Below are 56,355 nucleotides of genomic sequence, written 5' to 3' on the forward strand. Positions count from 1 at the left end.
CAGACCCTCAGCGATACTGCACCCACTCGGCTGTCCGCAGTGGCACGCTGAGCACCGTGCATCTCAGCCCTGTCCGGGCTGAAGACTTACACCATGCGCTGGGACGTGACCCACCGTACGCGCAACGCGCACTGGTGAGGGCGCACTTCGCGTTGGTTGAAGGCTCACGCCAACTGAACTGACGCTGTTGAAGGAAGAGCGTCACTCGGTCGACAACAGAGGTCATCCGAAGACCTCCGAGCAGTACCTACCTTTTCCGCAGAGCTTGCTGTTCTCAATCCGTTGCTACGTCAAGAACCATGGCGCTGACTTCCATGCGGATACTGGAGGCGAGGGCTGGGCTGCGATGCGAAAGGCTACGGAGATTCGCAGCAGAGTGACCCACCCCAAGTCCGCTCAGTCTCTCGAGCTTTCAGACTACGACCGCCAGGTTTTCGTAGATGCGGCAGCATGGTGGAAACTGACGATGCTGAATATGTTTGTGGCTTGCAACGAGGCCGATGACTTCTGGCGCAACCAATTGGGCCGCTCCTCGTGAGACCTGGCGTAAGTCAGAATCCGGCCAAAAGCGGAAGTACGTCACGCCCTGCCAGTTTCTGTAGACGGTGGTGCCGGCTTGCTACCGCGCCGGCGAGGGTTGCCTGAATTTCCTCGCTATGCTTTACGAGACCGCGCTTGCGAGATAACTCGAATGTCCCGGATGTTACAGTCAGTGTATCTAGCCCGTTTGCCTCGCGTAAACAATCCCGTAGCCAGTTTCAATAAAGAGGAAGAGTCAAATTGACCGCTCAAATTCGTAAGGCATTCACGGTTTTGAAGTCAGTTCCCGAAGTTCGCAGAATTGCAAAGGGACTGACAGGTTTGGCTGTGGCAATTCTCGTAGTGTTTGCTGTGCTTCTAATCGCGGTTTGGCGCAATCCCCCGTCAAAGGATTCTGGCGCTACAAAATCATCCCCGCCAAAAGAAATTGTGGCCGTCGAATCGCATCCAGAAGATACGACAGCACTTAACATTCTCAAATTACCAGAATTGTGGGGCCCAACGTGCGAAAAAATTAAAGACGCGAAAGTTGTCGAACGAATTCGTGGAACCGCCTCAGCGAACAATCATCCAGCGTACGTCGTCGGCTACCAATTCGTCTGTGTCGACAGCGTAGCAGGCAACAAAATGTGGCTCCAATATGTGGGTTGGATGGAGAATACCGATACGCAGCGACTCCAGTGCATTCACCACAACCAAGAAAGAAATCGGGTTGTTGGGGAAGGCTGGCACTCCTGCGGCGGCAATTTCAAGAGTAATTGATATCTCACCGCAGTGGTGCCGAGAGGGTGGTCAAAAAGCCTTTCAATCGTGAGCGTCCGGCCACTTTCAATCGGCAGTGCACCAAGTCTTGCATCGGTCTCAATCCTGGACGACTGAGCACCATCGAGTACAGTTACTCCGCGTCGGGCGCCGGACCACTATTCCCAAACGCTTTCCGGTGGCAGCCACTTGCAGACACCGGTCACTTACAGTCGACCTTACTACGTGAGTTAACGGCGAGTTGTGGGTTACGAGTTACCCGGTGATGCCGTTGGCGTTGCCAGGCAGAACAATCGTAGGCATGGCATCCAGGTTTAAGAAGGCCGAGAAGGGGTTAGTCCCTCGGATTGCAGACCTGACCGAACCTGCGTGTTATCGACGCCCGCCCGTCCCGACGGACCACTGATTCATTCACATGTCGTCGAATGACGACTTCGGAGCAGGGCGTACAGCCGCTGTGGGCTGCGGATTCAACCGGTCCTACGTCGGACTCCAAACCGGCCAGATCCGCATGAGCAGATTGCTCGGACAGAGCGAACGTCGTGTCATTGACCACATGGAAGGCGCGCCGGCGCGCCGCAACCCTTGCGGTGTTCTTTGGTGGCAGCAGGTCTGACACTGGGCGGGCTTCCGCCCATGCCTCGACCTCACGCACTAGCCATGCCACGCGTCGACCTGACAGGATGCGCGGCTTCGGAAACTCGTTCTCGCGCACCAGCTTCTCGACTGTCGATTCGGAGAGGGCAACAGCTTCGGCCACGGCGGCCTTGTCAAGGTAGAAGGCTGCCATCACGCTCTCCCTTCCACATCGGTGACAAGGTGCTCGGCAAGCCTGATGCGACCGCAGAGGACGTCGAAGCCGCCCTGTCGTCCGGAGTGCTGACCGGCGAGCAGATCGTCGCGCTCAAGGCCGCCGAGCAGTCCTTCGCGCTGGAGATGGAGCGGGTCTACGTCGGCGACACCCAGAACGCCCGGCAGCAGACCGTTGAGCTCGCCCGGGCCGAGTCCCCGCTCGCGTGGGGTTCGGCCATCGTCTCCACGCTCATCGTCGCGGGCTACTTCTTCTGCATCTACCGGCTGTTCATCGTTCAGATCGACATGCCGCCCAACGTGTTCCAACTGCTCAACGTTATGTTCGGCGCGCTGTCTCTCGCCTTCGGTCAGGTGTGCAACTACTGGCTCGGATCGTCGGCTGGGTCCAAGCGCGCCAGCGACAGCATCCGCAAGATCGCCGAGCAAACGTCGCGTTAGGGGCGCAAAAAAAGCCGCCCGAAGGCGGCTTATGCAGAGCGATATTGCTTAGCGGCAGTTGGCGGGAGCGTAGCGAGCTTCCAGCGTACCGGCGACTGCAGGAGCCGCAGCACCGGCTGCGCCGCATGCCCACGAGATCGAACCTTCCGGGGTCGCGTACCCAGCGGTAACAGAGGTCGGGAGGGCGACAGGCGTGCCGACCGGGCCTGTGAAGGGGCGAAGAATCAGGGTCGCGGCGCCACCGGTCTGGACGGCGGCGGTGTAAGTGATTGTGACCTGGCCAGTGGTGTTGCTGATGCCAACAGAAGTCACTGCGGCGGTCGCGGACGGCGCAACGAAACCAGCGTTGTACGGCCGGCTATTTGCCGCATTTTCCGCGACGAGGGCCTTTGCCGCAGAAGCGAGCGACAGGCCTTCGGTGACCTTGGCGCGCTTCACGTAGTCTTGGTATGCCGGCAGAGCGACGGCGGCCAGAATGCCGATGATCGCGACCACGATCATCAATTCGATAAGGGTGAAGCCGACTTGTGCGCGGCGAGCGATGAAACGACGGTTCATGTTGGAAACTCCAGTTTGTGTTCGAGACGGGGCCCCTCCCCGTGCCGGTTCATTTACCGCAGCATGTGTGCCAACCCGATCGTCGAAGTCCCATCCGTGAAAGGCGTGTAGTTCTTCACGGATGCGTCGCGTCGGACCGACAAAAAACGGCCACTCAAAACCCGAAGGTGACGAGTTTTGTCACACTTTTGTTCCTATTCGTCACTTGCGCTCTGGAGGCGAATTTTGCAGAGGGAGACGAGCAAGGGCAGAGGGTCATCGCCTGATGGCAGGGCGGCGCGCCGAACGGGCGTCCACCGATGAAAGTCTCTTGTGGCCAGTGTTGGCGACGATTCGGGACCACCAGGTGCACAGCGCCGGCATGCGGAACTCGTGAGATCGATCACTCCGGAGCAACCGACGAAATGGAGACGCAAAAAAGCCACCCGAAGGTGGCTGTGCAGAGCGAGCGATATTGCTTAGCGGCAGTTGGCGGGAGCGTAGCGTGCTTCCAGCGTGCCAGCAGTCGCAGGTGCTGCGGCGCCAAGGGCGCCGCATGCCCAGGAAATCGAACCAGCCGGAGGCGTGTAGCCTGCAGCGGTAGAGTCCGGGAGAGCGGCCGGCGTGCCGACTGGGCCGGTGTACGGGCGCAGAATCAGCGTAGCAGTGCCACCGGTCTGAACGGCAGCGGTGTAGGTGATCGTGACCACGCCGGTCGTGTTCTCGATTCCAACGGAAGTCACAGCGGCGGTCGCGGACGGAGCAACGAAACCAGCGTCATACGGGCGTCCATTCGCAGCGTTTTCGGCGATCAGGGTCTTTGCCGAAGAAGCGAGCGACAGGCCTTCGGTGACCTTGGCGCGCTTCACGTAGTCTTGGTATGCCGGCAGAGCGACGGCGGCCAGAATACCGATGATCGCGACCACGATCATCAATTCGATGAGGGTAAAGCCCTTCTGAGCGGTGCGGGAGATGCGGTTCATTGTGAAAACTCCAGGTTTGGTTAAGCCGGGGTTCCTCCCCCGGGCGGAGTACCAAACGCAGCATGCATGCCAACGCTCACAATCTGTTTCACTTCTAAAAAAGTATGCAAGATTTCTCAATTCAGTAAGCATTGTGACAAAATGCGTCACAAAGGACCGACGGTATTCGGCAGCGAATGACAATTTTTGCTGGTTCTGGACACCGATCTCCCGGCGCTATGCTTCGCGGCATGAGCGAATCGAAAGTCCCTAACCTTAAGAAGCTACGCAGCGAACGACTTCTGACGCAGGTCCAGATCGCCGAGGCACTCGGCACGCACGCCCGTACGATTGCGCGTTGGGAGACCGGAGACGGCGAGCCAGGCGCGTCCGAGCTTCTGAAGCTCGCCAGATTCTTCGACGTAGGCATCGACCAGTTGATCTCTGATCTGCTGCCCGCTTCCGATGCCTTGTCGGTAAGAGTATCGAAGCTGGTCGGGCCCGAACTTGACTACTGGGTGGCGAGGAGCGAAGGGCTTTCGGCCCAGTTAACGGAAGACGGCCCGGTCTTCTATGTTGCTGGTCATGGGCAGAGTCCTATTCCTTCGTATTCGAGCGAGTGGCTGCATGGCGGCCCAATCATCGCGCGGGAGCAAATCCACTTGCTACCGATCGTCGCTGGCACAAGGTTCGACGGCAAAAAACTGGACAAGGACGGGTGGCTGGCGCGCTGCTCCGAGCATCCTTACACCGAGTTTGGCGACACCCCCCTTATCGCCGCTATGCGCGCCCATGTCGCTCGGGACGGGCCGCAACTCTTCAGGTAAACGTCGCCACGGGCACTGCTCTGTCAGCGTCGCTGTTCTGATTTCGCGGAGGGACCCGCCCGATCTAGATACTCGACGGTGTTCAGGCGAGAAAACCCCGACCCGACGTACCAATCGGCTTGGTCTCGGCATTGGCGAAGCGGCTCGCGGCAAGCATTCATGAACGCGGTTCGCGCCTCGTAGAGTCGCAGGACCGATTGTCTGGTGGCGCTGTGTTGCGCTGATCGCCCGGGCATGGCCGCGCAGTCATCAATGCTGTCCTTGCCCATTCGGAGGCACAGCGCAACAGCCTCGGCGGCGGCATCTTCCAAAGGGTGTGCAGCTATTGAAGCGGCGGCCAAGCACCCGGCAATCGCCGTCAGCAGTCTGTGACAATTTTTGTCAGTCCGTGCCATGGAATGTTCAATTGGGGAGCGAATTTGGTCCCATTGTCGCGCCGGCTGTGATGAAACGCACACTTTTTGTAACAGTTCGGTGCTGGCATGCATGCTGCGTTTCATACCGCGCCCCGGGGAGGACCCCGGCTTAACCATCCTGGAGTCTCCACATGAACCGTGCTATTCGTTCCGCTCAAAAGGGCTTTACCCTCATCGAATTGATGATCGTGGTCGCGATCATCGGTATTCTGGCCGCCGTCGCTCTGCCGGCTTATCAAGACTACGTGAAGCGCGCCAAGGTCACCGAAGGTCTGTCGCTCGCTTCGGCAGCAAAGGCCCTCGTCGCAGACAATGCCGCGAACAGCCGCCCGTATGACGCTGGTTTCGTTGCACCGTCCGCAACCGCCGCAGTGACTTCTGTTGGCATCAGCAACACCACTGGCCAGGTCACGATCACCTACACCGCCGCCGTTCAGACCGGTGGCGCCGCGACGCTGATCCTGCGCCCCTTCACCGGCCCAGTCGGCACGCCCGTCGCACTTCCGACCTCTGTCACCGCCGGATACGCTACGCCGGAAGGTTCGATCTCGTGGGCATGCGGCGCAGCCGGTGCTGCGGCTCCTGCAGTCGCCGGTACGCTGGAAGCTCGCTACGCTCCCGCCAACTGCCGCTAAGCAATATCGCTCGCTCTGCACAAGCCACCTTCGGGTGGCTTTTTTGCGTCTCCATTTCGTCGGTTGCTCCGGAGTGATCGATCTCACGAGTTCCGCATGCCGGCGCTGTGCACCTGGTGGTCCCGAATCGTCGCCAAAGCTGGGCATGAGAGGGTTCCATTGGTGGATGCGGTCCGGGCGGGGGAGGCCCCTCATCAGCCATGAAAGCTCTCTCCCTACTTCAGCTGCCTCTGGAAAAATTCGCTTCCAGATCGCATGTGACGAACAGGAACAAAAGTATGACAAAACTCGTCACCTCCAAGCTCCGAGCGGTCTTTTTTGTCGACCCAACGCGATGCATCCGTGAAGCACTGCACGCCTTCAAGCAGACGGGCCACCGACGATGGGTTGGCACGGATGCTGCGGTAAGTAAACCGGCACGGGGGAGGCGCCCGTCTCGATCACCAACCTGGAGATTTCCAACATGAACCATCGTTCCATCGCTCGCCGCGCACAAGTCGGCTTCACCCTTATCGAATTGATGATCGTCGTCGCGATCATCGGTATTCTGGCTGCCGTCGCGCTGCCGGCATACCAAGACTACGTGAAGCGTGCCAAGGTCACCGAAGGCCTGTCGCTCGCTTCTTCGGCAAAGGCTCTCGTCGCGGAAAATGCGGCGAACAGCCGGCCATACGACGCCGGTTTCGTCGCGCCGTCCGCGACCGCCGCAGTGACTTCTGTTGGCATCAGCAACACCACTGGCCAGGTCACAATCACTTACACTGCCGCCGTCCAGACCGGTGGCGCCGCGACCCTGATTCTTCGCCCCTTCACAGGCCCGGTCGGCACGCCTGTCGCCCTCCCGACCTCTGTTACCGCTGGGTACGCGACCCCGGAAGGTTCGATCTCGTGGGCATGCGGCGCAGCCGGTGCTGCGGCTCCTGCAGTCGCCGGTACGCTGGAAGCTCGCTACGCTCCCGCCAACTGCCGCTAAGCAATATCGCTCTGCTCAAGGCCGCCTTCGGGCGGCTTTTTTGCGTTTGCTCGGCGTTGTCTTTGAGCGCGGTAAGGCGCGGCGGGCGACCACGGAGCGCAGGCCGTTGGGCCGGCGCTGCCTCCTCGTGCTCTTACCGAGCGAGCAAGATCTCGCACTTCCATTCCTGCAAGACCCAGGCGAATTCGACCTTCTCAAGGCCGACGATGGTCAGTTCGTTCCCCGCGACGGCCTTGATCTTCGGGTCGTAGAGCGTCGGCCCCCCCGTGGATGCCGATGGCGGCCATCATGCATTCTTCCTTCTCGACCCTGAATGTCATCAGCTTGCCAGCGAACTCCCTCGGTTTCTGGTTCCAGGTGCGCCAGCGACCGGCATTGCGCATGAGCGAGACTTTGACCTCCATACTGGACGAATATACAGCTTTCGGCGACGGCAGAGTGTCGACGACAAGCGCCGCGATGCGCTGGTGAACGAACAGTAGATCTCGGCCTGCTTCATGGCTTCCCCTTCATCGCGATGAGCACGGCTTCGAGCTGGACTTCCGTAAACGAGCCATCCAGGCGGACATAGCCCTGCTGGAAGTCAACACGATTGCGCGCGCCGAAGGGATCGGCTGGCGGGGTATCCTTGGCGACTGGCTCATCGTCGACCTCAGGCAGCACTTCGGCGCTTGGGTCGGCCTTGGCCGAATGGCCCGGGCCCGAAGAGTATGTGATGCGCGAATCCTTCGCGAGCAGCAATCCCCGCCGGAAGAACCGGAAGCGGTCGCCGGTGGCCAGGTCCATGAATTTCATGCCCAGCAATGCTATGAGAACCGGAAGTCAGTCGTGGAGGCCGAGTCTGTCACTTTGCCCATGTGACAGACACTGATGCCTCGCAGCTCGTGATGCCTGTGAAACCATTGCGGCCCATGCTCAGACGGATACGCTGCTCGTTCACGGGCTCAATCTTCCGGCCGCGCCTATCGGCCTCGTCGAATGCGCCGGCGGTCAAGGCTTGCTTGCATGCTGCCTGCACCGCGCTGCTCTCCGGGATGAACTGATAGCGCGAATAGGCGACTGAGATGGTGAAGCCGTCCGAGCCGTCCGTCACCTGATAGGAGGCGTTTTTATCGGGGGCGCCTTGGGGCGACGGTGTCGCACACCCAGCCAGAATGGAAACAGTAGCCAGCGCGAAGATGCGATGCATCGTCTTCTCCTTCTTGTGTCGTGGTCGGCATCGTAGGCGGCTTTGGCGGCACCATTTGCGGAACGCTTCGCTGCACGAGAGTGGCTGCTAGAGGCGCAGCGCGCCTATTCCCGTGGTGCCCGGGGCCGGAATCGAACCGGCACGCCTGCGTCGGGGGATTTTGAGTCCCCAGCCGGTAGCAGAGGCAAAAAGATTGCCATCGGCGCCATCTCCTAAGCGGCTTTGGCGTATGTTTTGGCGTAGCTTTTCGCCAAAATTGGCGTTCTTCCCAGCGACACACGGCGGGCCATCATGGGCGTGTGAGGTGCGGTGGCGGGGAGAGTCATCGGAAATGGATCGGTGCGCGGCCGACGGCCGGCAGGCCCGCATCATAAGGAACGGGGCCTGTCCCTCTGCGACGACTGCAGAGGGAGGAACAAAGCGGCTGGACGAAGCCGCTCAGACTTGGCCGCGGCGCCTGCGGGCGACGCGCACGGCGTCCACCCAGGTATCGACGTTGAATCGCTGGCCGGAATCCGCGATGCGGGCGGACGTGATCCGGTGCAGCGGCACGCGCCGGATGTCGCCCGGCAATTCGCCGTGCCCCGTGATCGTCTTCTTCTGCACATCGAGGTGGTCGACCTGCAGCGTGCATTCGACCTTCCTGTCATGGGCGTCGAGGTAGCGAACCCGGATGCGGGGCGTCTCGTCGACCACCGCATGTTCACCCTTGCCCTGGATGAACCATTCGGGGAGGGTGTCGGGCACCGAGTCGCCGGAAGGGTTCATGCCACCGCGCACGGTGGGAATCTCCAGCGGTACGTGGCCCGATCGCACTCGTGCCGCTTCGATGCGGCGCTCCGCCTCGCGGCGCATCGCGGCGCGTCGCCATGCCCACGTCACACCCCACAGCAGCAGGACGCCCGTCAGCAATGCCACGAAAAATTGCCACTGCATCAGCCCGATGCTCATCTGTCGGCCCCCTTGGATTCCTAATGCCTAAGTACTCAGCGGCGGAATTTTCGACCCCCCGTTCGGGATAGTCAAACTATCGCCTGGCATAGCGCGTTTGGGGGATGGGGCGAGCTTCAGTCCTCGTGGGTGTCATGCGTGGCGACCGCACCGAGGCGCCAATAGCCCGCCGCCTTGATCCACTTGGGATTCGCGCCGCGCTCGCCGACCAGATGCGCACGGAGAGCCTTGGCTGCGGTCGACTCGCAGGCTACCCAGGCGTGGAAGTCGCCCTCCGGCAGCTTGAGCTTGCGCAGCGCGTCGAGCAAGGGTGAGCCCACGCCAGGCTCGGCATCGCGGCGGTGCACCCATTGCAGATCGAGCTCGGCTGCAGTTTCGAAGGCGATCTCATCGGCCTCGCCGTCGACTTCCGCCAGCACCACGACGCGCGCGCCGGCCGGCAACTCGGCCAGCCGACGCGAGATCGCAGGCAACGCCGTGTCATCGCCGATCAGCAGATGCCAGTCGAAAGCGGTCGGAATGATGAAGGAGCCGCGCGGGCCACCCACGCCGAGGGTGTCGCCCGGTTTGGCGGTTTCCGCCCACAGCGTGGCGGGGCCGGCATCGTGCAGCACGAAATCGATTTCGAGCGTGCCGGCCTCGGCGTCATGGCGGCGCGGCGTGTAGTCGCGCATGGCGGGCTTCTGGCCAGCCGGCCAGGCGGGGCCGTCGGGGCCGACGCTCGGCACGACCAGCGCACCGGTCTTCTCGTCGGGAAAGAAGATCTTGGCGTGGTCGTCGAAGCCCGGGCTGGTGAAGCCCGCGAGATCGTCGCCTGAGAGCGTGACGCGGATCAGGTGCGGCGTGACGCGCTGCACCTTCTGCACCTGCAGCTTGCGAAATCGCAGCTCGTGGCGCACGCGCCGCGGCAGGCGGTCGGGGGTGGAGGAGGGTGTCGAGGTTTCGGTCATGCGGGAGTTTTCTAGATGCGTTCCAGTTGTTGGGCGGCGCTGTCGAGCACTGCGGCGAATTCGTGGGCTTGTTGTTCTGTGAGCGGTTCGCGCGCGAGGCGCATGCGCATCGCGAGCTTGAGGTTCTCGATGGCACGGATCACCTGCGGCGGCCGGCCGGCCCGGGGGCCGGCGCCGTCGACGCCGCCGTCCATGCGGGCCATCATTTCGTCGGTCGTTTCGCGGTTGGCGGCGAGGAAATCCTTGCCGCCATCGGTGACCGTGTAGCGCTTGCGCCCACCGCCGTCGGCGGTATCGACGCTCACGTAGCCGAGTTCCTCGAGCAGGGTGAGCGTGGGGTAGACGATGCCAGGGCTGGGGCTGTAGCGGCCGCCGAGGCGCTCCTCGATGACCTTGATGAGCTCGTAGCCGTGGCTGGGCTTGTCGGCGATCAGCTGCAGCAGCACGAAGCGCAGACCGCCATGGCCGAACACCCGGCCGCCGCCGCGCCCGCCGCGCGGGCCGCGCGGGCCGGCATGGTGCTCGCGTCCGCCGCTCAGGCCATCGCCGTGTTCACCGCGCTGGGTGCCGTGTAAAAAGCGTTTGAAATCTCGCATGGGAGTCTTTTCTGTGTCGTTATCTGATTTGCTAAAGATATATCTAAATAGTGTCGAAGTCAAGTCTGACCTTGGGCCGCTGCGCGCGCGGAGCGGTGCGTGAGCAGTCCACGCCATGCCTACGTCGCGCGCATCAACCGCGTGATCGACCACATCGACGGCCACCTTGCCGAACCGTTGGATCTCGCGAGGCTGGCGGAGGTGGCGAACTTTTCGGCGTGGCATTTCCACCGTGTGTTCCAAGCCATGACCGGCGAGACGCTGGCTGATCGCGTCCGGCGGCGCCGGCTGGAGGTGGCTGCGGCCCGGTTGCTGTTCCTGCCGCCCGAGCCCGTGCTGGCCATTGCGCTCGATGTCGGCTTCGGATCGGCGGCGGTGTTCACCCGCTCCTTCAGCGCGCATTTCGGCGTCACGCCGACGGTCTGGAGGCGGGGTGCGTTCCGCGCGTGGGCGGAGACCCGCCGCATCCAGCTTGGCAAGATTCATCAAGCGGACCGCAATCGGCATCAAGCCGTCGCGGAAGCCTTCCTGCACGATGAGCGCTCCTGGCCGAAGGGCCATGTTCCTCACGGTGCAGATTCAGGAAACGGACAAATGAAGGTCGAACTCAAGACGATCGCGCCGGCCCGCGTGGCCTACATGCGGCAGGTCGGGCCCTACGGCAGCCCCGAGATCACGCGCACCTGGCAGCGTTTTGCGGCGTGGTGCGAGCAGAAGGGGCTGATGCAGCCCCGCCGCGTGATGTACGGCATCAGCCACGACAACGCAGACGTGACGCCGCCCGAAAAGTGTCGCTACGACGCGTGCATCGAGGTCGACGACGCTTTCCGACCCGAGGGCGAAGTCGGCGTGCAGACCCTGCGCGGCGGGCGCTTTGCGTGCGTTGCCTTTGCAGGTACCGCCTCGGAAATCCACGCGGCGTGGGTGCAGCTTTGCGACTGGCTGCCCGACAGCGGCTATCAGGCCGACGATGCGCCGCCGGTCGAGGTCTATGGCAAGGACTTCGCCGTCGACGAAACGACCGGCGCCTTCGCTTGCGAGTTGTGTATGCCGGTGCGGGCGTTGTAGTGGCAACGACGATTCCGTGACGGGTTGCCCGGTTCGCTGCGGCGCCGTGGTGCGGGTATTGAAAGTTCTAGGGTAAACCCTTACAATACTACTTATGACCTCTTCCAACTGGTACTTCCCCCGCAACCCGAAGTTCACCGACTCGTTCGAGCGTGAACTGGCCGGCGATGACGCTCGCCATATCGGCCGCGACGAACCCTCCATCGCTCGGCCCGCGTTGAAGGTTCTTGCCAAAGGCTTCGACACCGTGGTTCGCACCGTGCGTTTCCTGCGCGCATCGGCCCAGCAGCCGGCACTGGCCCTCAAGGCCAGCTGATCCTGCCGCGCAGACGCTAAAAAGCCCCTCACGAGGGGCTTTTTGCTGTCTGGCTCATCGCTGGGGCATGTCCCCGGCGGAGTAGCCAAGGCTCACGGTCGCATCCTCCGGAATTGGCGGCATCGTCGCGTTCCAGGCGAGCCAGGCGTCGCGCATCGCGGCCAGACGCTCGGGCTGCTTGTGCGCCTGGTTGGTCCGCTCACGCTCGTCGCCCGGGATGTTGAAGAGGTATTCGTTGCCGTCGACCTGCAGGTACTTCCAGTCGCCGTCGCGCATTGCGCGTTGCCCGCGGTGGTTCATGCGCCAGTGCAGGGGCCGCGCAAAGGTCTGCGTGGCATCGCGCAGCACCGGAAGCAGGGAAACGCCGTCCAGCGGGTACTGCGGATTCGCCGCCACGCCCGCCGCTTCGAGCATGGTCGCCGACCAGTCCATCGTCATGCAGTGCTGTGCGCTCTCTCCGCCCGCGCCGATGACCTTTGGCCAGTGCGCGATCCATGGCACTCGGATGCCGCCTTCGGTCAGGTCCATCTTGCCGCCGACCAGCGGCCAGTTGTCGGAGAAGCGTTCGCCGCCGTTGTCGCTGGTGAAGACGACAAGCGTGTTGTCGGCCATGCCGTGCTTTTCGAGCGCCGCCATGATCCAGCCGATGCCTTCGTCCATGTGATGGATCATCCGGCGGTAGGTGTGGATGTTGCCGCCCGCGAGGTCGAACAGATTGTTCTTGACCGTGGGCGCCTTGGCCTCGTCCTCGCGCGTTTCCCACGGCCAGTGCGGTGCGGTGTAGTGCAGGCTCAGGAAGAAAGGGGCTTCCTGCTGCGCCATGCGCTCCACGTAGTCGACCGCGCGTTGCGAGAGCAGATCCGTCAGGTAGCCCTCCTGCCGGCAGTCTTCCTCGCCGAACCACAGGTCATGCCTGCCGCTGGAATCGCAGTGGGTGAAGTAATCGACGCCGCCCGACATCGGCCCGAAGAACTCCTCGTAGCCCGAGCGCAGCGGCCCGAAGGCCGGCGGAAAGCCCAGGTGCCATTTGCCGACGAGGGCGGTGCGGTAACCGGCGCCGCGCAGCAGCGAGGGCAGGGTGGGGTGCTCCGGCGGCAATCCCAGCGATGTGCTGCCGCGGCTCTTGCTGTTGATGGGCTCCTCGGCCGCGCCGCGCAGGCGGTACTGGTAGCGCGCGGTGATCATCGCGAAGCGGGTGGGCGAGCACACGGGCGAGTTCGCATAGCCCTGTGTGAACTTGATGCCCTTGGCGGCGAGCCGGTCGAGCACCGGCGACACGGGGCCGAAGGTGGCGTCCCGGCCCCCGTAGCAGCCGAGGTCGGCATAGCCGAGATCGTCGGCCACGATGAAGATGATGTTGGGTTTCTGCATGGGTTTGCTCGCTCAGTCGCTATCGGATCTCGCGCGGGCGGAGGCGCTCGCGCGACCATCATGCTGCCTCAGTCGACCTTCATGCCGGTGGACTTGACGATCTTGCCGTAGCGCACGCTGCTGGCGTCGAGATGCTCGACAGCGGCATTGCCGGTCTCGCCCAGCGCCACCATGTCGAGTGTTGCCAGTCGCGACTTGATTTCGGGCAGCGCCATCGCGGACTGCAGGGCCTTGCGCAGCGTCTGCATCACCGGTTCGGGCGTGGCGGCGGGGACCATGGCGAGGTAGAGCACTTCGAACTCCAGATCCTTCAGGCCCAGTTCGCCGACTGTCGGAACCTGCGGCAACAGCGGCGAACGCTGGCGACCGGTGACCGCCAGCGGACGCACCTTGCCTGACTGGATGTGCGGCAGGAGACCCGGCGTCGCAAGGATGCCGGCCTGCACTTCATTCGACAGCAGCGCCATCACCGCCGGCGCGTTGCCTTTGTACGGAACGTGCGTGATCCTGGCGCCCGTCGCAGTGGAGAAAATCTCGGCAGCGATGTGGCCCGGACTGCCGTTGCCCGCGGACCCGAAGGTCGAGGCTTCGGACTTGCTCTGCGTCACGAACTCCGGCAGCGTCTTCGCGCCGACGGAAGGGCCGACACCGAACGTCAGGCCCGACGAACTGAAGATCATCAACGGCTTCAGGTCCTTCGTCGCGAAGGGCATCGATGCGTACACATGCGGATTGATGGTGAAGGTCGTGTCGATCGTGAGCAGCACCGTGTAGCCGTCGGCCGGGCTCTTCGCGACCAGATCGGCGCCGATGTTGCCGCCGGCGCCGGGCCGGTTGTCCACCACGAAAGGCTGCTTGAGTTCCTTCTGCAGCGGTTCGGCCAGCGCGCGGCCGAGGATGTCGAGCGGGCCGCCGGCCGGGAAGCCGGTGATGAACTTCACCGGTTTGGTGGGGTAGGCCGTGTCGGCATGTGCAGCCTGCGTGATCGGGCCTGCAGCCAACAGGGTGCAGGTGGCCATCAGGCCAAGGCGGCGCAGCGCGCCGAAAGAGTCGTGGCTGGTCATGTGTGCTTGTCTCCGTGATCGACGCGGCGGCGTCGGCCGCTGGTCCGTGGGGGCACTCTAGGAGGACGACGCTGCCGGCACAACTGAAAGCTCTTCCACCAGCTATTCCGGATGGTTATATTGGAGCGCCTGGCTCCCCAAGGGGCGGCACATTCCAGCCATGAACTTTGCTCGCCTCAAGCTCAGGCACCTGCAGTGCCTTGTGATGGTCGGTCAGGAGCGCAATCTCGTTCGCGCAGCGAAGGTGCTCGCGCTCACGCAACCGGCAGTCTCCAAGACCATTGCCGAACTCGAAGACATCGTGGGTCGTCAGTTGCTCGTCCGGCGGCGGCGCGGGGTCGAGCTCACGCCGGCCGCCGATGTGCTGGTGCGCCACGCCGTTGCCGCGCTTCGCGGACTGCGAGAGGGATTGACCCTTGCGCTCGATCAGCCGGAACTGGACCAGGTCCGCGTCGCCGTCGGCGCGTTGCCCAACATGGCCGCGAGCCTGCTTCCAGAGGCTGTCGCGGCATTGCATGCGTCGACGCCGGCATTGCGCGTGCGTGTCGCGAGTGGCACCAACGCGCAGTTGATGACCCAGTTGCGCCAAGGCGAAATCGATCTCGTGCTGGGGCGCATCGCTCAGGCGTCGGCGATGGCCGACCTCGCCTTCGAGCAGCTCTACAGCGAACCGCTGCTGCTGGTCGCCCGCCCCGGACATCCGCTCGCCGTGTCGCGGCGGCCGACGCTCGATGCGCTGGCCGAATTTCCGATGGTGATGCCGGTGTCCGGCACGCTGATCCGGCACACGGCGGACGCCTTTCTTCTCGCGCAAGGCATGGTGCCGCCGCGCTGCCTGATCGAGGCGACGGACACGAGCTTTGCGGTCGGGCTGATGCGGCGCTCCGATGCCGTCTGGTTTGCGCCGCAGGGGGCCGTCGAGGCCTATCTGGGGCGCGGCGAACTGTCTCGCATCGCGATCGATACGCACAGCACCGAAGGGCCGGTCGGACTGACGATGCGGCGTGCGGGCGAGCCCAGCGAGGGCGCGCGCCTGCTGATCGAGGCGATCCACGGCGTGCTCCGGCAACGCGCAGCCGCCGCTGCATCGGCGCCAGCGCCGAAGCCCGCGCAACGCACTCGACGGCCCTCCTGAAAGGCGAACCGGTTCAGCGCGGCTCCATCGCCCCGGCAGCAGCCCGCGGCTCCGACTCGCTGTCGAAACGCACCTTCGGCAGGAACTGCGGGTATTCGCGCTGCATGAAATCGATCAGCCCTTCGCGCACCGTGCAGCGCAGATCGAATGCCAGCGCCGAAGAGGCAGCCGTGCAGAGCACCCGGATCTGCATGGTCCGTTCGGTCGCGTCGGTCACGCGCAGGTTGAAGAAGCGGCCGTCCCACTCCGGCGCCGCTTTCACGATGCGTTCCACCTCGGCCCGTAGCGGCGCAAGCGGCATGCCGTAGTCGGCAAAGACGAAGACCGAGCCGAGCAACTGCGAATCGTGTCGCGTCCAGTTCTGGAACGGCTGCTCGATGAAGTAGGTGAGGGGCAGGATGAGCCGGCGGTCGTCCCAGATCCGCAGCACGACGAAGGTGCCATTGATTTCCTCCACCCGTCCCCATTCCCCCTCGACCACCAGCACGTCGTCGAGACGGATCGGTTGGGCGAGCGCGATCTGCAGGCCGGCGATGAGGTTGCTGAAAACGGGCTTCGCGGCCAGACCGGCGACGATACCGATCACCCCCGCCGAAGCCAGCAGGCTGGCACCGACCTGGCGCGCGCCCGGGAAGGTCATGAGCATCAGTGCGCCGCCTGCGACCAGCAACACGGAGTTCGCGGTGCGGGCCAGCACGCGCGCCTGCGTCAGCACGCGGCGGGCCTCCAGGTTGTCCCTCACGTCGGAAGGATGCTGCTTGACCATACCTTCGGCGAATCCGCTGACCGCACCGACCGCGAGCCACGTCGCGGCCGCGATCAGCAGCAGCCCGTTCAGGTGCCGCACGTTGCCGACGAAGCGCAGGTCATCGGGCGCAGCCTGCCAGATGAGCTGGAGGGCGACCAGCGGCAGCACGACCTTGGCGGGCAGCTTGATGCTCAGAAGCATCGTGTGCAGCGCCGGCACCGAGCGGGTGACGCGCTCCAGCACCATGCCTCCGATGCGGTGGATCAGCAGTGACAGCGGCACGGCAATCAGCGCCGCGACCAGGGGTCCAAACCACGGGTTGGCGAGCAATTCTTTGATCATCAGGTTGCCTCGGGGGCATTCTCCGCGAGCGATTGCAGGATGCGTGCCGCATCGTCGCGCAACTGCCCCGCAATGACCGTGGCCAGATCCAGGCGGCGCAGCAGCCAGGGCGTGATGTCGTTGTCGAAGGGGTCGGGCAGAGGGATCGGACCGGCGAGGGTGCTCGCGGGTGAGCTTTCGGGCATGGCGGGGCCGCCGGTGGGTGGGGCGCCGACCATGGCTTCGATGCGTTGGGCCGTGCGGGCCAGCGGTCCCTCGATGTCGGCCGGTGTCAGCCGGTCGCGCCGCAGGACCAGCATCGATTTGACGGCACTCAACTGCGCCAGCAACTGGTAGCTGTGGGCCTGCAGATGTTCCAGCGGTTCGAGCGGCGGCTGCACGGCGCGTGGCTCCGACAGCGAGCGTTGCGTGGCCTGCACCAGCGCCGAAAGACTGTCGTAGGCCTCGCGGCGCGCCAGCCGCCATTCGAGCTCAGGGCTGGCGTCGACCGAGCGCAATTGCCCGAGTCCCAGTGCAAGCCGTGCGTGGCGCGCTTGTGCGGTGAGGACGCGCGCGACGAGCGCCGGGATCTGGCCGCGCTCCCACGAGGGGAGCACGTAGCAGAAGGCCCATGCCACCGCCGCGCCGATGAGCGTGTCCGCCACGCGCTCGAAGAGCGCGAAGGTGGTGCTCATGCCGGTGTTCAGCATGTGCGCCTGAACCAGCCCGAGCACCGTGGCCGCGACGGAGGTGATGAGATAGCGCCGAACCGCGAAACCGTGCGCGATCGCCTGCGCCAGCGTCATGGCAAACAGCAGTGCCAGCGGCGTCGGGTGTGCGGAAAGCAGGGCGACCGCGAACACGCAGCCCAGCAAGGTGCCGGCCACGCGGCTGTTCCGGCGTTCCAGCGTCTGCGACAGGCTGCCGCGCAGCACGACCACGATGGTCAGCAGGATCCAGTAGTCGTGCGAGCCCCAGGGCATCGCCAGTGCGATGCCGTAGCCGGCCGCGATCGCGAGCGCGGCCCGGATGGCATGGCGCAGCGGAGGCGCGTCCCATTTCCACAGGGCAAGGAAGGGCCGCCACGACCAATCTGTCGGGCTCACGAACATCTGCCAGCTGGCGCGCACGACGGCCAGGTTCGGCTCGATGTCGCCGCGGGCGAGTGCCGAGAGGCGCAGCACCTCGTCGTTGATGTGGCCGATGCGGCTCGCCAGGCCGCGCGCGAGCACGGCGGGCGTGGGGCCCGTGTAGCCGCCTTTCGGCGCTGCGTCCTCGACGAGGCGGATCGCCGCGAGCTGGGGCCGCCGGTCGATCACCACGGCCGGCTGGCGCCCGAGCAGTAGCGCGTCGGCCAGCGCCGTGGTGTCGCCAGCCAGCTCTTCGAGGATGCGCCGCATCTCGACCAGTGCCGCGGCATGCCCGGGATGCGCCTTGAGCGCGTCGATATCGAGTTCGCTCGCCAACAGCAGGTCGCGCAGTTCGAGCACCGTCATCAGCATGCCGGCGAGTCGCTGCCGGCGCGGCGTGCGCGGCGATTCGAGAACGATGTCCCGCGCGGCCTGCAACTGGTCGGCCAGTGCGGCCTGTTCGCGCAGGAGGCGGCTGAGCAGCGAGGCAGGCACTTCGCGCACGTCGCCGGATTCGTCCATGGGCGTGAACTGGCAGGCCTCGGTGCGCATCAGCGCGGCCAGCGACAGCAGCAGGTCGGCCATCGTCTGCACGCGGTAGCGGGCGTTGAGGAGCTGATTGGCGAGCGTGGCGTAGATGACGTAGAGGCCCGCCCCCAGGCCGAAGTACAGCGTGCGCTCGACGGCTTCTGCCATGCCGGTCGGCGTCGGCGTGGCCATCGAGAAGATCATCGAGAACATGACCGCGATGGCGATCGGAATGCCCCGCTTGCCCCAGGCCATCGCCAGGAAGGCGATGAATGTTGCCGGCACCAGCAGCAGGCCGAGACGCAAGGGCGCTGCATGCAGCAGCTGGACGCAGAAGAACAGCGGCAGCCCGATCAGCGGCGCCGGCAGCATCTGGAAGAACTTGCCCCGGCGTGGGGCGGCAAGATCGGGCGGTGCGGTGACGATCACGCCGACCGAGGCGGCGGACGCCGCGAGCGTGCCCAGGAACAGGTGCACGCCCCCCGAGATCAGCAGCAGCCCGAAGGCGACCGACACGCCGTTCGCGATGTACTGGCTCAACGCCACGCGCATCGCGGCGCGGCTACGGTCTGCGGCCGCGCGATGCGCGTGCATCACTTGGCGGGGGCGTCGCCCTCGGCGGGCGTGGCGGGAGCCTCGCGGCGGATGCGCGTGAGCTTGCGCTGCACGGGCGCTTTTTCCGGGGGGGGCTCGGCCGCCTCGTCCGTGTCGGAGCTCATGTCGACGGTGCTGCGCGCGTAGGTGTCGCCCGCGGAGGCCGAGGGATCGACGGCGCGCACGCGGTCGCTGGCGCGCAGCTTGTCATCCACGCTGGCGAACTTCGAATACTTGGCCAGCAGCGGCACGAGTTGACCGTAGATGCGCGGGGCGCCCGCGAGGCACTCGCGCTGTTCGAGGAAGTCGGGCTCCCCGGTGAAATTGCCGATCAAGCCACCCGCTTCGGTGACGATCAGCGAGCCGGCCGCCACGTCCCAGATGTTGAGCCCCGTCTCGAAGAAGGCGTCGGTGAAGCCGGCCGCGACGTAAGCCAGGTCGAGCGCTGCCGCGCCGGGGCGGCGCAGGCCCGCCGCACGAGGCATCAGGTCGGCCATGATGGCCAGGTATTGCTTGAAGTTGTCGCCCGTGCGGAACGGAAAGCCTGTCGAGATCAGGCATTCATGCAGGCGCGTGCGCTTGCTGACGCGCAGCCGGCGGTCATTCATGTAGGCACCACGGCCCTTGGTCGCTGTGAAGAGATCGTTGCGCGTCGGGTCGTAGATGACGGCCTGCTCGATCTTGCCGCGGACCGCCAGCGCGATCGAGACGCAGTAGACCGGGAAGCCGTGGATGAAGTTGGTGGTGCCGTCCAGCGGATCGATGATCCACACGTAGTCCGAGTCCTTGGCCCCGTGCTGGGTACCCGATTCCTCGGCCAGGATGCCGTGCCCCGGGTAGGCGGTCATCAGCGTTTCGATGATCGCGTGCTCGCTCGCGTGGTCGACTTCGGTCACGAAGTCGTTGACCTGCTTCTGCGAGATGCGCACGGCTTCGACGTCGAGCGCGGCGCGATTGATGATGGCGCCGGCGGCGCGTGCGGCCTTGATGGCCACGTTGAGCATGGGGTGCAGGTTGGGGGACGACATGAATTGTGTGAAGAACGATAAAGGGCGGCATGTGGATGCGGCCCCCTGGAAAGCGGCCCGGCGATGCGGGCAGCGAGAATCGGGGGATTTTACCGGCTCCGCTCCGCCGGCACCTCCGCCTTCTTTTTTCCAGCTTCCATGCGTACCCGATTCATCCTGATCCAGACCAGTCACGCCGGCAATGTCGGCGCCGCCGCGCGCGCCATGAAGACCATGGGCTTCGGCGACCTGGTGCTGGTCGCGCCACGCTGGGCCAACGTGCTTCGGCGCGAGGAAACCATCCAGCGCGCAAGCGGTGCGCTGGATGTCTTGGCCAACGCCCGCATCGTCGAGACCCTGGACGAAGCGCTGGATGGCGTCACGCACCTGTGCGCCACCGCGATGGTGCCGCGCGACTTCGGCCCGCCGACCCGCACCCCGCGCGAGCACCTGGAGCCGCTGGCCAACGGCGCGGAGCAGCACGTGGCCTTTCTGTTCGGCTCGGAACGCTTCGGCATGCGCAACGAGGACGTGTACCGCTGCAATGTGGCGCTCAGCATCCCGACCGACCCGAAATTCGGGTCGTTGAACCTCGGCGCCGCGATCCAGGTGATCGCCTATGAATGGCGCCTGGCCCTCGGCGGCTACGAGGTGCACGATGCCACGGCACCCGTGCGTGCAGCCGATGCGCAGGCGGTGGCAGGCATGCTCGACCACTGGGAGCGCTCGCTCGTGGACATCGGCTTTCTGGACCCCGAGGCTCCGAAGAAGCTGATGCCGCGGCTGCAGCAGTTGTTCAACCGTGCCCAGCCGACGCAGGAGGAGATCCACATCCTGCGCGGCATCGCGAAGGCGATGAGCGATGCGGCGCGAGGCGGCCCGAAAACCCCATCCCCTGTACGCGAAGACCCGGGGCTATAGACTGCCCGCCCCATATCCATATAACAACAAGCAAGCATGTTTTCGCGACTGCGTTCCGATATCCAGTGCATCCTCGACCGTGATCCGGCGGCCCGCACGCGCTGGGAAGTCCTGACCCTCTACCCGGGCCTGCATGCCATCGTGCTGCACCGGCTGGCGCACTGGTGCTGGACCCACGGCCTCAAGTGGTTCGGACGCTTCGTTTCGCAGTGCTCGCGCTGGTTCACGGGCATCGAGATCCATCCCGGCGCCATCGTCGGCGACCGCGTGTTCTTCGATCACGCCATGGGCGTCGTGGTGGGGGAAACCGCCGAGATCGGCGACGGCTGCACGATCTACCAGGGTGTGACGCTGGGCGGCACCTCGCTCTACAAGGGCGCCAAGCGCCATCCCACGCTGGGTCGCAACGTGGTGGTCAGTGCCGGCGCCAAGGTGCTGGGCGGCTTCGTGGTCGGCGACGGCGCCAAGATCGGAAGCAACGCGGTGGTGATCAAGCCCGTGCCCGCCGGCGCGACGGCCGTGGGCATTCCGGCCCGGATCATTCCCTCCAAGACCGGTGAGAGCGCCGACGTGGCCCAGCCGGCGGCCAAGTTCTCGGCCTACGGCGTCACGCTGGAGGACGACCCAGTCAGCCAGGCGATGAAGGGACTGATCGACAACGCCGCGGGCCAGGAGCATCAGATTGCGTTGCTCTGGCAGGCGATCGAGACCCTGTCGACACAGCCTGGCAAGAAGGATTGCGTGCCGTGCGATGCGGCGAAGGATGAGTCGTTCGAGGCGGAACGACTCACCCAGTTGATCGGGAAGTGAGCCCGGATCACATCCCCACGTAGTTGGGTCCGCCTCCGCCTTCGGGCGTGACCCACACGATGTTCTGCGTCGGGTCCTTGATGTCGCAGGTCTTGCAGTGCACGCAATTCTGCGCGTTGATCTGCAGGCGTTCCTTGCCAGTGTTCGTGTCGGGAACGAATTCGTAGACGCCGGCAGGGCAGTAGCGGCTTTCGGGACCGGCGTACTCGGGCAGGTTGATTTCGGTCGGCACCGCGGCGTTCTTCAACGTCAGGTGCGCCGGCTGATTTTCTTCATGGTTGGTATTGCTGATGAACACGGAAGAGAGGCGGTCGAAGGTCAGCTTGCCATCGGGCTTTGGGTAGTTGATCTTCTTGGATGCCGAGGCCCGCTTCAGCCGCTCGTTGTCGGACTGGTGGCGGTGGATGGTCCACGGCACGTGTCCGCGCAGCACCAGTTGCTCGATGCCGGTCATGATCGTGCCGACCGTCAGGCCCTTCTTGAACCACTGCTTGAAGTTGCGCGCCTTCTTGAGTTCGGTGTGCAGCCAGCTCCGCTCGAAAGCTGCCGGGTAGGCGGTGAGTTCGTCGTGCTGGCGGCCGCCGGTGACGGCCTCGTAGGCGGCCTCGGCCGCGAGCATGCCGGTCTTGATGGCCGCGTGGCTGCCCTTGATGCGGCTCGCGTTCAGGTAGCCCGCCTCGCAGCCCACCAGCACGCCGCCCGGGAACACGGTCTTCGGCAGCGACAGCAGACCGCCAGCGGTGATGGCGCGTGCGCCATAGCTCAGGCGCTTGGGGGCCTTCAGGCCCTTGTCCTGGCCTTCGAAGTACCAGCGGATGTTCGGGTGCGTCTTGAAGCGCTGGAACTCCTCGAAGGGGCTTAGATAGGGATTCTGGTAGTCGAGGCCGACCACGTAGCCGATGACAATCTGGTTGTTCTCCGCGTGGTACAGGAACGAACCGCCATAGGTGTCGGAAGGCAGCGGCCATCCGGCCGTGTGCACGGCCAGTCCGGGCTCGTGGCGCGCCGGGTCGATCTCCCACAGTTCCTTGATGCCGATGCCGTAGCTTTGCGGGTCCTTGCCCGCGTCGAGCTTGTACTTGGCGATGAGCTGGCGGCCCAGGTGGCCGCGCGCGCCTTCGGCGAAAACGGTGTACTTGCCGAGCAGTTCCATGCCGAGCTGGAAGTTCTCGGTGGGTTCGCCGTCCTTGCCGATGCCGAGGTTGCCGGTGGCAACGCCGCGCACCTTGCCGTCTTCCGTGTAGAGCACTTCCGCTGCGGGGAATCCGGGGAAGATCTCGACGCCAAGGGCTTCGGCCTGCTGCGCCAACCAGCGCACGACGTTGCCGAGGCTCACGATGTAGTTGCCTTCGTTATGGAAGTTCTTGGGCAACAGGAAGTTCGGCGTTCGGGTGGCGCCGGTCTCGGTCAGCATCAGGAAGGTGTCCTGCGTGACGGGCTGATTGAGCGGGGCGCCCATCTCTTCCCAGTCGGGCAGCAGTTCGAACAGCGCACGCGGATCCATGATCGCGCCCGAGAGGATGTGCGCGCCCGGCTCCGAGCCTTTTTCGAGCACGACGACCGAGATGTCCTTGCCATGCGATGCGGCCAGCTGCTTCAGCCGGATCGCGGTCGAGAGGCCGGCAGGGCCAGCGCCGACCACGACCACGTCGTATTCCATGGCTTCGCGGGGTCCGAACTGGGCGAGTATTTCGTCGTGCGTCATGTGGGTCTCGTCGATAATGATTTGAGGGTGCGAGGCACCGCGGTGGGCCGGGCCATTTTATGCGTCGGTTGCATGCACTCGGGGCCGTCGCATTGGCGACTCCAACAGGAGCATCTCCATGGCTTACAGCATCGATCTTTCAGGCCGGGTGGCCTTCGTCACCGGTGCATCGAGCGGCCTCGGCGTCCAGTTCGCCAAGACCCTGGCCCGTGCCGGTGCCGCGGTGGTGCTGGCCAGCCGCAGCACCGACAAGCTGAAGGAACTGCGCGCGCGCATCGAGGGCGAGGGTGGAGATGCCCATGTGGTCGATCTCGACGTGACCGATATCGACAGCATCAATGCCGCCGTGGCGCGTGCCGAGACGGAGGTCGGCCCCATCGACATCCTGGTCAACAACTCGGGCGTGAGCACCACGCAGCGATTGCAGGAAGTGTCCGGCGACGACTACGACTTCATCTTCGACACGAATGTCAAGGGCACTTTCTTCGTCGCGCAGGCCGTAGGCAAGCGCATGCTGGCGCGTGCCAAGGGCGCGGCGCCGGGCACCTACATCGGCGGTCGAATCATCAACATCGCATCGGTGGCGGCTCTCAAGGTGCTGCCGCAGATCGGCGTCTATTGCATGAGCAAGGCGGCGGTGGTGCAGATGACGAAGTCGATGGCCTTGGAGTGGGGCCGTTTCGGCATCAATGTCAACGCGCTGTGTCCCGGCTACATCGCGACGGAGCTCAATGAAGAGCACTGGGTGACCGACGGCGGCCAGAAGCTGGTGGGCATGCTGCCGCGCAAACGGGTCGGCAAGCCCGAAGACCTCGATGGGCTGATCGTGCTGCTGGCGAGCGGCCAGAGCCATTTCGTCAACGGCGCGGTCATCGCGGCCGACGACGGCTTCGCACTTTGACGCGGCACGGCGAGCCAACCCCTCACGCCTGGGTTCAACGCGGACGCGCAACGGGCGCCGTACTGTCGACGGCCGGCCTGCCGTCGAGCGCCAGGGTGGCGTTGAGCGCCAGCAGGTCGTCGGCCGTCAGCGTGCCATTCGCCTGACGCAGGCGCAGGTCGCCCAGCAGCACGTTGTAGCGTGCCAGCGCCAGGTCCCGTTTGGTCTGGAACAGCTGGCTCTGCGAATTGAGGACGTCGATGTTGATGCGCACACCGACCTGGTAACCCAGGCGGTTGGCGTCCAGCGCCACCTGGCTCGATGCTTCCGCGGCCTCGAGCGCCTTGACCTGGCTGGCGCCCGACACCAGCCCGAGGTAGGCGGCGCGGGTCGACACCGAGACGCTGCGCCGCGTGTTGTCGAGTGCGGAACGCGACTGGTCCTCGAGCGCCAGTGTTTCTCTCACCCGGTTCTCGGTTGCGAAACCCGCGAACAAGGGCAGGTTGAAGACCACGCCGATGCTGGCCGCGCGCACCCGCACCTTGCCAGTCGAGATGCTGGTGGTGGTGCCCTGCGGATTGTTGGTGGCGTTGTAGCCCAGCTGCGCGTCGAGCGTGGGCTTGTGCCCGGCCTCGGCCTTGCGCACCTCCAACTCCGCGACCTCCACCCCGAGGGCCGCCTGCACGATGGCTGGATGTCCGGCCTCGGCCTGCGCGAGCCAGACATCCACGTCGCGCGGCATCAGAACGGGCAGCACGACGGGGGCCGCGAGCGGCGTCGGCACGCTGCCAGCCTGCCCGACGAGTTGGTCGAGGACGATCTTTTTCACCTGCAGATCGTTCTCGGCGGCGATCTCCTGTGCCACGACGAGATCGAAGCGCGCCTGAGCCTCGCGCGTGTCGGTGATGGTCGAGGTGCCGACTTCGAAATTGCGCTTGGCGGAGGCGAGTTGTTCGGCGACGCCGATCTTCTGCGCCCGCACCAGCGCCAGGCTGTCCTGGCTCGCAAGCACGTCGAAGTAGGCCTGGCTCACGCGCACGACCAAGTCCTGCTCGGCCAAGGTCAACTGCGCTCGGGCGATCTCCTGCTGCCGCTTGCCCTGCTGGTAGGCCGCCCAGTTGGCGGGTCGATACAAGGGCTGGGTCGCATTGATGCCCGCGTTCTGTGCGTTGAAGCCGCGCGAGAGCGAGTTGTTGTCGGTCGTCAGATCCTGATCGGTGTAAGAGGCACCTGCCGTGACACCCACCGCCGGCAGCACACCTGCGCGTGCCTGCGCCGCCCTGGCCACGCTGGCCTCGTACTGGGCTCGCGCACCCTGGTAGACCGCGTCATAGCCTTGCGCCAGACGGTAGAGATCGACCAGGCTCTGTGCCTCGGCAGGCGCAGCGGCGAGCGCCAGCAGCAGCGCCATCAGCGCAGTCTTCGATGTAGCGTGGCAGCGTGACAGATCGTGACGCATGGATACGTTCCCCGTAAGTTGATGACGATGACGCGCGCAAGAACGACTGCACAACTCGGCTACGCCGGGTCATGAACACTTGCTGTCTTGAGGCGCAGGCGACTGCACACCTTCAGGAGAAGGCGTTGCCGCTCGATGGCGCTATTGACGAAGCTTGTGCCTTCGCCCATGCAGGCAACGCAGGGCCGCAGCCTGCGAGGGGTCGGGCGGTGGCGGGAAAACCTGGCGGGACCGCTGGGTCCGCAAAGGCGGACGCCAGCCGGATGCGATTCGGGAAAGGTCTTTCGACGACTGCATTTTTCATCTCCTCCGGACATTGATCTTCTCTGGACCGATGTCGGCTCGCCGACGGTGTTCTGCGCGCGCAGGCGACCGGCGGTGGTCGAGTGCCGCATTGCTTTACGCAACCAGCGGTGTCGAATGTATGGGAAGGTTAATCGGAATAGCAAACCTTTTTTCTTACCGATTCACGATCGCTCCAGCCATTGCCCCTATGGCGAACTATCACGGAAGTACTACCAATCACTTAAGGAGATCTTAAGAGTCGGCATTGAGACTGTCTGTGGCGTAAGTAACGCTTTCGAACCATCGGAAACAACCACCCCAGAGGAGACGCAACATGTCAGTGACCGTCAATCAAGCAGACCTTGAGTTCATCCTCGCGCAGATCAAGATCGCGGAGGATCACGCGGCGGGGCAGCCGCTGTTCGGGCCCAATGGCCTGGTGCCGGCGTACAACCTCAGCTATGGCCTGCGGACGGTGGATGGCACTTACAACAACCTGCTGCACGAGACTTGGGGGGCGGCGGATCAGCAATTCCCGTCGCTGATGGATCCGGTGTACCGGCCCGCCGATGGCACGCCGTTCGATCCGGACGGTCCCGGGCCCGCGCCCTCCTTGCCGACGGCGCCGAACTACAACCCGAGCAACAACCCGAACTCGCTCGTCTTCGACTCGAGCCTGCGGACCATCTCCAACCTGCTCGTCGACCAGACCCTGGGCAACCCGGCTGCGATCCTGACCGCCCTGGAGCGCGCGGGCTCGGCCAACGCCATGGCCGATCTCGCGGCCGTCACCGCCATCTACGAGACCTTCAAGCCCGCCTCCGACACCGAATACCAGGCCCGTGTCGTGGCGCAGAACGCCCGCGCCGCCGCGGAAGAACTCGGTGACGGCGATCCCGCCACGCCTCCGAGCGCGGAGGAACAGGCCGCCCTCGATGCGTCGGTCGCCGCGGATGCTGCTCACGCGCTGACGGTCACTGCATTGGAAGCCGCCCGCGTGATTCGCGACGCCGCCGTCGAACCCTTCGGCATCGTGATGGAAGGCGACAACGTCAGCCTGCCCAACGTGTCGCCGGACGGGGGCCTTTCGGCTTCGTTCAACTCATGGTTCACGCTGTTCGGCCAGTTCTTCGACCACGGCCTCGACCTGGTCAACAAGGGCGGCAGCGGCACGGTCTTCATTCCGCTGCAACCGGACGATCCCCTCTACGTCCCGGGCAGCCAGACCAACTTCATGGTGCTGACGCGCGCCACCGTGTCCGCGGGAACCGACGGCATCATGGGCACGGCAGACGACGTCGGCCCGGTGAACACCACCACCTCCTTCGTCGACCAGAACCAGACCTACACCTCGCATTCCTCGCATCAGGTGTTCCTGCGCCAGTACACGCCGACCGGCCCCGGCGGCGCGCCGGTCGCGACCGGCAAGCTGATCGAAGGCGGCAACGGCGGCATGGCGACATGGGGCGAAGTCAAGACGCAAGCCTTGCTTCTGGGCATCGAGCTGACGGACTTCGACGTGGGCAGTGTGCCCTTGCTCCGGACGGATCAGTACGGCAACTTCATTCCCGATCCCCTGACCGGGTTCGCACAGGTCATCACAGGCATCGGAGCCGACGGCATTCCGAACACGGCGGATGACACCGTCGTCTCCGGAACGCCAGACAACCCCGTCAACCCGACGACCGCACTCGCGCTTCGCACCGGCCACGCGTTCCTGGCCGACATCGCGCACGAAGCAGTGCCGATCGGCAAGATCGCCGATGGCGACATCACGATCGGCCTGGCCAATCCGGGCAACGGCGATACCGAGTACGACAACGAACTGCTCGACGCCCACTTCATCGCCGGCGATGGCCGCGTGAACGAGAACATCGGCCTGACCGCCGTCCACCATGTCTTCCATGCCGAGCACAACCGCATGGTCGATGTCAACAAGGAGGTCATCCTGGGCACCGGGGATCTGGCCTTCATCAACGAGTGGCTGGCTGTCGATGTCGCAGCGGTGCCCACAACCGAGGCACAGATAAACGCCCTGGTCTGGGACGGCGAGCGCCTGTTCCAGTCCGCCAAGTTCACGACCGAGATGCAGTACCAGCATCTTGTGTTCGAGGAGTTCGCGCGAAAGATCCAGCCACAGATCAACCCCTTCGTCGTGCCGGATGGCTTCGACGTCACGATCGACCCGTCGATCGTTGCCGAGTTCGCGCATGTGGTGTACCGCTTCGGCCACTCGATGCTCACCGAGTCGATCGATCGCCTCGATCCGAATTTCAACGGGGATGACATCGGGTTGATCCAGGGCTTCCTCAATCCGGTCGCGTTCGACTCCGTGAACGGCGTCGCGCATGGGGTCACCGACGACATCGCCGCCGGCGCGATCATCCGCGGCATGACGCGCCAGGTCGGCAACGAGATCGACGAGTTCGTGACCAGCGCGCTGCGCAACAACCTGCTCGGACTGCCGCTCGACCTGGCGACCATCAATCTGGCGCGGGGCCGCGACACCGGGGTGCCATCGCTCAACGCCGCCCGGACCCAGTTCTACAACGCCACCAACAACGCCGCGGAGCTGAGGCCCTACGACAGCTGGGTCGACTTTGCCGGCAACCTCAAGCACGAGGCGTCGATCATCAATTTCATCGCAGCCTACGGCACGCATGCATTGATCACCGGCCAGACCACCATCGAAGGCAAGCGGGACGCGGCACTCACCATCATCACCGGCGTGTCGGTCGGTGGCCTCGTAGTTCCGGTGGACGCCGAGGACTTCCTCAACGGCACGGGTGCATACGGTGCCGCCGGCGCACGCGGCGGACTCGACACCGTCGACCTGTGGATCGGCGGCCTCGCCGAGAAGATTCTTCCGTTCGGCGGCATGCTTGGCTCCACGTTCAACTTCGTGTTCGAACAGCAGATGGAGAACCTGCAGAACGGTGACCGCTTCTATTACCTGCAGCGACTCGACGGCCTGCACCTGTTCGGCGAGATGGAGAACAACTCGTTCGCCGAGATGATCATGACCAACACGAACGCGACGCACCTGCCGTCGGACGTGTTCTCGACGCCAGGCTTGATCCTCGAAATGGATCGGACCAAGCAGTACAACCCATTCCCTGAAATCCCCGGACTTGAAACCGCTGGCGCGGACGGCATCCTCGTCGATGACCCGACCACGGCAATCGATGAATCGGCCGACAACGTGTTTTCTGGCGACCCGACCGGCGGCGGCATCCTGACGCCGCTGGTGGTCCGCAACAATCCTGCGACGAGTGGCCCGGACACCAACTACCTGAGGTACACGGGCGACCAGCACGTCGTGCTGGGCGGCACCGACAACGCCGACATCATCATCGCGAGCGAGGGCGACGACACGATCCACGGCGACGGCGGCAACGACAACCTCGAAGGCGGCGCCGGCAACGACATCATCAACGCCGGCGACGGCGACGACATCGTTCGGGATCTCGGCGGCGACGACAACATCAAGGCCGGCTCGGGCAATGACGTGGTGCATGGCGGCCCCGGCCTCGACCTGATCATGGGCGGCGACGGCCAGGACTTCATCGTCCTGGGCACCGACGCGGGCTCCGAAGTCTTCGCGGGCCAAGGCAACGACTTCATCCTCGGCAGCAAGAACGCCGAGCGCATTCTCGGCAACGAGGGCGACGACTGGATCGAGACCGGCACCTTCGACGGCGCGCCCGGCGACAGCTTCGACGAAATCTTCGCGGCCGACAGCATCGTGGGCCACGACGTGTTCCTGGGCGATGGCGGCTTCGACGAGTTCATCGCCGAGGGCGGTGACGACATCATGGTGGGAAGCCCCGGCCGCGGGAAGCTGGCCGGCATGTCGGGCTGGGACTGGGTGACCTACAAGGACAACACCTTCGGCGTGGATGCCGATCTGACCCGTGCCATCGTGTTCGACGAGAACCCGAACCCGCCGCAAAACGGCACGCTCGACGGTTATGAGTCGGTCGAAGGCCTCTCGGGCTCGCGCTTCAACGACGTGCTGACCGGCGCCGACACCATCACCGAAGAGCGTCTTCCCTTTGCGCAGGGCGGCACAGAAGGCTTCACCGGCAGCCGGCTCGACGGGGCAGGCATCGCGCGCATCGCCGGCCTGCAAGCCGTGCTGGGCACGGGCGTCACCAGCTACATCGCCGGCGACATCATCCTGGGCGGCGACGGCAGCGACATCATGATGGGCCGCGGCGGCGACGACATCATCGACGGCGACAAGTGGCTGGATGTGCAGATCGGCGTCTTCGCGACCGACGACCCCAACCACACCGGAACGCCCACGGCGTTGCACAACAGCATGAAGACGCTGGTCAACGCCATGTTCGCGGGGCAGATCAACCCCGGCCAGTTGGCGATTGTGCGCACCATCCGCACGGACGCCACGGCGGGCGACACCGACACGGTACGCTACCTAGGCCCGCTGTCCAACTACGCATTCGGCACGGACGCGGACGGCAGGCTGACGGTGACTGACGTATCAGCCGACCCGATCGAAGGCACTGACACGCTGAGCAACATCGAACGCCTGCAGTTCACCGACGCCGTGCTCGGCATCGTGACCGGCACCAACGGCCCTGACACGCTCACCGGCACCGCCGGCGATGACCTCTTGCTGGGCCTGGGCGGCAACGACACCCTGAACGGACTGGCGGGCAACGACGTGCTGGTCGGCGGCGCGGGCACCGACACGCTCAACGGCGGCCTGGGCAACGACACCTACGTCTTCGGCCTCGCGGATGGCAACGACACCATCAACGAACCCGTCAACGCGACGAGCGGCGGCGACGCTGACCGCATCGTGATCCAGGCGGCTGGCACGGCGCTCACCGGCCTTAATGCGCAGGACAACAACACCAACACGGCCAACGGCAGCCTGGTGGTCAACTTCAACGGCCAGTCGGTCACCGTTGCCGGCCACTTCACCGGCGGCAACGCGCAGACCGGTGTGGAGCGCATCAACTTCAACGACGGCAGCTTCGCGGGCTACCTGCTGGGTGTGGACGACTACATCATCAGCCGGCAAGACCCGACGGGCGGCTCGCGCACGCTGGACTTCTCCGCCTCGACGGTGAACAACTTCATTGTCGGCGAGCAGGGCACCAGTGACGTCATCACCGGCGGCAGCGGCAACGACCTGATCTTCGGCGGTACCGGCGACAACCAGCTCAACGGCGGCCTGGGCGACGACCTGCTGGTGGGTGGCTCCGGTGCCGGCGACAACGACGTGCTCGACGGCGGCCTCGATGCCGACACGATGGTCGGCCTGAACGGCAACGACACCTACATCGTGGACGACGTGGCCGACGTGGTGGTCGAGGCGCTGGCGCAGGGCACGGACGAAGTCCAGACGGAACTGGCCGCTTACTCGCTCGAACTCATCGCCAACGTGGAGAACCTCACCTACACCGGCATCGACGCAGACCAGTTCGTCGGCACCGGCAACACGCTCAACAACGTCATCAGCGGCGGCGACCTGGCCGACACCCTCAGCGGGCTCGGCGGCAACGACACGCTCAATGGCGGCATCGGTGCCGACATCCTGGATGGCGGCGACGGCAATGACACGCTCAACGCCGGCGATGACGACGACACGCTGCTGGGCGGCATCGGCAACGACACGCTGAACGGGGGTGACGGCAACGACACACTGGACGGCGGAGTCGGCAACGACGCGATGAACGGCGGCGCAGGCGACGACACCTTCCTCGTGGACAGTGCAACCGACACCGTCATCGAGGGTGGAGGCGGCGGCACCGACACCGTGCAGTCGACCATCACCTACACCATCACCGACATCGACGTCGAGAACCTCACCTTGCTCGGCACCGGCAACATCAACGGTACCGGCAACGGGGCGGCCAACGTGCTCACCGGCAACGCCGGAAACAACGTCCTCACAGGCGGTGGCGGCAGCGACACCGCGAGTTATGCCACTGCGACTGCGGGCGTTACGGTGTCACTGGCCATTGCTGGCGCCCAGGCGACCGGTGGGGCGGGCACCGACACGCTCGCGACCATCGAGAACCTGTTGGGCAGCGCGTTCAACGACACGCTCACCGGCAGCGGGACCGCAGGCACCGGCATCGTCAATCTGCTGAGCGGTGGCGCGGGCAACGACACGCTGGGCGTCACGATCGACAACGTGCGCGACACACTCGATGGCGGCGCCGGCACCGACACGGCCAACTACACGGCCTACGCGGCAGCACTGACGGTGAACCTGGGAGGCGCGGCGCCGATCGTCGTCACAGGCTCTGGCAACAATGCGGCCAACTCCGACGTCCTGGTGGGGATCGAGAACTTCACCGGTGGTGGTGGAGGCGACACGATCACCGGCAGCACGGCCAACAACGTGCTGAACGGCGGCGGTGGCAATGACACCATCAACTACGCGATCGGGGGCGGTGCCGACACCATCGACGGCGGCGCCGGAACGGACACGCTGAACATCACCGGCGTGGGCAACAACGACGTGCTGGATGTGGTGCTCACGGGCACGACCATCACCTCCATGGAAGGTGGCACGGTTACGGGCGTCGAGTCGGTCATCGCCAACCTCGGCGGCGCGGCCGACACGCTGTCCTACGGCGCGACCACGACGGCGGTCACCGTCAACCTCTCGGGTGCGGTGGATACGGCAACGGGCTTCACCTCCATTGCCAGCATCCTCAACATCACCGGCGGTGCCGGCAACGACAACCTGACCGGTGATGCCGGCGCCAACACGCTCAACGGCGGTGCGGGCACCGACACCATCAACGGTGGGGCCGGCGGCGACATTCTCATCGGCGGCATCGGCGCGGACACCATCAACTCGGGTGCGGCGAACGACAACGTGCAGGACATCTTCCGGTTCAGCGCGACGACCGAGTTCGGCGACGTTGTCACCAACTTCGACGCCGACGGCGCTGCGGGTGTGGACGACCGCATCGAGTTCACCGGCGCGCTCAACACGGCCTGGGACGACGGCAACAACAACGACGCCTTCCTGTTCTCCTCGGGTAACGGGGCTGCCGGCACGATCAATGTCACGGTCGGGCAAGGCAACGGCGACGTCGAGGCACTGTTGCTCACGGGCGCCGGCGGTGAAGGCGTGACGACGGCGAACCTTGGCAACGCGGCGCTGGTGGCAACGGCATTCAACAACGAGTTCGCCATCACCGCAGCCAACGGCGAGGACGCGTTGCTGGTCGTCAACGACACCAACGGCAACAGCTTCAGCCTCTGGCAGTGGACCCAGGCCGGCGGTGGGGAGGTGTCGGCAGCTGAGCTGACCCTGATCGGTACCTTCACGGCCAATGCCACGGTGACGGCGGACAACTTCGACTTCGTCTGATCGGCACCAAAACGAGGGACGGGGCAGGGCGCGCGAGCGCCTTGCCCCGCGAACCGGAGGAGACGAAAAAATGAAGCCGATCTGGACCGAGCTGAAGCCGTTGTTGTTCCATCTGGCGCTGTTCTCGTTCGTCATCAATCTGCTGTACCTGGTGCCTGCGCTGTTCATGCTGCAGGTCTTCGATCGGGTGCTGCCCACCAACAGCCGGGAGACGCTGTGGGTCTTGCTGGCGGGCGTCGGGGCTGCGCTGGCCATCCTGTTCGCGCTCGACTACGTGCGGCTGCGCCTGCAGCACCTCATCGGCAACATCGTCGATGAGCGGCTGTCGCCACCGGTGGTGCATGCGGTCGTCACCGCTGCCGCCCGCTCGCCGCTTCATGCGCGGCCCGATGCGATGCGCGACATCGCCACGTTGCGGAGTCTGTTCTCGGCCAACGGATTGACGGCACTGATGGATGCGCCGTGGATCGTGGTCTACGTGGCCGTCATCGCCGTCTTTCATCCGGCGCTGGGCTGGGGCGCCGCCGGGGCCGCAGCTCTGATGATCGGACTGGCTTGGCTCAACGATCGCATGAACCGCAAGGCGCTGGACGCGGTGCAGAAAGAAGCGCGCCAAGCGTCGCGCTACGTGGAAGGGTCGCTTCGCAACGCCGAGGTGCTTCAGGCCATGGGAATGACCGAGCGCTTGCTGGGCCGCTGGCGCAAGCAGCAGGACGAGGCGCTTGCCCTACAAGCGAGCACCAGCCACGCGAGCGTCAGCTTCAGCGCCGCGTCGAAATTCCTGCGCCAGGCCGTGCAGGTCATGATGATGTCGATCGGCGCCTACCTGGTTCTCACGCAGGCGGCCTCCGCGGGCGTGATGATCGCCACCACCGTGCTGCTCGGCCGCGCATTGCAGCCGGTGGAGCAGATCGTCGGCAGTTGGCGCGTGCTGAACGAAGCGCGTTCGGCCTACCGTCGCTTGCGGGATCTGTGCGGCCACTTCAAGGACGAGCCGCGCATGTCGCTGCCTCGGCCGGTGGGCCATGTGCGGGTCAACGGGCTCTCGTTCCGCCCGCCCGGCACGGAGAAGCTGGCGCTGTCAGGCGTATCGCTGAACCTCGCTGCAGGCGAAGCGCTGGCCATCATCGGGCCGAGCGCGGCCGGCAAGTCCACCCTGGCGCGCCTCCTGACGGGCATCTGGCAGCCGACCATCGGATCGATACGGCTCGACGGGACGGACCTGTCGACCTGGTCGCGGCAGGAACTCGGGCCCTGGATCGGCTACGTCCCGCAGGACGTGGAGTTGTTCGACGGCACGGTGGCCGACAACATCGGCCGTCTCGCGGAGCCGGATTCCGAAGCGGTCATTGCCGCCGCCAAGCGGGCCAACGCCCACGACATGATCGTGCAACTGCCGATGGGCTACGACACGCCCATCGGTGACGGCGGAGCGCGCCTGTCGCCCGGCCAGCGCCAGCGCATCGCGCTGGCCCGCGCGATGTACGGCGACGTGCGCCTGCTGGTGCTCGACGAGCCGAATGCGAGCCTGGACGCCGAGGGCGAGATTGCACTGGCGCATGCACTCAGCAGCCTGCGCGCCGAAGGCGTCACGTCGATCGTGGTCACGCACCGTCCTTCGCTGGTCGCGCACGTGGACAAGATCCTCATCCTCGATGCGGGCCAGGTGAAGCAGTTCGGGCCGGCCGGGGAGGTGATGAAGTCGATGCAGAAGCAATCGCAGGCAGCGCTCAACGAGCGCGCTGCATGAAGGCTGGAGGCAAGATCAAATGACGCACGCACAGGCTTTACCACTCGGCGGCATGGCGCCGCGGCGCCAGAGCAGCGAACAGCAGATCAGGCGCCTCGTGCGCATGGGGCTGTGGACGGTGCTTGGCATCGTCGTTCCACTGGCCGCGTGGGTCGGGCTCGCCCCGCTGGCGATGGCGGTAGTGGCTCCGGCGCACGTCAAGGTGGACTTGAACCGGCGGCCCGTGCAGCACTTGGAAGGCGGCATCGTCCGCCAGGTCCTCGTTCGCGACGGGCAACTCGTCAAGGAAGGCGAGCCGCTGGTCATCATGGGCGATGTGGGCGTCGACGCCGACCGCAACCGGCTGACCTATCGCCTGGCGGTGGAGCGCACGACACTGGAGCGGCTCGACGCGGAGCAGCGTCGTGCCGGCAAGCTGGTGTTCTCCGAGAGCCTGCGGGCCGAGGCGCAAAAGGATCCTCGCCTGCAGGACGCGATGGCCAAGGAATCGGCCCTGTTTTCCGCGCGTCTGCATTCGCTGAGCAGCGAGCTGGCTCTGATGAAGCAACTGCGTCAGCGCGTGCAGCAGGAAATCGGGGCGCTGGAGGCGCAGGGCACCAGGGCGCAGGAGTCCCTCGCGCTCCAGCAGCGCGACCTCGAGGCCAATCGCGACCTGGTTCGAGAGGGCTTCGTCTCGACCGCACGAATCAACCAGATGGAAGCATCGGTGGCCGACTACACGTCGAAGCTGGAGGAGCGCCGCTCCGAACTCGCACGCGGCCACGGGCGACTGATCGACGCCGACATCAAGAGCAATTCGATCGTTAATGAATACCTCCGCTCGGCCAGCGACCAACTCAAGACAGCGGTGGCCCGGGTCAGCGAGATCGAGCAGGAGTTGCGCAAGTCCGACGACGCCACCACGCGCCAGGTTGTCCTGGCGCCCGCGGCCGGCGAGATCATCGACTTGAAGTTCACCTCGCCGGGCGCGGTCGTGCGGCCCGGCGAAGCCATCGCGGAGATCGTGCCGAGCAACACCGCGCTGATGATCGAGGCGCAGATCCGCCCGGAAGAAGTCAACAACGTCATGGTGGGGCAGAGCGCCCGCATCAAGTTCACTGCCTTCAAATACCGCAACGCCACGATGGTGACGGGCAAGGTCACCTATGTATCGGGAGACCGGTTCACAGACAAGGCGACTCAGCTGCCTTACTACAGCGTCTCCGTCCTCGCCGACCCGGAGTCGGTGAAGGCGGTCGGTGACCTGAAGATGCAGGCCGGCATGCCGGCCGAGGTCTACATCGACGGTGGATTCCAGACCGCGCTTCAGTACCTGCTGGACCCGGTCACTTCCACATTGCGCAGGGCGGCCCGGCAGATGTGAGGCGCCGCCGGAAACCGGACCTCGGCGCGCAGGCCGCCCAGCGGTGATTCGAGCAGACGCACCACCGCGTGGTGTGCCTGCGCCACCGCCTGCACGATCGCCAGCCCGAGCCCCACGCCGTGAGCATCGACGCGGCCGAGGCGGTTGAAGCGCTGGAACGCTTCGGCATGCCGGCTGGCAGGGATGCCGGGGCCGGAATCATCGACGGTGAGCAGGATGGCCTGGGTGTTCAGCACACTGCCGACTTCGATGCGCCCGCCGGCGGGCGTGAAGCGGATCGCGTTGACGAGCAGGTTGTGCATCAACATGTGCAGGCCGAGCTCGACAGCCAGCAGCTCGTCCACCTCGAATCGCGCCTTCAGCGTGACGTCGCGTTCAGCCGCCGTCGGACCGAGTTCGGACATCACGTTCCAGTAGACCTTTTCGAGCTTCACGGTCCCCAGGACATGCCCGCCGGCCACCGCAAGGCTGTCGATGCGGGCGAGATCGAGCAGCCGGTCCAGAAGGTAGCTGGCCTGGTCGATGCCCGACATCAGGCCGCGCAGGGAAGCCGACAGCTCCTGCGGCGAACCGGCCAGCGTGGCGGCCAACTGGGCCTGCGCGCGCAGGCCGGCCAGCGGCGTGCGCATCTCGTGCGCCGCAATGGCCGTGAATTCCCGCTCGACAGACAACGTCTGCCTGAAGCGGCCGAACAGGGCATTGATCGAATCGACCATGGGCTTGAGTTCAGCGGGTGGGTTCGTCGCATTCAACTCCGTGAGGTCGAGCACATGGCGTTCCCGAAGCTCGGTAGCGTAGCCGTCGACGGAGTGAAGGGCGCGGTTGAGAAACCACCAGGTGCTCACGAAGATCAGCAGGAGCGGAATCGCCAGGAAGGTGAGGAAGTAGCCGGTGGTGATGCCGACAGCGGCTTCCCGGTCGCGCATGCGCTCTGCGATCTGAATGACCATGCCGGCTTGCTTGGCCGCTTCGGCGTAGGTCCGGACGTCCTCTCCATCCACCATCGCTTCGCCGAAGCCACGCTCGGCAAGGGGCCGCATCGGTCCGCCCGAGGGCGCCTTGTGACTTTGGTGCAGCAGCCGTCCGTCGAGTGACCAGACCTGGTAGTGATAGCGCGTGCCGAGCGAACTCTCGGTTTGCCTGACCGCGTCGCCGAGGCCTTGGGTGAAGCCTTCCTCTTCGATCTCGTGCTCTGCGAATGCGAGTACCGTGTTCGCCAGCGTGACGAGCCGGGCATCCAGCACATTCCTGTCGGAGATCTGATCGGCCCGGTGCATGGCGACGCCGCCCGCCAGCAAGGTCGCGGTGCAGACAAAGAGCGCGATCGCCGTCACGCGGCGGCGCAAGGACCACGAAGCGATGGGCCTATTCATTCCGGACTCGTGGCTCGGGTCCGAGTTGATACCCGACGCCTCGCACCGTCTGAATCAGATCCTGCGAGAACTTGCGCCGCAAGTAATGAATGTGGACCTCGACCGCATTGCTCTCGACCTCGGCGTCGAAGGTGTAGAGCGCCTCCTCGATCTGGGCGCGCGAAAGCACTTGGTTCTTGCGGCGCACCAGGATTTCCAGCAGCCAGAACTCCTTGTTGGTCAACGGTACGACTTCGCCATGCCACGTTGCCATGCGGTGCGAGGGGTACAGCTTCAACGGGCCGTGCTCCGGCTCGGCCGAGCCGGGCGCCTTGCCGTGTACCCGACGCAACACCGCCCTGACTCGCGAGGCCACTTCGTCCAGGTCTAGAGGTTTGACCATGTAATCGTCAGCACCCATGTCGAGCAGACGTACCCGATCCTCGATGCCGCACCGTGCCGTGATCACGATCACCGAAACGGGGATGCCACGCGTGCGAATGTTCTTGAGGACTACGTCCCCGGAGGCATCGGGCAAACCGAGGTCGAGGAGGACGCAGTCGTAGTTGCAGGACGCGAGCGAAGAAAGGATCTCCTTACCTGAACGGGTCCAGTCCACGGCGTAGCCGGCCCGCACCAGACCCTTGTGAACGGCCGATCCGAGTAGCTCGCTGTCCTCGACCAAGAGCAGGCGCATGGATTCTCCAGACAGTGTGAGACCTTTCGAGCAGCGGATCCCGAGCGGCAGCGGCGCACAGCCCGGGCAGCAGCGCGGGTTCGTCGCTCGCCGCCTTGAGGCGAGTGAGGACAACCGGTGGGCTTGTGGTGAACGCGACTGGGCAGCCTGCGCGATAAGACGCAGTCGCGCGATGGCGCTATAGACGGAGCTTGTGTCGTCGCCCGCGCAGATAGCGCAGGGCCGTGGCGCGCGAAGGTCGGGCGCTGGGATCCGCACCGGTGGGGCGCCGGTCGGACCCTGATCGAAAGATGACTTTCGACGAGTGCATTTTTGTCTCCTCCGGACATAGATCTTCTCTGGACCGATGTCGGCTCGCCGACGATCGCCTGCTTGCGCGGCGACCAGCGGTGGTCGAGTGCCGCATTGCTTTACGCAACCAGCGGTATCAAATGTATGGAAGGTTATGAGAAATAGCAAACCTTTTTTCTTACTATTTGATACCTGACCGAAAGCTGACTTTCGCGATTTCCAGCCGCTACGCGGGGCGCAGCACGATGCGCGCTTCGAAGCCGCTGGCCGCGCCATGCGGGGGCGAAGTCAGTTCCAGCCGTGCGCCCAGTTTCTCGACGATGGTGACGACGATCGACAGCCCGAGCCCGTAGCCGGCGCGATCGGACCCGTGGCGCACGTGGCGCTGTTGCAATGTGCGCAACTGTTCGGGGCTGACACCGGGGCCGAAGTCGCGTACCGACAGCGTGCAGGGCGCCATCACCTCGATCACGACGCGCCCGTTGCCGTAGCGAAGCGCGTTTTCGATCAGGTTGCGCAGCGCGATCGCCAGTGCGTCGACATCGCCGAGCGCCATCGGCGGTTCGTCCTCGGGCACTTTCAGCTTGAGGCGCTCGTTCGCACGGGGGTCCTGCCAGAACTCCTGCGCGACCGTGCCAGCCAGTTGGACCAGGTCGATCTTCGCGCGCGTCAACGAGGCGCCGGATTCGGCCCTCGAGAGCTGCAGCAGCTTCTCGGTGCGATGGCCGAGCACCTGCAAGGCCTCGAGCGCGGCCAGGACCTCGTCGCGCTTCAGGTCGTGTTCGAGCGCGGTCTGCAGTCGCAGCCGCGCGGCCGCGAGAGGCGTGCGAAGTTCGTGCGCCGCATTCGCCGCCAGCGCCCGCTCGACGTCGAGCGATTGCGAGAGTCGTTCGAGCAATTGATTGACGTGGTCGCCGACAGAGCGGAGTTCCTTGGGCAGTCCGGGGAGCTGAATCGGGCGCAGGTCGGTGCCGCTGCGTTGCTCGATCTCACCGGCGAGTTGCTGCAGCACGCGCAGCTCTGTGCGCGCAACGTTGCGCAGGACGAGCGCCAGCAAGGGAAGCACTGCGCCCAGCGGAATGATCAGGCCCAGCAGCGTGCGATTGAGCGCGGTGCGGCGCTCGTCCAGCGGATCGGCGACCTGGAAGAACAGGTCGCGCGAAGGATGCCGCACGGTGTAGATGCGCCAGGGCTCGGTGTTGGCGAAGCCGGGCGCGAGCGGTACGTCGAAGGCGTCGACGGGCGCCTCGGCGGAACGCAGCAGCACGCGCTCGTGCGTGTCGACCACCTGGTAGATGACGGCATCGGTCGAGAAGAGTTGCGGCGGTGCGATCAGCGGGGAGCGTGCGTCGGGGTTTTCATGCCGGAGTTTTTCGAGTTCTTGAACGGCCATGTCGAACATGCGGTGCGAGACTTCCACCAGCTCGTTATCGAAGTTGTGATTGATTTCCCGGTCCACATACCAGACCACGCCGAGCACGCACAGGAGCCAGACCCCGCCCACCCAGACGATGAGCGTGCGCGTGAGACGGCCTGCGAGCGAATCGCGCCGCCCCAGCGGTTCGAGGCCGGCCTGCCTCAAGAACCTGAAATTCATTCGTCTTCTTCTTCCGGCGCAAACGACAGCCGGTAGCCCAGTCCGCGCAAGGTCTGGATGTGGTTGCGGCCGAGCTTGCGTCGCAGGCGGCTGATGAAGACTTCGAGCGTGTTGCTGTCGGCTTCGTCGCCAAAGCCGTAGAGCGCGTCGGCGAGGTTCTCGCGCGTGTGGATGCGGTCGGGGCGCGTCGCCATCACGCGCAGCAGTGCCCATTCCTTTTGCGTGAGCGTGACGGGCATTCCGTCCTTGCGCACCATGTCGCGCCCCAGGTCGATCTCCAGCGTGCCGAGATGCAGCACCGGAGAGCTGCTGGCGCTGCGTCTGCGCTCCACGGCGCGCAAGCGTGCCAGCAGTTCGGCGGGGTCGTAGGGCTTGATCAGGTAGTCGTCGGCGCCGGCGTCCAGGCCGCGAATGCGGTCGGTGACCTGGTCGCGCGCGGTCAACACGATCACGATGGGGCGCTCGCGCAACGCACGCACGGTCGGCAGCAAGGACAGGCCGTCGCCATCGCCCAGGTGCAGGTCGAGCAGCACGGCGGCGTATTGCACGGCGGTAAGCGCGGCGCGCGCATGCGCGAGGCTGGGTGCCACATCGACCACGAAGGCCTTGGCCTCCAAGTAGCTGCACACGGCGCTCGCCAGCGCGGTGTCGTCTTCGACCAGCAATATGCGCACGGCGCCATCCTTTCAAAAGTGAGGAGTCTAGTGCTGCTTCAGGCTAGGTTCAGCCGGTGAAACTAAGCTGGCGGCCTTCATGACCCGCTCTGCCGTCTCCAGCTCCAGCCCCCTCGTTTCCACACTTCTGGCTCTGACCCTGCTGCTCATTTGGGACGCGGCCGGCCTCGACGTCGCGCTGGCCTCCTGGGCGGGCACGCCGATGGGCTTTCCGTGGCGCGAGCACTGGTTCCTGGTCAAGGTGATGCACGAGGGCGCCCGGTCCTTGAGCTGGGTGCTGGTCATTGCGCTCTTCATTTCCATTCGGTGGCCGGTCTGGATCCTTCGCCGGTTGAGTGCGGGTGAGCGCGCGCAGCTTGCGGCGACCACGCTGGCTTCGGTCATGGTCGTTTCCCTCATCAAGTACACCAGCACCACCAGTTGCCCCTGGGACCTGCAGGCCTTCGGCGGCGCGGCGCACTACGTCTCGCACTGGGCCTGGGGCGTGCGCGACGGAGGCGGCGGCAACTGCTTCCCGGCGGGCCACGCATCCGCCGGGTTCGCTTACCTCGGAGGCTACTTCGTCTTCCGACGCTCGTCCCCCGGCGTCGCCCGAGTGTGGCTTGCATGCGCGGCGGCGGCGGGGCTGGCGCTGGGTTTGTCGCAGCAGTTTCGCGGTGCCCACTACATGAGCCACACGCTGTGGACAGCCTGGGTGTGCTGGGTGACGGCCTTCGCCATCGATGCGCTGGTCTGGCAGGCGTCGAGCTTGCGTCAGCGGCGGTTGACTTCGACCGTGACGTGAGCCAGTTCATCATGAACGCCTAGCAACTGCCGAAAAAAGTCCGGTGTGGCCGCGGTGGCGCCTTCCACGGCCAGCGCAACGATGCAGGCGTACTTTCCCTTGCCGACGCGCCAGACATGCAGGTCGGTGATCTCGGCCGCGACGGGGCTGGTCTCGATCACCTCGCGGATTTCGGCCACCACGGGGGCATCCATCTCGGCATCGAGCAGCACGCGGCCGCTGTCGCGCAACAGCCCCCACGCCCAGGACGCCACCAGGCCGGCGCCGACGATGCCCATCGCCGGGTCGAGCCAACTGGCGCCCCACAGCTTGCCGCCGAACAGCGCGGCGATGGCCAGCACGGATGTGGCCGCGTCCGCCAGCACATGCAGGTAGGCCGACCTCAGGTTCAGGTCGTGTTGATGCCCGTGTTCTTCGTGGCCATGGTGGTGGTGGTGATGGTGCTCGTGTCCATGATGGTCGTGTTCGCCTTTGAGCAGCCAGGCGCAGATGAGGTTGACCGCAAGTCCGACCAGCGCGATGGCGATGGCTTCGTCGTAGTGGATGGGGGAGGGCGAAATCAGGCGCTCGACGGACTGGAACAGCATCAGCCCGGCGACCCCGACGAGGAACACCGCACTGGTGTAGCCACCAAGGATCTCGATTTTCCAGGTGCCGAAAGCGAAGCGTTTGTCCTGGGCAAAGCGGCGAGCCGCGGCATACGCGGCGACCGAGAGACCCAATGCCACCGTGTGCGAACTCATGTGCCAGCCGTCGGCCAGCAGGGCCATCGAGTTGAACATCCAGCCGCCTGCGATCTCCGCGACCATCATGATTGCGGTGAGCGCCACGGCCCACAGCGTGTTTCGCTCGGCCAAAGGGTTGCCTTGGTCGAACACGTGGGAATGCTGCCAGTCCGCAGCGGAATGGAAGGGGTGAATGGGCGTCGGCCGCTGGGTCATGGCTCGTACTTTACCCAGCATTGCCAAAGCTGAATGAAACCTGATCGATCCATTCAGCGAGTTTTCAGTCCTGCTTTCTAGTCTCGTGGGATGTCCGGTTCCCACGTGCAATCCAAGTCCCTTCCCCATGATCGCGTCTCCCACGGCGCCTCCATCGACTTCCCCTCGACGATTCCGTTCGTTGGACTCTGGGAGGCCATCGACAGCGGGTTCGCGCGCCCGCGTTCGCCGCGTACCATCGTCGTCTGGCTGACGCTCTATCTCGCCCTCGCCGCCAACTTGCCGCTGTGGGGCGAACTCGCGCGCATCGGCGGTGCGCCGAGCGTGTACCTGCCCACCATCGCGCTCATGGCCTTGCTCACCGTGTGCGGCACCGTGGCCATTCTGTCGTTCACGGCCTGGACGCGCTGGATGAAGCCGCTCTGGTTCGGCGTCGTGGTGCTTGCCGCCGTGGTGCAGCACTACATGCTGAGTTATCGGGTGGTGATGGATCCCAGCATGCTGGCCAATGCGCTGCAGACCGATCCCAACGAAGCGCGCGACCTGATGAGCTGGCGCATGGTGTTCAACGTGCTGCTGGTCTGCGTGTTGCCCGCATGGGCCCTGTGGCGCGTGCGCGTCCGGCCGCAGCGCTTTGTCGCGCAGGCCTGGCGCAATGGAGTGCTGTTGCTGGCTGTCGCCGCCATTGCCGCAGGCGGAGCGCTCGCGATGAATCGGCAACTCGCGCCGCTGATGCGCAACAACGTGCATCTGCGCTACATGATGAATCCGATGGCGAGCATCTACTCGGCCGCGACGGTGGCGATCCGGCCGATGTTCAAGCACAGCCGGAAGCTCGTCCCTGTGGCCGGTGGCGCTGCGCTGGGCGCGAGCTATGCGGGTCAGCCCAGGCCGCCGCTGTTCGTGCTGGTGGTGGGCGAGACGGCGCGTGCCGATCACTTCGGGCTCAACGGCTACGTACGCGACACCACGCCCGAACTTGCGGCGCGGCGCGTGTTGAGCTACCGCGACGTGCATTCCTGCGGCACCAACACTTTGGCCTCTGTGCCTTGCATGTTCTCCCCGCTGGGCAAGCAGGGTTTCGAGGGGCGCAAGAACGAGTATGAAAACCTCATGGACGTGCTGCAGGCTTCCGGCCTCGCCGTGTTCTGGCTCGACAACCAGGCGGGCGGCTGCAAGGGCGTCTGCGACCGCGTTCCGCATGCGTCGGCTTTCGAGCATCTCGATCCGAGCGTGCAAGCCGCGCTCTGCGATGGCGACGAGTGCCTGGACGACGTGATGCTCCGAGGCCTGGACGAGCGCCTTGCCGCACTGCCCGCCGAGCGTCGCGCCAAGGGCGTGGTGCTGGTGATGCATCAGATGGGAAGCCACGGGCCGTCGTACTTCAAGCGCTCCTCGCCGGACGTGAAGCGCTTCCTGCCCGAGTGCAAGACGAACGCGCTGGCCGAATGCAGCCATGCCGAGCTGGTCAACGGCTATGACAACTCCATCGCCTACACCGACCGCTTCCTCGGCAAGACGATCGACTGGCTCAAGGGCCAGAGCCGGCGCTTCGACCCTGCGCTCCTCTACCTGAGCGACCACGGCGAATCATTGGGTGAGTACGGGCTGTTCCTGCACGGCGTGCCCTACGGTTTCGCGCCCGAGGTGCAGAAGCACGTTCCGATGGTGACCTGGTTCAGCGATGGCATGAAGGCGCGGCGCAAGTTGTCGATCTCTTGCATGGAGGCAGGCGTCGATGCACCGCTCAGCCACGACAACCTCTATCACACCGTGCTGGGCTTGATGGACGTGAGGACGCCCACCTACAAGTCCACGCTCGATGCGCTGGCGTCCTGCCGCGGGGATAACGTCGCGAGCAACTGAACGCGGTGGCGGCGTTCAACCAGGCTTCTTCTCGCGCGGCAGCCGGCCCATCAGGAAGAATTCCGGATTCGGCTGCATGCCGCTGAAGCTGGCCATGCGGTTGGAAAGACCGAAGAGCGCGGTGATGGCGGCGATGTCCCAGATGTCGTCGTCGCTGAAGCCGTGCGCATGCAGCGGTGGGAAATCGTTCTCGTCGAGTTCGTGCGAGCGCTCGCAGACTTTCATGGCGAACTCGAGCATGGCCCGTTGGCGCGGGGTGATGTCGGCCTTTCGCCAGTTGACGGCGACCTGATCGGCCACCAGCGGCTTCTTCTCGTAGATGCGCAGCAGCGCGCCGTGCGCCACCACGCAGTAGAGGCATTGGTTGGCCGCACTGGTGGCGGTGACGATCATCTCGCGGTCGCCCTTGGTGAGCGAGCCTTCTTCCTTGAGCATCAGTGCGTCGTGGTACGCGAAGAAGGCGCGCCATTCGGCCGGCCGGCGCGCGAGCGCGAGGAACACGTTGGGCACGAAGCCGGCCTTCTCCTGCACGTCGAGCACCGCGGCGCGGATGTCGTCGGGCAGATCCTTGAGTTCAGCCAGGGGGTAGCGTTCGGACATGGATGTCTCCTGGGATGTGGGGGACGAGGCCAATCATAGGAGCGCTGGGCCGCTGCCCGCTGCCAGGACCGCGAGGTCGCTTTCGTCCTTCAGGTCGATGCCGGTCAGGCTTCGGCGCAGGGATTCGCGCACGAGCCAGGCGAGCTTGAAAGCCGCTGCCGGATAGGCCAGGCCCTCGGGTCGAACGTTCGAGATGCAGTTGCGCTCTGCGTCATGCCGACCTCGTCTTGGCGCGTGCGTGATGTAGATCCCCAGGCTGTCAGGCGAACTGAGGCCGGGCCGCTCGCCGATCAGCATGATCGACAGCCGCGAGCCGAAGGCCTCCGCAATCTCGTCCGCAAGGGCGACCCGGGCTTGCGATGCGATCACGATCGGCGTCAGCGAAAGCGCGGTCGGCAGGTGCTGCCGCAGCGCGGCCAGCAGCGGCACGGCATGACGGCTCACGGCCAGCGAGGAAAGTCCGTCGCCGATCACGATGCACACGTCCCGGGGTTGCCCGGCCTTCGCCGTCAGACGCGATGCGTCGTCAGGGTCCAACTGCCGGCCCAGGTCCGGCCGACGCAGATAGGCCGTTCGGTCCGGTGCGCGGCTGTGGACCTGAGCGACCTCCCAGCCATCCGCATGCAGCGACGCTTCGAGCGCCTCGACGTCCAGCGCGGCATGGATCGCATCGCGCGCCATCGCATGCGCCCAGCCGAAGCGCAGGACTTCGTCGGTCGGCATGCCGGCGCCCGCGCGGCCGAGTGCGAGGCGCGCTGGCGTCGCGTGACGCCAATCGGCCCAGGGGCTGTGTGTGACAGGGTCGTCCTTCATGGGGCCAGCGCCTTCAGGTTGTTCATGTCCGCGAGAAGCCGGTTGGAGCAGGGCGCTTGCAGACGGCCCGCAATATCCGTGATGCGCATGCGCTGCAGCCAGCCCTCGAACTCGGGCGCGCGCTTCAGTCCCATCGTTTCGCGCAGGAACAGCGCATCGTGGAACGAGGTGCTCTGGTAGTTGAGCATCACGTCATCCGCGCCCGGCACGCCCATGATGAAGTTGATGCCGGCCGTGCCGAGCAGCACCAGCAGCGTATCCATGTCGTCCTGGTCGGCTTCGGCATGGTTGGTGTAGCAGACGTCGCAGCCCAGCGGCAGGCCGAGGAGCTTGCCGCAGAAGTGATCCTCCAGGCCCGCGCGAATGATCTGCTTGCCGTCGTACAGGTATTCGGGGCCGATGAAGCCGACCACCGTATTGATGAGCAGCGGCTTGTAGCGCCGCGCGAGCGCATAGGCGCGTGCCTCGCAGGTCTGCTGGTCGACGCCGAAGTTGGCGTCGGCCGAGAGCGCGCTGCCCTGGCCGGTCTCGAAGTACATGAGGTTCTCGCCGACCGTGCCGCGCTTCAGCGAAAGAGCTGCCGCGTAGGCCTCGTCGAGCAACTCGGGCGTCACGCCGAAGGAGCGGTTGGTCTTCTCGGTGCCGCCGATCGACTGGAACACCAGGTCGATCGGCGCGCCGGACTCGGCGAGCTTCAGGGTGTTGGTGACGTGGGTCAGCACGCAGCTCTGCGTGGGGATCTCGAAATGCTGGATCACCTCGTCGAGCATGTGCAGCAGATCGGCCAGCACGGGCATGCTGTCGGAGGCGGGGTTGAGCCCGATCACCGCGTCTCCCGCGCCCATCAGGAGACCATCCAGCATCGATGCTGCAACGCCACGCAGGTTGTCGGTGGGGTGGTTGGGCTGCAGCCGTACCGAAAGGTGGCCCGGCAATCCGATGGTGTCGCGAAAGCGTGTAACCACGCTGCACTTGCGCGCGACCGCGACCAGGTCCTGGTTGCGCATCAGCTTCGAAGCCGCGGCCGTCATCTCCGGCGTGAGCCCGGGCGCCAGCGCGGTGAGTTCGGCGGTACCCGCCTTCTCGGACAACAGCCAGTTGCGGAAGTCGCCGACGGTCAGGTGCGACACCGGCGCGAAGGCTCCCGCGTCGTGGCCGTCCATGATGAGCCGCGTGATGTTGTCGTCCTCATAGGGAACCAGCGCCTCGGAGAGGAACTGCTTCAGCGGCGTCTCAGCCAGCACGTGGCGCGCCGCCATGCGCTGCTGCGCCGTGGCGGCGCCGATCCCCGCGAGGTAGTCGCCCGAGCGGGCGGGGCTCGCGATGGCCATTACCTGCTTCAGGTCATCGAATTCGAAGACCTGCGATTCGATCGTGCTTCGATAGCGCATGGGTGTAAGAAGTGTTCAGACGGTCGTGGAAAGCATCTCGTCGGGGGCCGCCGTGCGGCGCTGCTCGGCCGTGAGCCGGAAATAGCCATAGGCCAGCGCCATGAGCACGAGGAACAACAACGTCAGCATGCCATTGAACCAGACCATTGCGCCGAGGCACACCACGCCGAGGCCCAGCGCAATGGCCGGAAACCATGGGTAGAAGGGCGCCTTGTACGTGCGCTCCAGGCCGGGTTCCGCGCGCCGCAGCTTGAAGAGGGCGGCCATCGAGATCAGGTACATCACGATCGCGCCCAGCACCGCCATGGTCACGATGTTGGCGGTAAGCGTCTGTCCGCCGAACTGCACCCACTCGTCGCTGAAGATGGCCGCCACGCCGATCACGCCGCCGGCCACCAGCGCGCGGTGCGGCGTGTTGAAGCGCGGGCTCAACGCCGCGAAAGTGGCGGGCAGGTACCCGGCGCGCGCGAGCGCGAAGATCTGCCGCGAGTAGCCCATGATGATCCCGTGGAAAGACGCGATCAGGCCGAAGAGCCCGATCCACACCAGCATGTGCAGCCAGCCACTGTTCTCGCCCACGACCGTTTTCATGGCCTGGGGCAAAGGGTCGTTGATGTTCGAGAGCTTGCGCCAGTCGCCCACGCCACCGGCGAAGATCATCACGCCGAACGCAAGCACGACGAGCGTGAGGATGCCCGTGGTGTACGCCAGCGGAATGGTGCGGTGCGGATCGCGCGCCTCTTCGGCCGCCATGGCCGCGCCTTCGATCGCGAGGAAAAACCAGATGGCGAACGGGATCGAGGCGAAGATGCCGGAGATCGCCGTGCCGTTGAGCACGTCGCCGCCGGCCCAGCCGTTGGCGACGAAGTGCGCCATCGACCAACCCGGCGTGACCACGCCCATGAACACGAGCAGTTCAAGGATCGCAAGCACCGTCACGAACAACTCGAAGGTCGCCGCGATCCGGACCCCGATCCAGTTGAGGCCGATGAAGATCACGTAGGCGCCGAGCGCGAACCACTTCGGGTTGATGCCCGGGAATTGCACGTTGAGATAGGCCCCGATGGCGAGCGCGATGGCCGGTGGTGCGAAGACGAACTCCACCAATGTCGCAAAGCCCGCCACGAAGCCGCCACTGGGCCCGAAGGCGCGCCGCGCGTACGCGAACGGACCGCCCGCATGCGGGATGGCGGTCGACAACTCGGTGAAGCTGAAGATGAAGGTCGTGTACATGGTCGCGACCAGCACCGTCGCGATCAGGAAGCCGAGCGTGCCGGCGGTGTTCCAGCCATAGCTCCAGCCGAAGTATTCGCCCGAGATCACGAGTCCGACCGCGATGGCCCAGAGCTGAATCGGGCCGAGCACCTTTTGCAGGCGGGCGGGGTGCTTGGAAGCTTCGATGCTCGACATGCGCTTTTTCCTTGGCCGGCAAAGGCAAATGGCAACGGCGTGCAAGAGCGGTGCCAGGCGGGTGGGCCCCCGGCAATAATGAACCCGTTCATCCATTCAACCAAGGTATCTACCGTGCGATCAGTTCTTTGCGCAGCCCTCGTTTCGATGCTCGTCCTGCCGACCGCCTTCGCCCAGTCCGCGCCCGTGACCAAGCCGAGCGGCCTCGTCTTCCAGTCGGTGACCGAAGGCAAGGGTCCGTCGCCCGCGGCGTCCGACGTGGTCAAGGTCCACTACCGCGGCACCTTCCCTGACGGCAAGGAGTTCGACAGCTCTTACAAGCGAGGCGAGCCCACCGAGTTCCCGCTCAACGGCGTGATCCCGTGCTGGACCGAAGGCGTGCAGCTGATGAAGGTGGGCGGCAAGGCCAAGCTGACCTGTCCACCTGCCATTGCCTACGGCAAGCGCGGCGCCGGCGGTGTGATTCCGCCCGACGCCACGCTCAACTTCGAGATCGAACTGATCTCCGTCAAGGGTCGCTGAGATCAGGCGGCGGAGCCACCGTCGACGTTGAGCGAGACGCCCGTGATGAAGCTGGCATCCGGGCTCGCGAGGAAGGCCACCGCGGCGGCGATCTCTTCGGGACGGCCGAAGCGGCCCATCGGGATGGCCGCCTTCTGAACGGCCGCGAAATCGCCGTTCTCGGGATTCATTTCGGTGTTGATCGAACCGGGTTGCACCGTGTTGACCGTGATGCCGCGCGGCGCCAGGTCCCGCGCCCAGCCGCGGCTGTAGGCGGCCACTGCGGCTTTGGTGGCGGAGTAGTCGGCCACGCCCGGCCACGGTGAATGGTCGGCGGCGCCAGATCCAATGGAGATGATGCGGCCGTTGTCGCTGAGCAGCGGCACTGCGGCACGCACGGCGGCGGCAACGCCGCCCACATTGATGGCGAACTGGCGGTCGAAAGCCGCGATGTCGGTGTCCGGTGCGCCGACCTGGCCAATGACGAAAACGCCCGCGTTGTTCACCAGGATGTCGAGCCGGCCGAAGTGCTCGGCGGTCTGATTGACCAGGGCCTCCACCTGCAGCGGATCGGCCTGATCGGCCTTGAACGCGGCTGCGCGCACGCCGAGTTGCCGCAGTTCGTTCACCAGCGTTTCGGCGCGGTCGGCGGAGGCCGAGTATCCGATGGCGACGTCCGCGCCGTCACGCGCCAGGCGGCGCGCGATGGCCGCGCCGATGCCGCGCGATCCGCCGGTGACGAGGGCGACTTGCTTCGAGAGGGGTTGAGTCATGGTGTTCTCCAGAGAGTGGGTGTTGCGATGGGATGGAGTTTGGGATCGCACCCGCTTCGGACCAAGACGGTGGCCGTGACTTGTTTATTCACGATTCGCTAATAATCCGGCGATGGACCAGATCGCCGCCATGCGCGTGTTCGCCCGGGTCGTCGAAGCCGGCACCTTCACCCGTGCGGCCGACTCGCTGCAGATGCCCAAGCCCAGCGTCACCAAGCTGGTCCAGCAACTCGAAGCGCATCTGCGCGTAAAGCTGCTGCAGCGCACGACGCGGCGGGTGACGGTGACGCCCGAAGGTGCGGCGTACTACGAGCGCACGTCGCGCGTGCTGGCCGAGCTGGAAGACATCGAGTCCGATCTGACGCATGCGCAGGCCAGCCCGCGCGGGCGGTTGCGCGTGGACATCGGCTCATCCCTGGCCAACCGCATCCTGATTCCGGCGCTGCCGCAATTTCATGCGCGCTATCCCGACATCCAGCTCGAACTCGGCGTCAGCGATCGGCCCGTGGATTTGATCGGCGATGGCGTCGACTGCGTGATCCGCGGCGGTGCTCTGATGGACCAGTCACTGGTCGCGCGCCGCGTCGCGCAGTTGCCGTACGTGAGTTGCGCGACACCCGACTACCTGAAGCGCCAAGGCATGCCGAATGAACCGGCCGATCTGATGAACGGGCACAGGGTGGTGAGCTATTTCTCGTCGCTCACGGGACGGCCCTTTCCGCTGCGCTATGTGCGCGGCGAGGAAACCTTCGAGATCAACGGTCACACCGCCGTGGCCGTGAACGAAAGCACCGCGCACGTGACAACGATATTGTCCGGTCTCGGCATGGCGCAGACCTTTGCCTTCATGGCGAAGCCGTATCTCGACAGCGGGGAGCTGGTTGAAGTGCTGCCCGGCTGGGAGCCGCCGCCGCACCCGGTCTACGTCGTCTATCCGCCCAACCGCCACCTGAGCGCCAAGCTGCGCGCCTTCGTCGATTGGGTTGTGGAGGTCTTCACGCCCTATGGCACTGCCTAAGTCGCGGCTAGAAGGGTTGGAATTGGTACAGCCAGGTTTCGGACAACGTCTGGTCGCCGTTCTTCAGGTAGAGCCGCATGTCGACCGGCTCCGTGCCCTCGGCCGTGAAGTCGAACTGCGCACGCCAGTGGCCCGGCACGCCGTTCGGCACCGCTTCGGCAAAGATGTACGAGAACTTGCCCCGCGACGCCGTCAGCACCAGTTCGGGCTTGACGCCGAAGGGCAGCGATTCCAGCGGTTTGCCGATGAACTCGACCATGAACTTGCGCACCCCTTGCGGGCGCGGCTGACCAGGCTGGCCGCCGCGCCCGATCCGCGTGGCCACGGTGCGCGCCAGTGGCGACGGGAAGGGCTCTTCCGCGCTCCAGTGCAGCCGGTACTTGATGTTGTAGCTCGACCCCGCAGCGGCGGGCGCCTTGGGCACCCAGCAGGCGAGGATGTTGTCGTGGATCTCGTCGTCGGTCGGGATCTCGATGAGTTGTACTGACCCTTCGCCCCAATTGCCCAGCGGTTCGACCCACAGGCTGGGGCGCTTCTCGTAGTAGACGCCGTCCTGGTAGTGGTCGAAGGCGCGGTCGCGCTGCAGCAGGCCGAAGCCGCGCGGGTTGGTGTCGGTGAAGGCCGAAGCGCGGGTCTGGGTGGGGTTGTTCAGCGGTCGCCAGATGCGTTCACCGGCGCCGTTCCATATCGCCAGGCCGTCCGAATCGTGCACCTCGGGGCGCCAATCGATTCCGGTGGGCTTCACCGACTCGGAGTACCAGTACATCGAGGTCAGCGGCGTGAGGCCGAAGCGGGCCACGTCGCGGCGCAGGAAGAGGCGTGCGTCGATGTCCATCAGCACGGCCTTGTCGCGCTGCAGGACGAATTTGTAAGCGCCCGTGATGCTCGGGCCTTCGAGCAGCGCGTAGATCGTCATCGAATTGGATGCGTCCGATGCCGGGGGCTCGAAGTAAAAGCGCGTGAAGGTCGGGAATTCCTCCGGGCGATCTGGCATGGCTGCATCGAGCGCAATGCCGCGCGCAGAGAGCCCGTACTGGTAGAGCTCGCCGATGGCGCGAAAGTACGACGCGCCGAGGAAGGCGGCCCAATCATTCGTTTGCCAAGGCAGCTTCTTCTGGTCCCCCAGGCGGCTTTCCTGCAGGCGGAAACCGGCGAAGCCGGCGCCGTCCTTCAATTGCCGCGCGGGGCTGTCCGCGGGCATGGCGAAATACGATGCGTCGTAGACGATCTCGCGTGCGAAGCCGTCGCCGCCAGCGCTTTCCAGAACGAACATGTGCACCGGCGTCTGGAAGTAGCGCCCGAGGTGAAAGAAGGTCACCGGAAACTGGCCAGGTCCGTCCTTGAACAGGGCGTTGTCGGTGTTGAACTTGATCTTGCCGTGCGCGTCGTAGTCGATGCGCTCGAGCACGCTGGCCGGTAGCGAGGTGTCGGCAACGTAGGGCTTGGCGCCCAGTGACTTCGCCAATGCAACAAGACGTTCGAAGGAGAAGGGCCGGGGTTGGCTGAGTGTGAGTCCACCGGCCGCAAAGGCGTCGGCAGGCAGTCCGAGAGCGGCGAGCGCCAATGAGGCGCCGCCGGCGGTGAGGAAGGAACGGCGATCGGTCATGTGGACCAAATGTTAACGAGGCCCGGCACCGCGCCCCGTAGGCCAAGCGCTGAAGAAAAAACGGGCTGGCCGGCGCTGTCCTACGATCGAATTCGAAAGCAAGACCCGGAGTGCACCGTTGCCGGCTGATGCCTACAGTGAACGCATCGATCAATCACCAGACTGAAGGATGCATATGAACATGAGCAATCCCAACGAAATGCGGGCCCTCGCCACCGTAAGCGACTCCCGCTGGGCGTCCGTGCTGGCCCGCGACCCGGCGGCCGACGGCCGCTTCTTCTACTCGGTGAGGACCACGGGCGTTTATTGCCGGCCTTCGTGCGCCGCGCGCTCCGCCCGACCCGAGAACGTGGAATTCCACGCGACGGCCGCAGACGCCGAACGCGCGGGCTACCGCCCCTGCAGGCGCTGCAAGCCGGATCAGCCGGCGCGGACCGAGCAGCACGCGGCTGCGATTGCCGATCTCTGCCGCATCATCGAGCGTTCGGAGCAGGCACCCAGGCTGGACGAACTCGCCGAACGCGCGGGGTGGAGCACCTGGCACCTGCATCGGATCTTCAAGGAGATCACCGGCGTCACGCCCAAGGCGTACGCAGCGGCCCACCGCGCGAGCCGGGTGCGGCAGGAACTGGCCCGCAGCGATACGGTGACCGATGCCATCTACGACGCCGGCTACAACTCCAATGGCCGCTTCTACGAGCGCTCGAACGAGATGCTCGGCATGACGCCCACCGCATGGCGAGCCGGAGGCGCCAACACCGACATCCGCTTTGCAATCGGCGAGTGCGCGCTGGGCGCCATCCTGGTTGCGCAAAGCGAACGTGGCGTTTGCGCGATTGCTCTGGGGGACGACCCCGATGCGCTGGCGCGTGATCTGCAGGACCAGTTTCCGCAGGCGCGCCTGATCGGCGGCGACGCCGGCTTCGAGGAACTGGTGGCCAAGGTGGTCGGCTTCGTCGAGGCGCCGGGGCTGGGTCTGGACTTGCCGCTCGACGTGCGCGGCACTGCCTTCCAGCAGCGCGTATGGCAAGCCCTGCGCGAGATTCCGGCCGGCACGACCGCGAGCTACAGCGACATCGCAAAGCGCATCGGCGCACCGAAATCGATGCGGGCTGTGGCCCAGGCCTGCGGCGCCAACACGCTGGCGGTGGCGATCCCGTGCCATCGCGTGGTGCGCAGCGACGGCAGCCTGTCGGGCTATCGCTGGGGCGTGGAGCGCAAGAACGCGCTGCTGCAACGGGAGGCGAAGCGGGCATGAATGCACGGGACACGAATGTGCCGGTCGCTCGGGTCGCTGCGATCGACTGGGCGCAGGCGAGCGGCGATCTCGATGAACAGGGGAACGCGGTGATACCGGGCCTGCTCACGCGGGCCGAATGTGAAATGCTCGCTGCGATGTACGTGTTGGATGCTCCGTTTCGCAGCCGCGTCGTGATGGAGCGGCATGGCTTCGGCCGCGGGGAGTACAAGTACTTCGCGTACCCGTTGCCCGATCTCATCGCGGGCTTGCGGGAGGCGATGTACCCGCATCTCGCGCCGATCGCGAACCGCTGGAACGAGGTCATGGGCATCGACGTTCGCTTTCCCCCTCGGCATGCCGACTTCATCGCACGATGCCATGCGGCGGCGCAGACGAAGCCGACGCCCTTGCTGCTGCAGTACCGGGCCGAGGACTACAACTGCCTGCATCAGGACCTGTACGGCGAGCACGTCTTTCCGCTGCAACTCGTGATCCTGTTGTCCGAACCGGGCCGCGACTTCATGGGCGGCGAATTCGTGATGACCGAGCAACGCCCGCGCATGCAGTCACGGCCGATGGTGCTGCCGCTGCGGCAGGGCGATGCAGCGGTGATCGCGGTGCATCACCGGCCGGTGCAGGGGACGCGTGGCGTGTACCGGGTCAACTTGCGGCATGGCGTGAGCAGGGTGCTGTCCGGGCACCGGCACACGACAGGCATCATCTTTCACGACGCGGCATGACGGCAGATCTGTTCGACACCGTTGCAGAGCCGACAACCCCTTGGGTGGAGCCACTTGAGCCCGGGGCGACGGTGTTGCGTCAGTTTGCGCGGCCCTCCGAGGTGGCGTTGCTGGATGCGGTTCGGCAGGTGATCGACGAGTCACCGCTTCGGCACATGGTCACGCCGGGCGGCTTTCGCATGTCGGTCGCGATGACCAACTGCGGCGAACTGGGATGGGTCACCGATCGCACGGGCTACCGGTACGACGCGATCGATCCCGAGACGGGCCGGCGCTGGCCGCCCATGCCCGCCGTATTCTCCCGGCTGGCGAGCGAAGCGGCTGCGCAGGCAGGCTTCGATCGCTTCGCGCCGGATGCCTGCCTCGTCAACCGCTACGTAGCGGGAACGCGGCTGTCACTGCATCAGGATCGGGACGAGCGCGACTACACCCAGCCCATCGTTTCCGTGTCGCTGGGCCTGCCTGCGGTGTTCCTCTTCGGCGGGGCGAAGAGGGCGGACAAGGCGCGGCGCATACCGCTCGCTCATGGCGACGTGGTCGTCTGGGGTGGACCGGCGCGTCTGCATCACCACGGTGTGCTTCCCTTGAAGGAGGGCTCGCATCCATTGATGGGCGACTGCCGCATCAATCTCACTTTTCGCAAGGCGGGTTGAGGGCGCCTCGCCGATCGCTACTGGGCGGACGCCACCGAAGTCGTGTCGCCGGTCAACCAGGCGAGTGCTTCGATATTCGCGCTCAAGGACGTCGCCGCCTCGGCGAGTCGCAGCTCACCCTTCGCAGCCTCACCGCTGACGATTCCCGCCGCGGACGCCAGGGTCACCGCGCCGGCCAAGATGAAGTTCCATGTCGTGTTCATTTGCTGCCTCTGTGAGACACGAGTCTGAGGCCATTCGCACGTGCTGGTTCGAGGCAAAACGAACTGCAGTGTTCGCTTCGGGGAAACAATGGCGTGTCGTTCAGGCTCCGCGCAATGCGAGGGCAAGGCGGGGTGCGAGCTTCCGTGTCTCGCCGACCGCGGTCACGAAGAACTCGTCCTCCGGCATGCCCTGGGCGCTGCGAAGCTCCGCGAGCTTTCTCGGCGGCTCGTCCAGGGCCTCGTCGGTCAGCGTGAAGACGCCCCAGTGGATGCCGAGCGAGCGCTTGGCGCCGACGTCGCCGTGGATCTTCAGCGCTTCCTCGACGTCGACGTGCTGCTTGCTCATGAACCAGCGCGGTGCGTAGGCGCCGATGGGGATCAGCGCAATGTCGAATCCGCCGCCACGCTCGGGCGTCTGGCGATCCTGGAAGTGCCGGCGGATATCGGTGAAATCGCGCGAGTAACCCGTGTCGCCGGTAAAAAGGAGATGGCAGTCGGGCGCGAGGGCCGCAAAGCCCCCCCAAAGAGTCGCCATGGCGTCGCCAGGGCTGCGCGAGGACCAGTGCTGCGCCGGGACCAGCGTCACTTCGACATCGCCGCCAGGTGACGGCACGCGGAGGCTGTCCCACCAGTCGAGTTCGACCGCATTGCGGATGCCGCGCGCGGCCAGCCATGGCTTGAGACCCAGCGGCACGACGAACAACGGCGCTCCGCCCGCCTGCCGGTTGAGTGCCAGCACCGACGCCGCATCCAGATGGTCATAGTGGTTGTGAGACACCAGCACCAGATCCACGTGCG

51 protein-coding genes (1 of these 51 only partly in view) are annotated in these 56,355 nt (G+C 65.3%); 23 read left to right on the plus strand and 28 right to left on the minus strand.

The genetic code is table 11. The annotated features are described in order from the left end of the window. The first annotated feature begins 187 nt into the window (after positions 1-187). Complete coding sequence (locus tag QTI24_RS00005) at positions 188-538, plus strand: hypothetical protein (protein WP_286597542.1); 351 nt, start codon at positions 188-190, stop codon at positions 536-538. Between the two features lie 242 nt (positions 539-780). Next, positions 781-1,302, plus strand: coding sequence for a hypothetical protein (locus tag QTI24_RS00010; RefSeq protein ID WP_286597544.1), 522 nt, complete (start codon positions 781-783; stop codon positions 1,300-1,302). A gap of 334 nt (positions 1,303-1,636) precedes the next feature. Here QTI24_RS00010 and QTI24_RS00015 read toward each other — a convergent pair whose 3' ends face one another. Beyond that, on the minus strand, positions 1,637-2,092 hold the full coding sequence (locus QTI24_RS00015) for a helix-turn-helix transcriptional regulator (RefSeq protein WP_286597545.1): 456 nt from the start codon (positions 2,090-2,092) through the stop codon (positions 1,637-1,639). A gap of 29 nt (positions 2,093-2,121) precedes the next feature. Here QTI24_RS00015 and QTI24_RS00020 point away from each other — a divergent pair, with 29 nt between their 5' ends. Beyond that, the gene (locus QTI24_RS00020) at positions 2,122-2,553 is read left to right on the plus strand and encodes a hypothetical protein (RefSeq protein WP_286597547.1); all 432 of its coding nucleotides are present in this window, start codon (positions 2,122-2,124) and stop codon (positions 2,551-2,553) included. Positions 2,554-2,601: 48 nt separating this feature from the next. Here QTI24_RS00020 and QTI24_RS00025 read toward each other — a convergent pair whose 3' ends face one another. Together QTI24_RS00025 and QTI24_RS00030 are read right to left on the minus strand one after the other, a co-directional pair. After that, positions 2,602-3,111, minus strand: coding sequence for a pilin (locus QTI24_RS00025; RefSeq protein WP_286597548.1), 510 nt, complete (start codon positions 3,109-3,111; stop codon positions 2,602-2,604). 458 nt (positions 3,112-3,569) lie between these two features. After that, positions 3,570-4,073, minus strand: coding sequence for a pilin (locus QTI24_RS00030; protein WP_286597549.1), 504 nt, complete (start codon positions 4,071-4,073; stop codon positions 3,570-3,572). 230 nt (positions 4,074-4,303) lie between these two features. Between QTI24_RS00030 and QTI24_RS00035 the strand changes: the two genes are divergently transcribed. From QTI24_RS00035 to QTI24_RS00050, 4 genes are all read left to right on the plus strand, one after another. Further along, the gene (locus tag QTI24_RS00035; protein ID WP_286597550.1) at positions 4,304-4,879 is read left to right on the plus strand and encodes a helix-turn-helix domain-containing protein; all 576 of its coding nucleotides are present in this window, start codon (positions 4,304-4,306) and stop codon (positions 4,877-4,879) included. A 547-nt stretch (positions 4,880-5,426) separates the two neighbouring features. After that, complete coding sequence (locus tag QTI24_RS00040) at positions 5,427-5,930, plus strand: pilin (RefSeq protein WP_286597551.1); 504 nt, start codon at positions 5,427-5,429, stop codon at positions 5,928-5,930. 463 nt (positions 5,931-6,393) lie between these two features. Next, positions 6,394-6,903, plus strand: a complete 510-nt coding sequence (locus QTI24_RS00045; protein ID WP_286597553.1) for a pilin — start codon at positions 6,394-6,396, stop codon at positions 6,901-6,903. A gap of 276 nt (positions 6,904-7,179) precedes the next feature. Further along, on the plus strand, positions 7,180-7,374 hold the full coding sequence (locus QTI24_RS00050; protein WP_286597555.1) for a hypothetical protein: 195 nt from the start codon (positions 7,180-7,182) through the stop codon (positions 7,372-7,374). A gap of 24 nt (positions 7,375-7,398) precedes the next feature. On the opposite strand, the gene QTI24_RS00055 is transcribed toward QTI24_RS00050, so the two are convergent. The 5 genes from QTI24_RS00055 to QTI24_RS00075 form a co-directional block, all read right to left on the minus strand. Beyond that, the gene (locus tag QTI24_RS00055; RefSeq protein ID WP_286597557.1) at positions 7,399-7,698 is read right to left on the minus strand and encodes a hypothetical protein; all 300 of its coding nucleotides are present in this window, start codon (positions 7,696-7,698) and stop codon (positions 7,399-7,401) included. 49 nt (positions 7,699-7,747) lie between these two features. Then, complete coding sequence (locus QTI24_RS00060; RefSeq protein ID WP_286597558.1) at positions 7,748-8,092, minus strand: hypothetical protein; 345 nt, start codon at positions 8,090-8,092, stop codon at positions 7,748-7,750. A 438-nt stretch (positions 8,093-8,530) separates the two neighbouring features. Then, positions 8,531-9,028, minus strand: a complete 498-nt coding sequence (locus QTI24_RS00065; protein WP_286597559.1) for a hypothetical protein — start codon at positions 9,026-9,028, stop codon at positions 8,531-8,533. Between the two features lie 131 nt (positions 9,029-9,159). Further along, positions 9,160-9,993: a siderophore-interacting protein gene (locus QTI24_RS00070; RefSeq protein WP_286597560.1), complete on the minus strand. Its 834-nt coding sequence runs from the start codon at positions 9,991-9,993 to the stop codon at positions 9,160-9,162. An 11-nt stretch (positions 9,994-10,004) separates the two neighbouring features. Next, a complete protein-coding gene (locus tag QTI24_RS00075) occupies positions 10,005-10,589 on the minus strand; it encodes a PadR family transcriptional regulator (protein ID WP_286597561.1) in 585 nt (194 codons plus the stop codon). A gap of 99 nt (positions 10,590-10,688) precedes the next feature. Between QTI24_RS00075 and QTI24_RS00080 the strand changes: the two genes are divergently transcribed. Both QTI24_RS00080 and QTI24_RS00085 read left to right on the plus strand, forming a co-directional pair. Continuing rightward, the gene (locus QTI24_RS00080) at positions 10,689-11,657 is read left to right on the plus strand and encodes an AraC family transcriptional regulator (protein ID WP_286597562.1); all 969 of its coding nucleotides are present in this window, start codon (positions 10,689-10,691) and stop codon (positions 11,655-11,657) included. Between the two features lie 94 nt (positions 11,658-11,751). Beyond that, positions 11,752-11,973, plus strand: a complete 222-nt coding sequence (locus QTI24_RS00085; protein ID WP_286597563.1) for a hypothetical protein — start codon at positions 11,752-11,754, stop codon at positions 11,971-11,973. A 54-nt stretch (positions 11,974-12,027) separates the two neighbouring features. Here QTI24_RS00085 and QTI24_RS00090 read toward each other — a convergent pair whose 3' ends face one another. Both QTI24_RS00090 and QTI24_RS00095 read right to left on the minus strand, forming a co-directional pair. After that, positions 12,028-13,344 (minus strand): sulfatase family protein, encoded by a 1,317-nt coding sequence (locus tag QTI24_RS00090; protein WP_286597564.1) that lies wholly within the window; start codon positions 13,342-13,344, stop codon positions 12,028-12,030. 68 nt (positions 13,345-13,412) lie between these two features. Continuing rightward, entirely contained in the window at positions 13,413-14,408 is a 996-nt protein-coding gene (locus QTI24_RS00095; protein WP_286597566.1) for a Bug family tripartite tricarboxylate transporter substrate binding protein, read from the minus strand. Between the two features lie 160 nt (positions 14,409-14,568). On the opposite strand from QTI24_RS00095, the gene pcaQ reads away from it, so the two are divergent. Next, positions 14,569-15,543, plus strand: a complete 975-nt coding sequence (gene pcaQ / locus QTI24_RS00100; RefSeq protein ID WP_286597568.1) for a pca operon transcription factor PcaQ — start codon at positions 14,569-14,571, stop codon at positions 15,541-15,543. A gap of 13 nt (positions 15,544-15,556) precedes the next feature. Here pcaQ and QTI24_RS00105 read toward each other — a convergent pair whose 3' ends face one another. From QTI24_RS00105 to QTI24_RS00115, 3 genes are read right to left on the minus strand one after another with little or no spacing between them, the layout of a single operon-like run. Next, positions 15,557-16,633 (minus strand): mechanosensitive ion channel family protein, encoded by a 1,077-nt coding sequence (locus QTI24_RS00105; protein ID WP_286597569.1) that lies wholly within the window; start codon positions 16,631-16,633, stop codon positions 15,557-15,559. Continuing rightward, the gene (locus QTI24_RS00110; RefSeq protein ID WP_286597570.1) at positions 16,633-18,864 is read right to left on the minus strand and encodes an FUSC family protein; all 2,232 of its coding nucleotides are present in this window, start codon (positions 18,862-18,864) and stop codon (positions 16,633-16,635) included. Before QTI24_RS00110 ends, QTI24_RS00105 begins: the two co-directional genes overlap by 1 nt. Next, complete coding sequence (locus QTI24_RS00115) at positions 18,864-19,892, minus strand: inositol monophosphatase family protein (protein WP_286597571.1); 1,029 nt, start codon at positions 19,890-19,892, stop codon at positions 18,864-18,866. The genes QTI24_RS00110 and QTI24_RS00115 overlap by 1 nt, the downstream gene beginning before the upstream one ends. 138 nt (positions 19,893-20,030) lie before the next feature. Here QTI24_RS00115 and QTI24_RS00120 point away from each other — a divergent pair, with 138 nt between their 5' ends. Together QTI24_RS00120 and cysE are read left to right on the plus strand one after the other, a co-directional pair. Beyond that, positions 20,031-20,792 (plus strand): RNA methyltransferase, encoded by a 762-nt coding sequence (locus tag QTI24_RS00120; RefSeq protein WP_286597572.1) that lies wholly within the window; start codon positions 20,031-20,033, stop codon positions 20,790-20,792. 36 nt (positions 20,793-20,828) lie between these two features. Further along, positions 20,829-21,602, plus strand: coding sequence for a serine O-acetyltransferase (gene cysE / locus QTI24_RS00125; protein ID WP_286597574.1), 774 nt, complete (start codon positions 20,829-20,831; stop codon positions 21,600-21,602). A 7-nt stretch (positions 21,603-21,609) separates the two neighbouring features. Here the strand turns inward: cysE and QTI24_RS00130 are convergent, their stop codons facing one another. Next, positions 21,610-23,307: an electron transfer flavoprotein-ubiquinone oxidoreductase gene (locus QTI24_RS00130; protein ID WP_286597576.1), complete on the minus strand. Its 1,698-nt coding sequence runs from the start codon at positions 23,305-23,307 to the stop codon at positions 21,610-21,612. 118 nt (positions 23,308-23,425) lie between these two features. On the opposite strand from QTI24_RS00130, the gene QTI24_RS00135 reads away from it, so the two are divergent. Then, a complete protein-coding gene (locus QTI24_RS00135) occupies positions 23,426-24,208 on the plus strand; it encodes an SDR family oxidoreductase (RefSeq protein WP_286597577.1) in 783 nt (260 codons plus the stop codon). Between the two features lie 34 nt (positions 24,209-24,242). Here QTI24_RS00135 and QTI24_RS00140 read toward each other — a convergent pair whose 3' ends face one another. Then, positions 24,243-25,646, minus strand: a complete 1,404-nt coding sequence (locus QTI24_RS00140) for a TolC family outer membrane protein (protein ID WP_503011180.1) — start codon at positions 25,644-25,646, stop codon at positions 24,243-24,245. Positions 25,647-26,265: 619 nt separating this feature from the next. On the opposite strand from QTI24_RS00140, the gene QTI24_RS00145 reads away from it, so the two are divergent. The 3 genes from QTI24_RS00145 to QTI24_RS00155 all read left to right on the plus strand — a co-directional run bounded on the left by QTI24_RS00145 (position 26,266) and on the right by QTI24_RS00155 (position 36,407). Then, positions 26,266-33,294, plus strand: a complete 7,029-nt coding sequence (locus QTI24_RS00145; RefSeq protein ID WP_286597578.1) for a peroxidase family protein — start codon at positions 26,266-26,268, stop codon at positions 33,292-33,294. A 70-nt stretch (positions 33,295-33,364) separates the two neighbouring features. After that, positions 33,365-35,044 (plus strand): type I secretion system permease/ATPase, encoded by a 1,680-nt coding sequence (locus QTI24_RS00150; protein WP_286597579.1) that lies wholly within the window; start codon positions 33,365-33,367, stop codon positions 35,042-35,044. Between the two features lie 19 nt (positions 35,045-35,063). Next, on the plus strand, positions 35,064-36,407 hold the full coding sequence (locus QTI24_RS00155; protein WP_286597580.1) for an HlyD family type I secretion periplasmic adaptor subunit: 1,344 nt from the start codon (positions 35,064-35,066) through the stop codon (positions 36,405-36,407). Here the strand turns inward: QTI24_RS00155 and QTI24_RS00160 are convergent. From QTI24_RS00160 to QTI24_RS00175, 4 genes are all read right to left on the minus strand, one after another. Beyond that, positions 36,350-37,780, minus strand: coding sequence for a sensor histidine kinase (locus QTI24_RS00160; protein ID WP_286597581.1), 1,431 nt, complete (start codon positions 37,778-37,780; stop codon positions 36,350-36,352). The genes QTI24_RS00155 and QTI24_RS00160 overlap by 58 nt on opposite strands. Then, on the minus strand, positions 37,773-38,456 hold the full coding sequence (locus QTI24_RS00165; protein WP_286597583.1) for a response regulator transcription factor: 684 nt from the start codon (positions 38,454-38,456) through the stop codon (positions 37,773-37,775). Before QTI24_RS00165 ends, QTI24_RS00160 begins: the two co-directional genes overlap by 8 nt. A 517-nt stretch (positions 38,457-38,973) precedes the next feature. After that, positions 38,974-40,344, minus strand: coding sequence for a sensor histidine kinase (locus QTI24_RS00170; protein WP_286597584.1), 1,371 nt, complete (start codon positions 40,342-40,344; stop codon positions 38,974-38,976). After that, the gene (locus QTI24_RS00175) at positions 40,341-41,018 is read right to left on the minus strand and encodes a response regulator (protein WP_286597585.1); all 678 of its coding nucleotides are present in this window, start codon (positions 41,016-41,018) and stop codon (positions 40,341-40,343) included. The genes QTI24_RS00170 and QTI24_RS00175 overlap by 4 nt, the downstream gene beginning before the upstream one ends. A 79-nt stretch (positions 41,019-41,097) precedes the next feature. On the opposite strand from QTI24_RS00175, the gene QTI24_RS00180 reads away from it, so the two are divergent. Then, positions 41,098-41,802, plus strand: a complete 705-nt coding sequence (locus QTI24_RS00180) for a phosphatase PAP2 family protein (protein WP_286597586.1) — start codon at positions 41,098-41,100, stop codon at positions 41,800-41,802. On the opposite strand, the gene dmeF is transcribed toward QTI24_RS00180, so the two are convergent. After that, positions 41,772-42,743, minus strand: coding sequence for a CDF family Co(II)/Ni(II) efflux transporter DmeF (gene dmeF, locus QTI24_RS00185; RefSeq protein WP_286597587.1), 972 nt, complete (start codon positions 42,741-42,743; stop codon positions 41,772-41,774). The genes QTI24_RS00180 and dmeF overlap by 31 nt on opposite strands. A gap of 198 nt (positions 42,744-42,941) precedes the next feature. On the opposite strand from dmeF, the gene QTI24_RS00190 reads away from it, so the two are divergent. Beyond that, the gene (locus tag QTI24_RS00190; protein ID WP_503011212.1) at positions 42,942-44,609 is read left to right on the plus strand and encodes a phosphoethanolamine transferase; all 1,668 of its coding nucleotides are present in this window, start codon (positions 42,942-42,944) and stop codon (positions 44,607-44,609) included. A gap of 15 nt (positions 44,610-44,624) precedes the next feature. On the opposite strand, the gene QTI24_RS00195 is transcribed toward QTI24_RS00190, so the two are convergent. The 4 genes from QTI24_RS00195 to eat are packed head-to-tail and all read right to left on the minus strand — an operon-like array spanning position 44,625 to position 48,823. Then, positions 44,625-45,209: a peroxidase-related enzyme gene (locus QTI24_RS00195; RefSeq protein WP_286597588.1), complete on the minus strand. Its 585-nt coding sequence runs from the start codon at positions 45,207-45,209 to the stop codon at positions 44,625-44,627. Between the two features lie 33 nt (positions 45,210-45,242). Continuing rightward, on the minus strand, positions 45,243-46,022 hold the full coding sequence (gene eutC / locus QTI24_RS00200) for an ethanolamine ammonia-lyase subunit EutC (RefSeq protein WP_286597589.1): 780 nt from the start codon (positions 46,020-46,022) through the stop codon (positions 45,243-45,245). Then, positions 46,019-47,413: an ethanolamine ammonia-lyase subunit EutB gene (locus tag QTI24_RS00205; RefSeq protein ID WP_286597590.1), complete on the minus strand. Its 1,395-nt coding sequence runs from the start codon at positions 47,411-47,413 to the stop codon at positions 46,019-46,021. Before QTI24_RS00205 ends, eutC begins: the two co-directional genes overlap by 4 nt. A 15-nt stretch (positions 47,414-47,428) precedes the next feature. Continuing rightward, positions 47,429-48,823: an ethanolamine permease gene (gene eat / locus QTI24_RS00210; RefSeq protein WP_286597591.1), complete on the minus strand. Its 1,395-nt coding sequence runs from the start codon at positions 48,821-48,823 to the stop codon at positions 47,429-47,431. Positions 48,824-48,937: 114 nt separating this feature from the next. Here eat and QTI24_RS00215 point away from each other — a divergent pair, with 114 nt between their 5' ends. Further along, complete coding sequence (locus QTI24_RS00215; protein ID WP_286597592.1) at positions 48,938-49,345, plus strand: FKBP-type peptidyl-prolyl cis-trans isomerase; 408 nt, start codon at positions 48,938-48,940, stop codon at positions 49,343-49,345. 2 nt (positions 49,346-49,347) lie between these two features. On the opposite strand, the gene QTI24_RS00220 is transcribed toward QTI24_RS00215, so the two are convergent. Continuing rightward, complete coding sequence (locus QTI24_RS00220; RefSeq protein WP_286597593.1) at positions 49,348-50,097, minus strand: SDR family NAD(P)-dependent oxidoreductase; 750 nt, start codon at positions 50,095-50,097, stop codon at positions 49,348-49,350. 112 nt (positions 50,098-50,209) lie between these two features. Here QTI24_RS00220 and QTI24_RS00225 point away from each other — a divergent pair, with 112 nt between their 5' ends. Beyond that, positions 50,210-51,115, plus strand: a complete 906-nt coding sequence (locus QTI24_RS00225; RefSeq protein ID WP_286597594.1) for a LysR family transcriptional regulator — start codon at positions 50,210-50,212, stop codon at positions 51,113-51,115. A gap of 7 nt (positions 51,116-51,122) precedes the next feature. Here QTI24_RS00225 and QTI24_RS00230 read toward each other — a convergent pair whose 3' ends face one another. Continuing rightward, on the minus strand, positions 51,123-52,721 hold the full coding sequence (locus QTI24_RS00230; protein WP_286597595.1) for an OpgD/OpgG family glucan biosynthesis protein: 1,599 nt from the start codon (positions 52,719-52,721) through the stop codon (positions 51,123-51,125). 175 nt (positions 52,722-52,896) lie between these two features. On the opposite strand from QTI24_RS00230, the gene ada reads away from it, so the two are divergent. From ada to alkB, 3 genes are read left to right on the plus strand one after another with little or no spacing between them, the layout of a single operon-like run. Then, positions 52,897-53,979: a bifunctional DNA-binding transcriptional regulator/O6-methylguanine-DNA methyltransferase Ada gene (ada, locus tag QTI24_RS00235; RefSeq protein WP_286597596.1), complete on the plus strand. Its 1,083-nt coding sequence runs from the start codon at positions 52,897-52,899 to the stop codon at positions 53,977-53,979. Continuing rightward, positions 53,976-54,701: a 2OG-Fe(II) oxygenase gene (locus tag QTI24_RS00240; RefSeq protein ID WP_286597597.1), complete on the plus strand. Its 726-nt coding sequence runs from the start codon at positions 53,976-53,978 to the stop codon at positions 54,699-54,701. Before ada ends, QTI24_RS00240 begins: the two co-directional genes overlap by 4 nt. Continuing rightward, the gene (gene alkB, locus QTI24_RS00245) at positions 54,698-55,354 is read left to right on the plus strand and encodes a DNA oxidative demethylase AlkB (protein ID WP_286597598.1); all 657 of its coding nucleotides are present in this window, start codon (positions 54,698-54,700) and stop codon (positions 55,352-55,354) included. The genes QTI24_RS00240 and alkB overlap by 4 nt, the downstream gene beginning before the upstream one ends. 17 nt (positions 55,355-55,371) lie before the next feature. Here the strand turns inward: alkB and QTI24_RS00250 are convergent, their stop codons facing one another. Together QTI24_RS00250 and QTI24_RS00255 are read right to left on the minus strand one after the other, a co-directional pair. Then, the gene (locus tag QTI24_RS00250; RefSeq protein ID WP_286597599.1) at positions 55,372-55,557 is read right to left on the minus strand and encodes a hypothetical protein; all 186 of its coding nucleotides are present in this window, start codon (positions 55,555-55,557) and stop codon (positions 55,372-55,374) included. 100 nt (positions 55,558-55,657) lie between these two features. After that, positions 55,658-56,355 carry the 3' portion of an MBL fold metallo-hydrolase gene (locus tag QTI24_RS00255; RefSeq protein ID WP_286597600.1) on the minus strand. It continues 373 nt past the right edge of the window, so only the last 698 of its 1,071 coding nucleotides appear in the window; its start codon lies beyond the right edge, outside the window; its stop codon occupies positions 55,658-55,660.

The organism is Variovorax sp. J22P240, assembly GCF_030316855.1.
Lineage (GTDB): Bacteria > Pseudomonadota > Gammaproteobacteria > Burkholderiales > Burkholderiaceae_C > Variovorax.

What these genes read in the sequence shown, in the direction of transcription:
- QTI24_RS00015 (WP_286597545.1), bottom strand. Translation starts at nt 2,092, where the DNA reads ATGGCAGCCTTCTACCTTGACAAGGCCGCCGTGGCCGAAGCTGTTGCC.
- QTI24_RS00025 (WP_286597548.1), bottom strand. Translation starts at nt 3,111, where the DNA reads ATGAACCGTCGTTTCATCGCTCGCCGCGCACAAGTCGGCTTCACCCTT.
- QTI24_RS00030 (WP_286597549.1), bottom strand. Translation starts at nt 4,073, where the DNA reads ATGAACCGCATCTCCCGCACCGCTCAGAAGGGCTTTACCCTCATCGAA.
- QTI24_RS00035 (WP_286597550.1), top strand. Translation starts at nt 4,304, where the DNA reads ATGAGCGAATCGAAAGTCCCTAACCTTAAGAAGCTACGCAGCGAACGA.
- QTI24_RS00040 (WP_286597551.1), top strand. Translation starts at nt 5,427, where the DNA reads ATGAACCGTGCTATTCGTTCCGCTCAAAAGGGCTTTACCCTCATCGAA.
- QTI24_RS00045 (WP_286597553.1), top strand. Translation starts at nt 6,394, where the DNA reads ATGAACCATCGTTCCATCGCTCGCCGCGCACAAGTCGGCTTCACCCTT.
- QTI24_RS00050 (WP_286597555.1), top strand. Translation starts at nt 7,180, where the DNA reads ATGGCGGCCATCATGCATTCTTCCTTCTCGACCCTGAATGTCATCAGC.
- QTI24_RS00055 (WP_286597557.1), bottom strand. Translation starts at nt 7,698, where the DNA reads ATGAAATTCATGGACCTGGCCACCGGCGACCGCTTCCGGTTCTTCCGG.
- QTI24_RS00060 (WP_286597558.1), bottom strand. Translation starts at nt 8,092, where the DNA reads ATGCATCGCATCTTCGCGCTGGCTACTGTTTCCATTCTGGCTGGGTGT.
- QTI24_RS00065 (WP_286597559.1), bottom strand. Translation starts at nt 9,028, where the DNA reads ATGCAGTGGCAATTTTTCGTGGCATTGCTGACGGGCGTCCTGCTGCTG.
- QTI24_RS00070 (WP_286597560.1), bottom strand. Translation starts at nt 9,993, where the DNA reads ATGACCGAAACCTCGACACCCTCCTCCACCCCCGACCGCCTGCCGCGG.
- QTI24_RS00075 (WP_286597561.1), bottom strand. Translation starts at nt 10,589, where the DNA reads ATGCGAGATTTCAAACGCTTTTTACACGGCACCCAGCGCGGTGAACAC.
- QTI24_RS00085 (WP_286597563.1), top strand. Translation starts at nt 11,752, where the DNA reads ATGACCTCTTCCAACTGGTACTTCCCCCGCAACCCGAAGTTCACCGAC.
- QTI24_RS00090 (WP_286597564.1), bottom strand. Translation starts at nt 13,344, where the DNA reads ATGCAGAAACCCAACATCATCTTCATCGTGGCCGACGATCTCGGCTAT.
- QTI24_RS00095 (WP_286597566.1), bottom strand. Translation starts at nt 14,408, where the DNA reads ATGACCAGCCACGACTCTTTCGGCGCGCTGCGCCGCCTTGGCCTGATG.
- pcaQ (WP_286597568.1), top strand. Translation starts at nt 14,569, where the DNA reads ATGAACTTTGCTCGCCTCAAGCTCAGGCACCTGCAGTGCCTTGTGATG.
- QTI24_RS00105 (WP_286597569.1), bottom strand. Translation starts at nt 16,633, where the DNA reads ATGATCAAAGAATTGCTCGCCAACCCGTGGTTTGGACCCCTGGTCGCG.
- QTI24_RS00110 (WP_286597570.1), bottom strand. Translation starts at nt 18,864, where the DNA reads ATGCACGCGCATCGCGCGGCCGCAGACCGTAGCCGCGCCGCGATGCGC.
- QTI24_RS00115 (WP_286597571.1), bottom strand. Translation starts at nt 19,892, where the DNA reads ATGTCGTCCCCCAACCTGCACCCCATGCTCAACGTGGCCATCAAGGCC.
- QTI24_RS00120 (WP_286597572.1), top strand. Translation starts at nt 20,031, where the DNA reads ATGCGTACCCGATTCATCCTGATCCAGACCAGTCACGCCGGCAATGTC.
- cysE (WP_286597574.1), top strand. Translation starts at nt 20,829, where the DNA reads ATGTTTTCGCGACTGCGTTCCGATATCCAGTGCATCCTCGACCGTGAT.
- QTI24_RS00130 (WP_286597576.1), bottom strand. Translation starts at nt 23,307, where the DNA reads ATGACGCACGACGAAATACTCGCCCAGTTCGGACCCCGCGAAGCCATG.
- QTI24_RS00135 (WP_286597577.1), top strand. Translation starts at nt 23,426, where the DNA reads ATGGCTTACAGCATCGATCTTTCAGGCCGGGTGGCCTTCGTCACCGGT.
- QTI24_RS00140 (WP_503011180.1), bottom strand. Translation starts at nt 25,646, where the DNA reads ATGCGTCACGATCTGTCACGCTGCCACGCTACATCGAAGACTGCGCTG.
- QTI24_RS00145 (WP_286597578.1), top strand. Translation starts at nt 26,266, where the DNA reads ATGTCAGTGACCGTCAATCAAGCAGACCTTGAGTTCATCCTCGCGCAG.
- QTI24_RS00150 (WP_286597579.1), top strand. Translation starts at nt 33,365, where the DNA reads ATGAAGCCGATCTGGACCGAGCTGAAGCCGTTGTTGTTCCATCTGGCG.
- QTI24_RS00155 (WP_286597580.1), top strand. Translation starts at nt 35,064, where the DNA reads ATGACGCACGCACAGGCTTTACCACTCGGCGGCATGGCGCCGCGGCGC.
- QTI24_RS00160 (WP_286597581.1), bottom strand. Translation starts at nt 37,780, where the DNA reads ATGAATAGGCCCATCGCTTCGTGGTCCTTGCGCCGCCGCGTGACGGCG.
- QTI24_RS00165 (WP_286597583.1), bottom strand. Translation starts at nt 38,456, where the DNA reads ATGCGCCTGCTCTTGGTCGAGGACAGCGAGCTACTCGGATCGGCCGTT.
- QTI24_RS00170 (WP_286597584.1), bottom strand. Translation starts at nt 40,344, where the DNA reads ATGAATTTCAGGTTCTTGAGGCAGGCCGGCCTCGAACCGCTGGGGCGG.
- QTI24_RS00180 (WP_286597586.1), top strand. Translation starts at nt 41,098, where the DNA reads ATGACCCGCTCTGCCGTCTCCAGCTCCAGCCCCCTCGTTTCCACACTT.
- dmeF (WP_286597587.1), bottom strand. Translation starts at nt 42,743, where the DNA reads ATGACCCAGCGGCCGACGCCCATTCACCCCTTCCATTCCGCTGCGGAC.
- QTI24_RS00195 (WP_286597588.1), bottom strand. Translation starts at nt 45,209, where the DNA reads ATGTCCGAACGCTACCCCCTGGCTGAACTCAAGGATCTGCCCGACGAC.
- eutC (WP_286597589.1), bottom strand. Translation starts at nt 46,022, where the DNA reads ATGAAGGACGACCCTGTCACACACAGCCCCTGGGCCGATTGGCGTCAC.
- QTI24_RS00205 (WP_286597590.1), bottom strand. Translation starts at nt 47,413, where the DNA reads ATGCGCTATCGAAGCACGATCGAATCGCAGGTCTTCGAATTCGATGAC.
- eat (WP_286597591.1), bottom strand. Translation starts at nt 48,823, where the DNA reads ATGTCGAGCATCGAAGCTTCCAAGCACCCCGCCCGCCTGCAAAAGGTG.
- QTI24_RS00220 (WP_286597593.1), bottom strand. Translation starts at nt 50,097, where the DNA reads ATGACTCAACCCCTCTCGAAGCAAGTCGCCCTCGTCACCGGCGGATCG.
- QTI24_RS00225 (WP_286597594.1), top strand. Translation starts at nt 50,210, where the DNA reads ATGGACCAGATCGCCGCCATGCGCGTGTTCGCCCGGGTCGTCGAAGCC.
- QTI24_RS00230 (WP_286597595.1), bottom strand. Translation starts at nt 52,721, where the DNA reads ATGACCGATCGCCGTTCCTTCCTCACCGCCGGCGGCGCCTCATTGGCG.
- ada (WP_286597596.1), top strand. Translation starts at nt 52,897, where the DNA reads ATGAACATGAGCAATCCCAACGAAATGCGGGCCCTCGCCACCGTAAGC.
- QTI24_RS00240 (WP_286597597.1), top strand. Translation starts at nt 53,976, where the DNA reads ATGAATGCACGGGACACGAATGTGCCGGTCGCTCGGGTCGCTGCGATC.
- alkB (WP_286597598.1), top strand. Translation starts at nt 54,698, where the DNA reads ATGACGGCAGATCTGTTCGACACCGTTGCAGAGCCGACAACCCCTTGG.
- QTI24_RS00250 (WP_286597599.1), bottom strand. Translation starts at nt 55,557, where the DNA reads ATGAACACGACATGGAACTTCATCTTGGCCGGCGCGGTGACCCTGGCG.